Below are 48,038 nucleotides of genomic sequence, written 5' to 3' on the forward strand. Positions count from 1 at the left end.
CGAAAGGGCTCAAGAGTATGCTTTCACGTTATTTGGAGCTTTGTTAACCCTTTGGAACCGCCGTATGCGGACCCGCATGTACGGTGGTGTGAGAGGACGGAGGCTAGCCGCCTCCTCCTACTCGATTGTCTTAAAATAGACGGGGAGGCTTCGGCGTTGCGAAGCACGCTGCCCCGGGCACGCGCGGCGACCGTGCCGGCGCCGATCTGACGGCCTGGCTCGCGGCGCTGCCGCCGCGCCTGCCGGGTGGCAGCCCCCGCCTTGTCAGCTCACGTCCTGCGTCCGCTTCCGCGTGCTGAACTGGCTCTCGTACAGGTCGGCGTAGAAGCCGCCCGCCGCGAGCAGCTCCTCGTGCGTGCCCTGCTCGATGACGGTGCCGTGGTTCATGACGAGAATCAGATCGGCGTCGCGGATCGTCGAGAGGCGGTGCGCGATGACGAAGCTCGTGCGGCCCTGCATCAGCTCGCTCATGGCGCGCTGGATGTGGATCTCGGTCCGCGTGTCGACGCTGCTCGTCGCCTCGTCGAGGATGAGGATCGCCGGATCCGCCAAGATCGCGCGGGCGATGGTGAGCAGCTGCTTCTGCCCTTGCGAGATGTTGGACGCTTCCTCGTTCAGGACGGTGTCGTAGCCCTCCGGCAGCGTGCGGATGAAGTGGTCCGCGTAAGCCGCGCGGGCAGCCGCCACGACCTCCTCCTCCGTCGCGCCGATGCGGCCGTAGGCGATGTTGTCGCGGATCGTGCCGTTGAACAGCCACGTGTCCTGCAGCACCATGCCGAACAGGCTGCGCAGGTCGCCGCGCTTCAGCTCGGTCAGCGCCTCGCCATCGATCGTGATGCTGCCGCCGCTCAGCTCATAGAAGCGCATGAGGAGGTTGATCAAGGTCGTTTTGCCGGCGCCGGTCGGGCCGACGATCGCGATCATTTGGCCGGACTTGACGTGAATGTTCATGTCCTCGATCAGCGGCGTGTCGTCCTTATAGCGGAACTGCACATGGTTGAAGCTGACGTCGCCGCGCACCTTGACCGCCTTGCCCGGCGAAGCGTCCTTCGCGTCCGCCGCGAGGGCGGCCGGCTGCGCTGCTTCCGGCACTTCTTCTTCCTCGTCCAGCAGCTCGAAGATCCGCTCCGCAGACGCGATCGTCGACTGGATGACGTTGGCGATTTGCGCCGTCTGCGTGATCGGCATCGCGAACTGGCGGGAGTAGGAGATGAACGCCTGCACGTCGCCGATCGAGATCCGGCTGTGCAGGACGAGAATCCCGCCGGCCACGCTGACGAGGACGTAGCCGATGTTGCCGATGAAGCCCATGACCGGCATGATCATCCCGGAGACGAACTGCGCGCGCCAGCCGGATTCGTACAGCTGGCCGTTGACCTCGTCGAACTTCGCGACGGAGCTCTTCTCGCGGCCGAACGCCTTGACGATGTTGTGGCCTGTGTACATTTCCTCGACGTGGCCGTTGAGCTCGCCGAGTGCCTTCTGCTGGCCTTTGAAATACAGCTGCGACCGCTTCGCGATCATCTTGATCGCCAGGAAGCTGAGCGGCAGCGTGACGATCGTGATGAGCGTCATGATCCAGCTGATCGAGAGCATCATGACGATGACGCCGATCAGCGTGACGAACGAGGTGATGAACTGCGTCAAGCTCTGCTGCAGCGTGCCGCTGATGTTGTCCACGTCGTTGACGGCGCGGCTCAGGATTTCCCCGTGCGTGCGGGAATCGAAGTATTTGAGCGGCAGCCGCTCGAGCTTCTCGTTGACGTCCTTGCGCAGGCCGTAGACGGTCTTCTGCGCGACGCCCGCCATGACGTACTGCTGGATGAAGCCGAACAGGGCGCTGATGAGGTAGAGCACGCCCAGCACGGCGAGCACTTGCCAAATGTAGTGAAAATCGATCTTCGCGCCAGGCGTGCCCTGAATCTTGCCCATGAGGCCCTCGAACAGCTTCGTCGTCGCCTTGCCCATGATTTTGGGGCCGACGATGGAGAATAGCGTGCTGAGCACGGCTGTCAGCAGGACGACAAGCAGCGAGAGGCGATACGGGCGCAGGTAGCCGACCAGGCGGCGAAGCGTGCCTTTGAAATCCTTCGCCTTCTGCACGGGCATGCCCATGGCGCCCGGACCGCGTCCAGGTCCGAAGCCGAAGCCGGGGCCGGGTCCGCCGGGCCGCTGGCCGGGTTTGCCGGGTCCGCCCGGGCCGCCGCCCGCGGTTCCGCGTTGTTGGTCGCTCATGCGATCTCCTCCTCCGATAGCTGTGACGTCACGATTTCGCGGTAGACGGCCGACGAGCGCAGCAGCTCGCGGTGCGTGCCGATCGCGGCCACCTTGCCGTCGTCGAGCACGATGATCCGGTCGGCGTCCATGACGGTGCTGACGCGCTGCGCGACGATGAGGACAGTGGCGTCCGACGTCTCCTCGCGCAGCGCGGCGCGGAGCTTGGCGTCGGTCTTGAAGTCGAGCGCCGAGAAGCTGTCGTCGAACAGGTAGACGGACGGCTTGCGGACGAGCGCCCGCGCGATCGACAGCCGCTGCTTCTGGCCGCCGGACACGTTGGTCCCGCCCTGCGCGATCGGGGATTCGAAGCCGTCCTTCATCTCGGAGATGAAGTCGTACGCCTGCGCCACGACGGCGGCATGGCGGACTTCCTCGTCCGTGGCGTCCGTCTTGCCGAAGCGGATGTTGTCCGCGATCGTGCCGGTGAACAGCACGGCTTTCTGCGGCACGAGGCCAATGCCCGCGCGCAGCTCTTCCTGCGTCAGCTCGCGGACGTCCACGCCGCCGACCGTGATGCTGCCGCCGGTGACGTCGTAGAACCGCGGGATGAGGTTGATCAGCGTCGACTTGCCGGAGCCGGTGCCGCCGATGATGGCGGTCACTTCGCCGGGGCCGGCCGAGAACGAGATGCCGGACAGCGCCGGCATCTCGGCGCCCGGATAGTGGAACGACACGTCATGGAACGCCAGCTCGCCGCGGACGGACGGACGCTTCGCGCCGCCGCGCGCCGGATCGTGGATGTCCGGCACCGTGCCGAGCACTTCGTTGATGCGCACCGCCGAAGCCGACGCGCGCGGGATCATGACGAACATCATCGAAGCGAAGATGAGGGCGAACATGATCTGCCACGCGTATTGGATGAAGGCCATCAGGTCGCCGACCGCCATGTGGCCCTCGTCGATGCGAAGCCCGCCGAACCAGACGATGAAGAGGCTGGCGAAGTTCAGCACGAGCATCATGATCGGCATGAGCGACGCCATGATGCGGTTGACCTTGATCGCGGTGTCCGTCAGGTCCGCGTTCGCGTCGTTGAAGCGCGCTTGCTCATGCTTCGTGCGGTTGAAGGAACGGATGACGCGCATGCCGGTCAAGTTCTCGCGAAGCACGAGGTTCAGCTTGTCGATCTTGACCTGCATCACCTTGAACAGCGGCACGCCGCGGCTGACGACGGCGAAGATGATCAGCGCGAGGATCGGCACGATCGCGATGATGATGAGCGACAGATGGGCGTCCTTGTAGAGCGCCATGATGATGCCGCCGAAGCACATCATCGGTGCCGCGACCATGACGCGCATCATCATCATGAGCACCTGCTGCACCTGCGTGATGTCGTTCGTCGTCCGCGTAATCAGCGAAGCGGTGCCGATCTTATCGAATTCCTGGAGCGAATACTTCTCCACGTGGGCGAACACGCGGCTGCGCAGGTCGCGGCCGAAGGCGCTGGACGACTTCGCGGACAGGAAGCTCGCGCCGATGGAGCAAAGGCCGCCGAGCAGCGCGATGAAGAGCATGAGGCCGCCGATTTTCCAGATATACGGGTTGTCGCCCTTGACGACGCCCTTGTCGACGATGTCGGCGAGCAGCGTCGGCAGGTACAGGTCGGACAGCGACTGGAGAAACACGAACAGCAGCACGAAAAAGACGATCATCCGGTACGGTTTCAGCATGCGAAGCAGTTTGACCATGGGATTCATTCACCTTCTTTGGACGTAGTGGGAGGATTCCAGCTGTTCCTGCACGGGCCGCCGTCCGCCGGTTCGGGATTGCCGCCGAAGAACGCGGCGACGTCGCGCAGCAGCTCGACCAGCTGATGCGCCCGGTCCGAGCCGAGATGCGCGGCGAGCCGGGTCATCCGCTCCTGCATCGCGTCGTGCGCGAGTCCGGTCAGGCGCATGCCTTCCTCCGTCAGCGTGATGCGGACGGCGCGGCGGTCCTGCGGATCGGCGCTGCGCTGGAGCAGCCCCTTGGCGGCGAGCAGGTTGACGCTCTGCGTGATCGTCGGGGAGGCCACGTTCAGCATCGTGCTGAGCTCCGACGCCTTGACGCCGGCTGGATTGCTGGCCGTGGCGCGGCGGATGCAGAATAACGTCATCGTTTCGCTCGGGGTGCAGTTCTCGATCGGGTTGCGGCCGTTCCACGGGAGCTGCCGCAGCTGACGCAGGGCGCGGATGAGCTCGTGCGCGGAAGGGCCAGGGTGTTCGCGGTCATCCTGCATAAGCGGGTACTCCTTTGCTTGCAAAGTAATTTATTTAGCTAACCTAAGTATATGGCGCGGACAGCGAAAGTCAAGAGTCGTTTTTCCGGTAAAGTGCGCCAAGTTGCTATTTATAAAGACGTCTAGTTTTGTGTACAATAGTAGGATAAGAGCGGACCGGCTTCCGTTCGAGGCTGGCGCTTCGAACGGCGCGCTTCCGCTAGAGTGGAGAAAGGTTGGTCGTTATGGAGAACAAGACATCATCCTCTAATTTTATCAGGAACATCGTGGGCGACGACCTGCAGTCCGGCAAGGTGAGCGAGGTCATCACCCGCTTCCCGCCGGAGCCGAACGGCTACCTGCACATCGGGCACGCGAAATCGATCTGCCTCAACTTCGAGCTGGCCGACGAGTTCAAGGGCAAGACGAACCTGCGCTTCGACGATACGAATCCCGTGAAGGAAGATACCGAATACGTGGACGCGATCCAGGAGGACGTCCGCTGGCTCGGCTTCGAGTGGGACGACCTGCGCTTCGCCTCGGATTATTTCGAGGAGCTGTACAACCGCGCGGTGCTGCTGATCAAGAAGGGCAAAGCCTACGTCGACGATCTGACCGCCGAGCAAATGCGCGAAATGCGCGGTACCCTGACGCAGCCGGGCCAAAACAGCCCGCACCGCGACCGGAGCGTCGAGGAGAACCTCGACCTGTTCGCCCGCATGCGCGCCGGCGAATTCAAGGACGGCGAGCGCGTGCTTCGCGCCAAGATCGACATGGCGTCGCCGAACATCAACCTGCGCGACCCGGCGCTGTACCGCATCGCGCACGCCCATCATCACCGCACGGGCGACGCGTGGAAGATTTACCCGATGTACGACTACGCGCACCCGATCAGCGACGCGATCGAAGGCGTGACGCATTCCGTCTGCACGCTGGAATTCGAAGACCACCGGCCGCTCTACGACTGGGTCATCGAAGAATGCGAGATGTCGGCGAAGCCGCGCCAGTACGAATTCGCCCGCCTGAACGTGACGAACACGATCATGAGCAAGCGCTACTTGAAAATGCTCGTGGACCAAGGCGTCGTCGAAAGCTGGGACGATCCCCGCATGCCGACGATCAGCGGCCTGCGCCGCAAAGGCTTCACGCCGGAAGCGCTGCGCGCGTTCTGCCGCGAGATCGGCGTCGCCCGCGCGTACAGCGTCGTCGACGAGCGCATGCTGGAATTCTTCATCCGCGAGGACCTCAAGCTGAAGGCGCCGCGCACGATGGCCGTGCTCGACCCGCTGAAGGTCGTCATCACGAATTACCCGGAAGGGCAGACAGAGCTGCTGGACGCCGAAAACAACGCGGAGAACGAAGCGATGGGCATCCGCCAAATCCCGTTTTCGCGCGAAATCTACATCGAACGCGACGACTTCATGGAGAACCCGCCGAGCAAGTATTTCCGGCTGTTCCCGGGCAACGAGGTCCGGCTGAAGAACGCGTATTTCATCAAATGCGAGGACGTCGTCAAGGACGCGGACGGCAACGTGACCGAGCTGCGCTGCACGTACGATCCCGAGACGAAGAGCGGCACCGGCTTCACCGGCCGCAAGGTCAAGGGGACGATCCACTGGGTGGAAGCGTCGCAGGCCGTGCCGGCGGAATTCCGCCTGTTCGAACCGCTGCTGCTCGACGACGAGGCTGACGGGGACAAAGAGTTCCTCGATCGCGTCAACCCGAACTCGCTCACGACGCTGCAGGGCTTCGTCGAGCCGAACATGAAGGACGCCAAGGGGCAGGACAAGTTCCAGTTCTTCCGCCACGGCTACTTCAACGTCGACCCGAAGCATACGACGCCGGAGCGGATCGTGTTCAACCGCATCGTATCGCTGAAGAGCTCGTTCGACCCGAAAGCGTGACGCTGCGAGGCCGGCGGGCGGAGTGCCGGCAGGCAGAGAAGGGCCGTTCCCATGGGTGGGGGCGGTCCTTTTTGGTTGGTTTGGGGGGCGGTGCCGGGGCGAGGCGGAGGGGCCGCCGCAAGGTCGGGGCATGTACGGTACGAGGTGCCGTTCTTGGCCGGGAAATCGCGGAATGGAGCGCATGTACGGTACGAGGTGCCGTTCTTGGCCGCCGTGAGACGGGTTGACGGCTCCGGGCTTTCTTCACAATCCTTTCGCCGCCCTCTATACTGGAGAAAACGCGCGTTAAGCGACAACGAAGCGGAAGGGGCGTCATGCGCATGAGAGTGGAGGAAGTGACCGGTATCATCCTCGCGGGCGGACGGAGCTCGCGGATGGGACGCAACAAGGCGCTGCTGCCGGTGGGCGGCAAGCCGCTGCTGCGGCATATCGCGGAGGCGATGCTCGCCGCCGGCTTGAAGCGCATCGTCGTCGCCTGCGGCCCGGCGGAGCGCGCGGACGAGTACGGGCCGCTGCTCGCGGGATTGCCGGTCGAGGTCGGCTTCGCGGCCGACCGCTTCCCGGACGGCGGGCCGCTCGCCGGCCTGCATGCCGCGCTGGACGCGCTGCCGGCGCCCGGCTACGGCTTCGCGACGGCCTGCGACATGCCGGCAATATCGGCGCCGCTGCTGGCGCGGCTGCTCCGGGCCGCGGAGGCGGCGGGCCCGGGCAGGGCGGAATGGGCCGCCACCGTCCCCGCCGCCGGCGCCGTCGGCGGCCCCGCGCCGGCTTCCGTGGGCGGCCCGCAGCTGATCCGCGCGGCGGGGCAGCCCTTCCACGCGCTGTACCATACGAGCTCGGCCGCGGAGCTGGCGGCGCGGCTGGCGCGCGGGGACCTGCGCGTCATGGCGCTCGCCGGCGCGCTGCGGACGCTCGAGCTGACGCCGGACGCGGACGAGGAAGCCGCGTTCGCGAACCTCAACACGCCGGACGCGTACGAACGGTACGTCCGTGCCGGCGAATAACCGAAAGCCCCTTGACCGCAAGCGGAAGCATCCGCGCGGATTAAGGGGCTTTGTCGATCCCGGCCGGGTCGAGCAGGCTCAGGCGCGGCATTCAAGCCGTTACGAAGCGACGCTGCCCGGCACGTTCGCGTCGACGCGGGCTTTGCCGCCGCTGCCGATCCATGATTTTTTCCACGAGCCTTGGATCAGGAAGATGAGCGCGACGCACAGCGCCGCGACGCCGCTGATGATCAGGAAGCCGGGCGCGTACGAGCCGGTGGACAGCTTCAGGTTGCCGAGCAGCTTAGGCAGGAAGTAGCCGCCGAGTCCGCCGGCCGCGCCGACGATGCCGGTCACGATGCCGATCTCGTTCTGGAAGCGGAGCGGGACGAGCTGGAACACGGAGCCGTTGCCCATGCCGAGCGCCATCATGCCGACGAACAGCAGCACCAGGATGACAGGGAGCGCCGGCAGCGACGAGATGCACGCCATCATGAGCGCGGCGGCGCCGTAAAGCAGCATCAGCATGCGGATGCCGCCGATCCGGTCGGCCAGCCAGCCGCCGACGGGGCGGAAGAAGCTGCCGGCAATGACGCACAGAGTCGTGAAGTCGGCCGCCCGCACGGGGCTCAGGCCGTACTGGGTGTTGAAGAAGATGGTCAAGTAATTGGACATGCCGACGAAGCCGCCGAAGGTGACGCCGTAGAAAATGCAGAACAGCCACGTGTCGCGCTGCCGCAGCACGGCGCCGTAGTCGGACAGCTTGCGCGGCGCGGGCTGGTTCGGGCTGTCCTTCGCCAGGAGGGTGAAGACGACGAACACGATGACGATCGGGATCAGCGCGAGGCCGAAGACGACGTGCCACGTGCCGAAATGCTGCGCGATCCGGTTCGCGAACAGCGTCGAGAACACGGTGCCGCTGTTGCCGGCGCCGGCGATGCCCATCGCGAGGCCCTGGTATTTCGGCGGGTACCAGCGGCTTGCGAGCGGCAGGGCGGCGGCGAACGAAGCGCCGGCGACGCCGAGCATGAGGGCGACGCCGTACAGCTCGTTCAAGGAATCGACGAACTTCCAGCCCCAGACGAGCGGGACCATCGTCAGCAGCAGCCCGAGCTGGCCGGTCCGCTTCGGCCCGATGACGTCCGTAAGGTAGCCGAGCACGAGGCGCAGCACCGAGCCGCCGAGGACGGGCAGCGCGACGAGATTGGCCTTCTGGGCGGCGTCCATTGGGAAGTCGCCCATAATGACGACGGCGAGCGGCCCGAGCAGCGACCAGACCATAAAGCTCAAATCGAAATACAGAAACGCGCTCAACAGCGAAGGGCCGTGTCCGCTCTTCAAGAAACTTTTGCGATCCATCATCCTGCAAAACTCCTCTCCATGGTTGGCGTTGCTTCTCTCTCTATCTCATCATTCCCGCGTTGCCCGGAACAACCATAAAAGGCCGCATCGCAGTCCGAAGAACTGCAACGCGGCCTCATTGCCACCCGGCTGCACGTCGGTGTGCGCGCCGGTTCATTCGTGATCCACATCATTGTGATCTTGTTTGCATTATAGAGGCGGCCGAAAACGAATGTCAATATACCTGACACAAATTACTTGAAAAAATAACGAGAGCCGCAGCCGCCCGGTTTACCCGTGAATGAGCTGGTAGACCTTGACGATCGACGCCGAGATATCCCCGATCCGCTTGCGCTCGTTCATCGCCTGCTTGCGGAGGAAGTCGTACGCTTCCGCTTCCGTAATCCCTTTGACCTCGCACAGCACGGCCTTCGCCTGGTCGATCCACTTGCGCTCTTCGATCCGCTGCAGGAGCTGCTCGCGCTCTTCCGCCCAGCGCCTGCGCTGCTGGAACGTGCGGACGCCCCATTGAAGCGCGATCTTCGTCTCGCGGGCGCCCATGGTAGCAAACAGGATGCCGTCGAGCGTGTAGCCCCAATCGACGTCCGGCGGGACGTCCCCGTCCGGGCAGAGCCACAGCGTCGGCAGCCGGCGCATGCCGGCGACGGCGGATTGCCAGCCGGCGAGCGCCGCGGCCGGGACGTGCAGCACGACCGCGTCGGCGGCGCCGACGGCGGCGCGGGCTTCGCCCTCGCTGGCCGCCCGGTGCAGCGATTTGCAGCAGCGCCGCAGATTGTCCGCGGCTGCGGGCGGCGTTTCGTTCTCAAGCAACAGAATCGACTTCACGGATCTTCACCTCGCTAAACTGGGGCTTAAGCGCTCGTGGCAGGATGTTGATTATGAATGTAACGTTTGATTACACGAATTCGGGCGGGATTGCGCGCCCCCGGAAAGGCTTCCTCTATGTATTATGAATTGGGCAGGGTTTTCGTGTCAAGATAGTTGACATATATCTTAATGCGATCTATAATCGGGTCAACGATCTTCGATCCGACGGCACAACGGCGTGCCCTTACGATCCGGCAATGGAGCCTATCCCGAGCGTCTTGTTTTCTTTGACGCGGGGATGGGCTTTTTATGGTTTCATCCGTGTTGTCACCGAAGCTTCGCCCTCATTTTACGTTTAGGAGAGATCGCCATGAAGAAGAAGTTGGTCATGATCGGAAACGGAATGGCGGGCGTCTCGTTCGTCGAACAGCTGCTGAAGCTGAACCCGGGCCGGTACGACATCTCGATTATCGGCGCGGAGCCGCATCCGAACTATAACCGCATTATGCTCTCGTCCGTCCTCGCCGGCGATGCCGGTCTGAACGAGATCGTGCTGAACGACTGGGACTGGTACCGCGATAACGGCATCGCGCTGCATGCCGGAGAGGAAGCGGTCGCGGTGGACGCCGTGAAGCGCGAGGTGCGGACGGACCGCGGCGCGGTGCTGCCGTACGATGAGCTCGTGTTCGCGACGGGCTCGCTGCCGTTCATGCTGCCGCTGCCCGGCGCCGACAAGGAAGGCGTTATCGCATTCCGCGACATCAAGGACTGCGAGACGATGATGGAGGCGGCGAAGCGATACCGCAAGGCGATCGTGATCGGCGGCGGCCTGCTCGGCCTCGAGGCGGCGCGCGGCCTGCTCCATCTCGGCATGGAGGCGGCCGTCGTGCATAACAGCCCGTTCCTCATGAACCGGCAGCTCGACGAGACGGCCTCGCGCATGCTGCAGGCGGAGCTGGAACGCCAGGGCATGACATTTCTGCTGAATAAGCAGTCCGCCGCCATTACGGGCGATTCTCGCGTTGCCGGCCTGACGTTCGCGGACGGGACGCACGCGGAAGCCGATCTGATCGTCATGGCGGTCGGCATCCGGCCGAACGCGGGCTTGGCGGCGCGCAGCGGCGTCTTGGTGAACGCGGGCATCGTGGTGAACGACTACATGGAGACGAATCTCCCGCATGTCTACGCCGTCGGCGAGTGCGCGGAGCACCGCGGCGTGGCGTACGGCCTCGTGGCGCCGCTTTACGAGCAGGGGGCGGTGCTGGCCAAGCGGCTCGCGGGCGCGGAAACCGCGGGGTACGCGGGCTCGGTGCCGTCGACGAAGCTGAAGGTGTCCGGCGTGAACGTCTTCTCGGCGGGCCGGTATACCGACGGCCCCGGCACGAAGGCGCTTCGCGTTCAGGACGACCTGGACGGCATTTATAAGAAAGTCGTGTTCGAGAACGGCCGCGTCGTCGGCGCGGTGCTGTTTGGCGATACGAGCGACGGCTCGAAGCTGTTCGCGGCAATTCGCAGCGGGAAGGACTACACGGGCCTCGAACGGGAGCTGCTGTTCGGCCCGTCCGGCGGAGGCGGCAAGTCCGGGGGAACGGAAGATCTCGCGGCGGCGATGAGCGGCGATGAGATTGTCTGCGGCTGCAACGGCGTGACGAAGGATACGCTCGTGGAAGCCATCACGGAGAAGGGCTGCGTCAGCGTGCCTGAGCTGAAGGCGTGCACGAAGGCGTCCGGCGGCTGCGGCGGCTGCAAGCCGCTCGTGGAAGCGATCCTGACGTCGACGCTCGGCGCCGACAAGGTGGCGGCGGTCAAGGAGGGCATCTGCGGCTGCACCAAGCTGACGCGCGACGAGGTCGTCGGCGCCATCCGGCAGATGCGCCTCACGACGACGAAGGAAGCGATGCATGTGCTGGAGTGGAGCAATCCTGAGGGCTGCTCCAAGTGCCGGCCGGCGCTCAACTATTATATCGGAATGGCGTTCCCCGAGGAGCACGAAGACGAACAGGAGTCCCGCTTCGTCAACGAGCGCAGCCACGCCAACATTCAGAAGGACGGCACGTTCTCCGTTGTCCCGCGGATTTACGGCGGCGTGACGACGCCGGAGGACTTGAAGCGGATCGCGACGGTCGCGGAGAAATACCATGTCCCGCTCGTTAAGATTACCGGCGGCCAGCGGATCGACCTGCTCGGCGTGAAGAAGGAAGACCTGCCGGGTATGTGGAAGGACCTCGACATGCCGTCGGGGTACGCGTACGGCAAATCGCTTCGCACGGTCAAGACGTGCGTCGGCAATACCTTCTGCCGCTTCGGCACCCAGGACGCGATCAAGATGGGTGTCGACCTGGAGAAAAAATTCGAGCGGCTCAATACGCCGCATAAAGTGAAGCTCGCCGTATCGGGCTGCCCGCGCAACTGCGCGGAGGCGACGATCAAGGACCTCGGCGTCGTCGCGATCGACGGCGGCTGGGAGCTGCACGTCGCGGGCAACGGCGGCACCCGGGTCCGGGCGGCGGACCTGCTGACGAAGGTGAAGACCGAGGAAGAGGTGCTGGAGTGGACCGGTGCCTATCTCCAGTACTACCGCGAAACGGCGAATTACTTGGAGCGCACGAGCGAGTGGTGCCAGCGCGTCGGACTCGATACGATCAAGGCGGCGCTCGCGAACAAGGAAGACCGCGACGCGCTGAACGCCCGCATCGACACGACGCTGGGGCTGACGCGGGATCCGTGGAAGGAGATCATCGAGAACGCCGACCTGCACAGCGCATTCGAGGCGCTGACGGCTCCGGCGGGCGCGTCCGGTGCGGCGGACGCGAAGTGACGGGGCTACGGACCGCAAAGCGTGCTGATGCGGCACGGTTGCGGCGTGGCCACGGCGCGGCCGACGATAGCCGGCGATGAAGCAACTTGGCGATGACGGCAACCGGACGGACGATACAGAGAAGCGCTGCCGCCCCGGCGGCAGCCGCGAAAAGGAGCGGAGACGCGATGAGCGAAATAATTGTGGGCCATATTGACGAGTTTCCCGCGCTGACGGGACGCATTTTCCGGATGGAAGGCTTCGAGCTGGCGCTGTTCAAGCTGTCCGACGGCACGGTCCGGGCGGTGGAGAACCGCTGTCCGCATAAGGGCGGACAACTCTCCGAGGGCATCGTCTGCGACCATCACGTCTACTGCCCGCTGCATGATTGGAAGATCGACCTGCGCGACGGGCTCGTGCAGGCGCCCGACGAAGGCTGCGTGACGGCGTACCGGGTCGAGGTGGACGAGGACGGCAACGTCGTGTTGTTTCTGAAGGAAGAAGCGGAAGCGAAGGTGTCCTAGGCCGCGGCAGGCGGGCGAGGCGTCGGAGGCGCGCGCGAGCGGTCTCCACGTCCGCGCAATCAGATGACGGCGGATCGAACCAAGACGGGAGGCGGCGGAAATGGCGAGACTGGAAGGGAAGACGATAGCGGTGACGGGCGCGCGCAAGGCGGAGGAGTTCGAGAGGATGGTAGCCAAATTCGGCGGGACGATGGTGCTCCGTCCGGCGCAGGGCGACGTGTTCCTCGACGACGCCGGAATCGAAGAGCAGCTGCGCGGGCTGATCGCCCGTCCGGCCGATTGGCTGGTGCTCACGACCGGCACGGGGACCGAGGCGCTACTGGAGGCGGCGGACCGGCTCGGGCTTCTCATGCCGTTTCTCGCGGCGCTCGGGCGGATGCGCATCGCGGCGCGCGGCTATAAGACCGTGAACGCGCTGCGCAAATACGGCCTGGCACCGGACGTGCGCGACGACGACGGCACGACGGCGGGGCTGCTGCGCGCGATGGGGCAGCGCAGTCTCGCCGGCGCGCGGATCGCGCTGCAGCTGTACGGCGACCCCGCGCCGCGGCTCACGGGCGAGCTTGCCGCCCGCGGCGCCGTCTGCGAGGAGCTGCTGCCGTACCGCCATCTGCCGCCGGAAGGCGGCGTGCTCCGGCAGCTGCTGGGCGAGATCGCCGGCCGGCGCGTGGACGCCGTCGCCTTCACGAGCACGGCGCAGGTCCGCTGCGTGATGGGCCTTGCCGCCGAGCTGGGCGTGCTGGACGCAGTGCGCGAGGCGTTCGCCGGGGACGTGCTGGCGGCGTCCGTCGGCAAGGTGTCGGCCGAAGCGCTGCGCGAGGAAGGCGTGGAGCGGGTGCTGTATCCCGAGGAGGAGCGGATGGGCAGTCTGATCGTGGCGCTTGGGAAGTATTTCGGCGCCGCGGGCGGCCATCACGTGGCGTAAGGAGCCGCGCGAAGAGAGCCGGCGCAGGCAAGCAAACGGCCGGCTCTCGGCCGCTCGCCGGCGGCCATAGGCCGCGACACAAAAGGGAATTGACGGGCAGCCTTGTTCCGTGTTATTCTAATTCCAACAAAGTTGGTAGGAATTATTGGAATAAGGTGGTGCCGAGATGAATCATCCCATAACGATCCGGAGCGGCGAGCTCGAGCTGTCCGGCGTGCTTCAATATCCCGTCGTGCCGGAGGGCGCGAAGTGCGGGAACAAATATCCGCTGGTCATCATCTGCCACGGCTTCATCGGCAACCGGATGGGCACGGACCGGCTGTTCGTGGAAGCGGCGGATCGGCTGACGCGCAGCGGCTATCTCGTGCTCCGCTTCGATTATGGTGGCTGCGGAGAGAGCGGCGGCGACTACGGCGGCGGCGGGCTGGACGTGCTCATCGAGCAGACCCGCACGGTCATCGACTATGCGTCGTGCCTCGACCTGGTGGATTCGGAGCGGGTGAGCCTGCTCGGCCACAGCCTGGGCGGCGCGGTCGCGGTGCTGACGGCGGCGCGGGATTCGCGGGTAAAGTCGCTCGTGCTGTGGGCGCCGGTCGCGCATCCGTTCATGGATATTCGCAATATCATCGGAACCAAGGCGATCGAGGAGATCGAGAATGCCGGCAAGACCGACTATATGCACTACGAGCTCACGAAGCGCTTCGCGGATTCGCTGGCCCAATACCAGCCTCTCACGGAGCTGCGCGGCTTCGGCGGCGACGTGCTGATCGTGCACGGAACGGCCGATACGGTCGTCCCGGTCGACTACTGCTTCCTCTATCAGAAAATGTTCTGGCTCCGCAAGGAAGGCAACTGCGACAAAGAGGTCATTTTGCAAGGGGATCATTCCTTCTCGAGCAAAGCCTCGCGCGACGAGCTGTTCGATATCTCGCTGCGCTGGATCGACGCGGTCGGCAAGCGCCGCAGCGATTGGAGCCTGTGGACGATCTGACGGGGATTCCCGGCAATCGGCCGTCTTGGACCTGCATGGTCGAAGGCGGCTTATTCGCGTATCCGGGTGGATCCGCATGCGCGTATCCCGCTTGAAATCGGCCGTCCATCGCATCCTCGTTTCGTACTCCGATCGAGCCGTTTTTGCCGCGGATGCAACAATTCCGGCGTCTGCATTCGTCGGTTAGGGTAACACTATACCTAACTACGACGAAACGAGTGGTGGTTGAAATGAGAAAGCTTATGCTGGCTGCGCTGGCGTTGTCGGTCGTCCTTGCGGGGGGCTGCGGCACCTCCGGCGGCAGCGGCGGTACGGCGGGCGAGACGAATCCGGGGAACGGCCCAGCATCAGGCAACGGCGGGAGCGCAGGCACGGGCCATAACGGGGCGCAGCCGCCCTCGCAGCCGACGGCCGAAGAGCTGCTCGCGCAGCGGGTGGCGAAGATGACGCTGGACGAGAAGCTCGGCGAGATGCTTATCGCCGGCCTCGACGGCACGGCGCCGAGCGAGCGGACGAAGCTCATGATCCAGGAGCAGCATGTAGGCGGCTTCATTTTCTATAAGAACAACGTCACGACCCCCGCGGGCGTGGCCGCATACGTCAATCAGCTGAAGGCGTGGAACAAGGCCAATCCCGCGCCGCTCTTCATCTCGGTAGACCAAGAGGGCGGACGCGTCAGCCGGCTGCCCGGCCTTCGGAACATCCCGCCCGCCCGGACCATCGGCGATACGGGCGATACGGCGTACGCGCAGCAGATCGGCGCCGCGCTCGGCGAAGCGAGCAAGCTGATGGGCTTCAACGTCGATTTCGCCCCGGTGCTCGATATCAACAGCAACCCAGACAACCCCGTCATCGGCGACCGTTCCTTCGGCACGACGCCGAAGCGCGTGACCGATATGGGCCTCGCTGCCCTGGAGAGCATCCGCGGGCAGGGCGTCGTGCCGGTCGTGAAGCATTTTCCGGGCCACGGGGATACCTCGGTGGATTCCCATCTGGAGCTGCCCGTCGTGAACAAAACGCTGGCGCAGCTGAAGGCGTTCGAATGGGTGCCGTTCCAGGCGGCCGTGGAGGACGGGGCCGACATGGTGATGGTGGCGCATATTCTGTTCCCGAAGATCGACCCGTCGCATCCGGCGTCCCTGTCGAAGACGATCATCACGGACGAACTGCGCAGCGAGCTCGGGTTCCAGGGCGTCGTCATCACCGACGACATGACGATGGGCGCGATCTCCGAGCATTACGGCCTGGCCGAAGCCGCCGTGACGTCGGTGAAGGCCGGCAGCGACATCATCCTGCTCGCGCATGGGTACGAGGATGCCAAGACGGTGATCGCCGCGCTGAAGCAGGCCGTGCGGGAGGGCTCGATTACGCAGCAGCGCATCGACGAAAGCGTGACGCGCATCCTGGCGCTCAAGCAGCGCTACAAGCTGAGCGATGCGGCGATTCCTCCGAAGCCGGACGTGAGCGGCGTGAACGACATCATCAAGCGGGCCGTGTCGGCGCACTGACCGGACCGCCCCGCGCCCGCGTCAGGGCCGCGCGAAGCCGATCCCTAGCGGTCCCCGTGGCCGCCTGCGGGAACGGCTTATTTTTTGCAAATCCGGGGGAACCTACAGTATACTGACCGGAGCCGGGATGCAAGACGCAAGGGTCAAGGAGGGGCAATCATGCCAGTCATCGATGAAAGCATCGTGTCGCTGCTCGATCAGAACATCGACACGATCAAAGGCAAGAACGGAACGATCATTCTCGTGGGGCCGATCCGGCTGCCCGTCAATCTCGACGGCGAAACCGTCGTATTCCAATGGTATTGCTGGCTGCCGTGCAAGGATCTCGTCCACACGGAAGGCGGCTGCAAGGAGAAGGAGCGGACGGAATTCATCATCGAGCAGCTGTCGGCCTCCAATCTGGCGGAGAAGCAGCAGTCGAGCGTGCTCGTCCACGGGGATTTCGCGAACGCGGAGGACGCGCTCATCCGGATGCACAGCATCTGCCATACGGGCGATATTTTCGGAAGCAAGCGCTGCGATTGCGGCTACCAGCTGCACCAATCCATGAAAATGATCGCTTCGCACGGCGCCGGGGCGTTGTTCTACCTGGCGAATCACGAGGGGCGCGGCATCGGGCTGTTCAGCAAGGCGATGGCGTACCTGCTGCAGGAGAAAGGCTACGACACGGTCGACGCGAACCTGGAGCTGGGCTTCAAGGACGATTCACGGAGCTACGACGATACGCTGGTCGTGCTGAAGCATTTGCGCAGCAAGCCGGTCACGCTGATCACGAACAATCCGCGCAAGCTGGAGGCGCTCAAAACGTCCGGCCTGAACGTCGAAGGCCGGGTGCCGCTGTGGGGCGACGTCTCGGAATTCAACCAAAAATATTTGCAAACGAAGGTGAACCGCTCCGGCCATTTCGGCGAGGAACAGTCGGTTCGCCGGCCCTAAGGCCGCGGGGGAAGTGCTCCGGCGCCGGACGGAGCGCGCGCGCGGGATCGCGAGGAGTGGACAGCTTAGGCTGTCCGCTCCTCTTTTTTGTGCGCGGGAAACGTTTAACCGGCGGGCGAAGATGAAAGACTGATAGCATCGCGTTACAAAAAACCAATCATGTTTGGCGGCGCATCGTCGTATCTATTAGTATTCCGGCCAATCTGGGGTACCGGAAACGATAGGATAGGGTGGTGTGCCGATTGGCAAAAACGATGGTTTACCCGCATCGGGGCGACGTGAAGGGCGTCGTCCGGGTTCCTCCGTCCAAGTATCATTTGCACCGCGCGCTCATCTTCGGTTCCCTGGCGGACGGAGAGACGGTCATCCGCGGCAAGTCCGGCGCGCTGCACATCAAGGACACGCTCCATTCGCTGCAGGATTTCGGCATCGCGGTGAAACCGGCCGAGGACGGCTACAGGGTCACGGGCGCGCCGTACAAGCCTCGCAGCGGCAGGATTCGGGTCGGCAGCTCCGGCTCGACGCTGCAATTCATGCTCGGGCTGGGCAGCCTGTCCGAAGGCCGCCCGGCTACATACGACGGGCATAAGGCGCTCCGGGAACGGCCGATCGGCCCGCTGCTCGAGGCGCTCGGCGCCATCGGAATCGGCTGGCAGGCCGACCGGCACAAGATGCCGGTCACGATCGCGCCCGGACGGCCGCGCGGCGGGCTCGTCCAAGTGGCGGGCACGCTCAGCCAGTGGATCTCCGGCCTGCTGATCGTGGCGCCGTTCGCCGCCGCGGACACGGTGATCGAGGCGCTGCCGCCGGTCAACGAGCTGACGTACGTCCGGCTCACGATTCAGATGATGCGGCAGTTCGGCATCGTCGTCGAAGAGGATCCGAGCGGCGCGAAATGGCGGGTACCCGCGGGACAGACGTACCGGGCGACGGAAATCGCGATCGAGCCGGATCTGTCGTCGTCAGCGTTTCTGCTCGCGCTCGCCGCGCTCTACCCGGCGGACCTGACGCTGCAGGGCATCGCGGGCAAAGGCACGCATCCGGAAAACCGGGTGCTCGAGATCGTCGAGGAGCTGGGCATACCGCTGGCGTACGATCCGGCCGGCGAGGGGCTGCGCATCCGCCACGCCGGCATCCGGCCGACGAGCGGCCTCGAGATCGACATGCGGGACATCCCGGACCTGATTCCGGTGTTGTCCGTCGTCGCGGCGCTGTCGCGGGGCCAGACGGTGCTGCGCAACATCGGCCCGGGCCGGATGAAGGAATCGAACCGCGTCAAGGCGATGCTGCAGCTGAACAAGATGGGCGCGCGCATCGAGGAGATCGGGGACGACCTCGTCATCGAAGGCGTCGAACGGCTGCGGGGCGCCGCGATCTCCACGTACAACGACCACCGCGTCCAGATGGCGTTCACGCTCGCGGCTCTCCGGTCGGAGGACGGGGTCAGCACATTGACGTACCCGAACGCGTACCGGATCTCGTACCCCGAGTTCTTCCGGCATTTGGAGGCGGTCGGGGTGAACGTCCGCGAGCCGGCGCTTAGCCGCTGAAGCGGATCGGCGCCATCAGGAGCAACTCTATCTAGGCAATCCAAGCGCCAGGCGGCTCCGGCGCGTTCCCGGCGTATCGCCGCGGAAGGCCGGAGCGGCGCACTGGCGCCACTTCAAGCACAAGCAGAGGAGTTCGAATCGGGATGAAGACGGATAACAGGCTGGACCACGACTATTTGTTTCTGAACCGGCTGGAGCGGGCGGATGCCCGGAAGACCGCGGTCGTCGACTTGAACGGCGGCCGTCCGGCCGCGCTGACCTTCGGCGAGCTGAATGAGCTGAGCGACCGCGCCGCGCAAGGGCTGATCGAGCTCGGGGTGGAGGCGGGCGAGAACGTCGCCTACCTGCTGCCGAACGGGTGGGAATTCGTCGTCCTGACGCTCGCGATCTGGAAGGCGGGAGCGGTCGCCTGCCCGATGCTGCCGGCGCTGCGGGAGCGGGAAATCCCGTTCATCATGCGCAAGTCGCAGAGCAAGGTGCTGATCATCGCGGAGGAGCATAAGGGCTTCCGCTACGGCGAGCTGATCGCGCGCATCCTCGGCGAGCTGCCGGGCATGCGGTCGCTGATCACGGTCAAGCCGGGCAGTCCTTCCCGCCGGAAGACAAGCCTCGGCGGCCTAGCCGCCCAGGCGCCGGACCGCGCGCGGCTCGCGCGGCGGCGGCCGGGCGCGGACGCGGCTTCGCAGCTGCTCTTCACGTCGGGCACGACGGGCGAGCCGAAGGGCGTCGTGCATAAGCACGGGACGCTCGGCCACGGCGTAGCCGCGCACGTGGAGACGCTCGGGCTGACCGCGGATGACCGGATCTGGATTCCGTCGCCGATGGCCCATCAGACCGGCTTCCTGTACGGCATGTCGCTCGCGCTCTATCTCGGAGCGACCCAGATCTGTCAGTCGGTCTGGCAGATGGAGACGGCCCGCGCCGCCATCGAAGAGCACGGCGCGACGTTCGTGCAGGCGGCGATGCCGTTCCTGGCCGATCTGACGCGCGAGAGCGACCCGCCGAAAGGACTGGCCGCGTTCGTCGCCACGGGCGCGCCGGTGCCGCGCAAGCTGGCGCAAGAAGCGGCGGACAAGCTGAGCTGCAAGGTCGTCGGCGGCTGGGGCTCGACCGAGTCATGCATGATCAGCGTCGGCAGCGTGCAGGCGTACGGCGAGGCGTCCTGGAATACGGACGGACGAGCCATCGCGGGCCGCGACATGAAGGTGACCGACGAGGAGGGGCGGACGCTGCCGCCGGGCAAGGAAGGGCTGTTCAAAGTCAGGACGCCCGCCATGTTCACCGCGTACCTCGACCATCCGGAATGGTATGAAGCGGCGGTGGATTCGGACGGCTACTTCAATACCGGCGACCTGGCGGTCATCGACGAAGAGGGCAACCTCCGGCTGACGGGCCGGGTGAAGGACATTATTAACCGCGGCGGCATGAAGGTGCCGGTCGCAGAGGTCGAGAACGTGCTGTACCAGATGGACCGGCTGCGGGACGTCGCGATCGTCGGCATGCCGGACGAGCGGCTCAACGAACGGATCTGCGCGTACGTGTCGCTGCGCAGCGCCGAGGATACGATCCGGCTGGACGAGCTGACGGCGTATCTCAAGTCGCAGGGCGTCGCCAAGATCTACTGGCCGGAGCGGCTCGAGGTCATCGGCGACATGCCGCGCACGACGACGGGCAAGATCCAGAAATATATGCTGCGGCAAGCGATCGCGGACAAGCTGGGCGCCGAGCTGCAGTGGACGAGCCGGGCGGAATGAACCCGCCCGCGCGTCCGGCCGCTCGCGCCGGCTTTGCGCGCATCGCGGGGCCGAATTAACGTTGGAGAGGTAGGGACATATGGAAGAGACGGCGTTTCTTAGTTTGAAGGACGAAGTGGAGCGTTACGTGCACGGCCGGCTGCGGGAGCTGTCGGAGCGGATCGAGGAGACCGGGGAATGCGGCCCGGATGTGTGGGCGGAGCTGCGCGAGCGCGGCTATTTGCGCCTGGCGGCGCCCGAAGCGTACGGCGGCCGGGGCTTGAGCTTCACGCAGTATTTGCAGCTGCTGGAGCTGTTCTCGCAGTCGCACGGCTCGATCCGGATGATCGTGCACGTCATTAACGGCGTGTGGCGGCCGATCGATTTTCTCGCGACCGAGGCGCAGCGCGAACGGTTCGTGAAGCCGCTCGTGCGCGGCGAGATCAGCGTCGCGTTCACGCTGACGGAGCCGAACGCAGGCTCCGGGGCGGATATCGAGACGTCCGCGCGCCTGGAAGGCGGCGAATACGTCCTGAACGGGGAGAAGTGGCTCATCACGTTCGGCGACACCGCGGACTATCTCATGCTTTATTGCCGGATGGAAGGGACCCGCGGCTACGACGGGACGATGGCGCTGCTCGTGCCGCGCACGGCCCCCGGCGTCGAAATCAGGCTCATGCCGCCGACGCTCGGGCTGACGGGCACCGGCCACGCGCATATCGTATTGAAGGACGCGCGCGTGCCCGCGGCCAATCTGCTCGGCGATATCGGCCAAGGGCTCGCGGGCGCGCTGAACGGCTTCCTCGACCCGAGCCGGGTGTGCGTCGGCATGACGTGCGTAGGGCTGGCGCAGCGGGCGTTCGACCTGGCCGTCATGCGGAGCAATGAGCGGGTGACGTTCGGCAAGCCGCTCAGCCAGCGGCAGGTCGTGCAGACGTGGATCGCCGAGATGGCGACGGACATCGAGGCCGCCCGGCAGCTCGTCATGCACGCGGGCCGGCTGAAGGACGCCGGCGCGCTCACGCCGCCGCCCGCCTCGATGGCGAAGCTGTACGCGCTCGAGATGCTGCAGCGGGTAACGGACAAGGCCCAGCAGATCTGGGGCGGCATCGGGTATTTCAAAGGCTACGAGATCGAGCGCATCTACCGCGACGCGCGGGCGCAGAAGTTCGAGGAAGGCACGGCGGAGATTCAGAAGGCGGTCATTGCCAAGCATATTTTGGCGGAAAGGTGATGGCGCGATGATACCAAAGCTCTTGCTCCGGCCGGGCCGGATCGGCACGCTCGCGCTCGACCACCGGATGCTGATGGGGGCGATGCACCTCGGCATCGAAGGAGACCGCTCGCAGCTCGGCCAGCTCGCGGCGTTCTACGAGGAGCGGGTGCGCGGCGGCGCGGCGCTCATCATGACGGGCCATGCGGCCGTCCTGCCGGAAGGCGGGGGGCACGGCATGTACGACCTGACCGCGCCGGACCACCGCGAGCAGCTGCGCGAGCTGGCAGGCCGGATCCGCGCGGCGGGCGGCAAGCTCGCCCTGCAGCTGACGCACACGGGCCGGTACGCCCGCTCCGAAGAGACCGGGCTCGCGCCGCAGGCGCCGAGCGCGATCGCATCGCGGCTGACGCGCGAGACGCCGGAAGCCATGACGCCCGCCGACATCGCGCGCGTGCTGGACGCGTTCGCCGAGGGCGCGCGGTTCGCGCGGGAAGCGGGGTTCCACGCGGTCGAGATCATGGGCTCCGAAGGCTACCTGCTGAACGAATTCATGTCCCCGCTCACGAACGCGCGGACCGACGCGTACGGCGGCACGCTCGAGGGGCGCATCCGGATGAGCGCCGAGGCCGTCGCGCGCATCCGGGAGCGGGTTGGGCGGGAATTCCCCGTCATCTTCCGCATGTCCGGCGACGACTGCATGGACGGCAGCACGACGCCGGCCGAGACGCTCGCGCTCGCCCGGGCGCTCGAGCGCGCCGGGGCGGACGCGCTCAACGTCGGCATCGGCTGGCATGAATCGCGGCTGCCGACCGTCGGGGCGACCGTGCCTCCGGGGGCGTTCGCCCACGTCGTCGGCGCCGTTCGCGCGGCGGTCGGCATCCCGGTCATCGGGGCGAACCGCCTCCATACGCCGGAGGCGGCCGAGCAGGCGCTCGCCCGGGGCGACATGGATTTCGTCGCGCCGGCCCGGCCTTGGCTCGCCGACCCTGCGTTCGCGCGGAAGATCATGCAGGCCGACCGCGACGGGCTGAACGTCTGCCTGGCCTGCAACCAGGCGTGCCTCGACCGGGCGTTCGCGCGCCAGACGGTCGGCTGCCTGGTGAATCCGCGGGCCGGCCGGGAGGCGGAGCCGTTCGTCCGCGCGGCCGCGCCGCTGACGGTCGCCGTCGTCGGCGGCGGGGTCGCGGGGCTGCAGGCGGCCAAGACGGCCGCGGAGCGGGGGCATGCCGTCACGCTGTTCGAGGCGCGCGACCGGCTCGGCGGGCAATTTCTGCTCGCCTCGCGGATTCCCGGCAAGGCCGTGTTCCGCGAGACGCTGCGCTATTATACGGTGGCGCTCGACCGGCTCGGCGTCGACGTGCGCACGAACGCGTCGCCATCCGCGGACGAGCTGCGGGCGTTCGACCGGGTGGTCGTCGCCACGGGCGTGCAGCCATACGTGCCGGAGACGCTGGCGGGCGCGGACCTGCCGATGGTGTGCACGTACGCGGAGCTGCTGGCCGGCGGGCGGCCGCTCGGGCGGCGCATCGTCGTCGTCGGCGGCGGCGGCATCGGCAGCGACGTCGCCCACTACATCGCCGAGACGGCGGCGCTCCGGCCGGACGTGCACGCGTTCTTCGCGGAGCGTGGGTACGCGGCCGCGCCGGCTCATGCGGCGCCGGTCCGGATTACGCTCGTGTCGCGTTCGGAGAAGGTCGCCAAGGGCGTCGGGGTGACGACGCGCTGGGTGCTGCTCGACGAGCTGAAGCGCCGGGGCGTCGATGTGCTGAAGGGCTACCGCTGCCGCGCCGTCGTTCCCGGCGGCGTCTGGGTGGAGAACGACGCGGAGGCACGTTTCCTGGAGGCGGATCAGGTCGTGCTGTGCACGGGCCAGCGGCCGCGGACGGAGTGGATGGACCTGCTGCGGGAGGGCGGCCGGCAGCCGGACGTGGTCGGCGGCGCCAGCGACGCGGCGGAGCTGAACGCGGCGCGCGCGATCCGGCAGGCGTACGAGGCCGCCATGACGTTATAAGGCTGACAGGCTTCACGGACAAGAGGGATCGATAACGAGTGCGAGAGGAAGCGATAGCAGTGACGGAATCGTTTAAAGGCAAGAAGGTACTGATTACGGGCAGCTCGCGGGGCATCGGGCGGGCGACCGCCCTCGCGTTCGCGAAGGCGGGCGCGGACGTCGCCATCCATTACCGGCGGGACGAGGAAGCGGCGAAGGAGACGGCCGACGAAGCGCGGCGCTATGGCGGGCACGTGCTCGTCTGCAAGGCGGAGCTGGAGTCGTCGGCGGAGATCGACGCCATGTTCGATACGATCGCAAGCGAATGGGGCGCGCTCGACGTCTTCATGGCGAACGCCGCGGCGACCGCGTTCAAGCCGATCATGGAGACGAAAGATTACCACGTCGACCGGACGTACCAGGTCATCGTGAAGAGCGTCCTGCACGCGGTGCAGCGCGCGGTGCCGCTCATGGAAGGCCGGCCGGGGCGGATCATCACCGTGTCCAGCCTGGGCAGCCAGTTCACGCTGCCGAACTACTCCAACATCGGCTCGGCCAAAGCGGCGCTGGAGTCGCTGACCCGCTACCTGGGCGCGGAGCTCGGCCCGAAGGGCATTACGAGCAACGCCATCTCGCCGGGCGTCGTCGAAACGGATTCCGTGCGCTTCTATGCCAAGGAGCGCTTCGAGACGTTCAAGGCGAACGTGACGCGCCGCACCCCGCTCGGCCGGCTGACGCAGCCGGAGGACGTTTCGGGCGTCGCGTTGTTCCTGGCGAGCGAGGCAGCCGGCTTCATCACGGGCCAAGTGCTCTCCGTCGACGGCGGCCTGACGCTGGTCTCATACGACATCGACGGCAATTGAGGGCGCGCGCGGGGCGGCGGTGCGGCCGCTTTCGGGATCGGCCGGAGCCGGCCCGGCGGGGATACCGGCCCGGCACCCGGGCTCGGATTCGATTCTGGGCCAGATCCGGAGCCGAGCCGGAGCCGATCTGGAGTCGAATTCAGAAGGACGCCAGAGCCAACCCGGTGCCGCATCCGAACCGCCCGAACGTCCCAAAACGACCGAATTTCGGCAGGAGCCGGAATCGGTCTTTTTTGGCGTTGGGCTGGCAAGCGCGTCTAGAGCGGCGGCGTGGCAGGCGCGGCGCGCGATACGGTCACTCGCCGGGTATCAGGAGGGATGGCGCCGGCTCGGGGAAGCTGTTCATAGGGAACGCCGGCAGCAAGCCTATCGGCGTGGGCGGTGCGAGGGGCACGCCGTCTTCCGGCCGATCCAGGCCGGAGGCGCGAGGGGATTATCCGTGCCGCGGCGCCCATAGTATGATCGACACGCCGATCAGGCATACCGCCGCGCCGAGGCAGTCGTACAGGTCCGGAGCCTTGCGGTCGATGAGCCAGCCCCACAGCACGGCGAGGGCGATGAACACGCCCCCGTACGCGGCATAGACCCGGCCGAAATAGGGGAAACTTTGGAGCGTCGGGATGATACCGTACAGCACGAGGATGAGGCTGCCGGCAATGCCGAACCATAGCGGTTTGGCGGCCTTCAGCCACAGCCAGACAAGATAGCCGCCTCCGATCTCCGCGAGGCCGGCCAGGATGAACAAGACGATGGCCAAAATCATGCATACCGCTCCTTTCCGTGCACGGGGACGGACTTTTTGTAATTTCGTCATACCATAATTAGAACGGCATTACCAGCGAAGTTCGCGCGCTAGACGGAAAAAGGGGACAGACAACGGAGCATAGGAAGGTTATGGCACACACCGGACTGCTTTGTTTCGCGACTAGGCGCCGATGTACGGTACCACGTACGGTACATTCACGGGAAATCGCGGCTTGGCGCTGATGTACGGTACCACGTACGGTACATTCACGAAAACCCGCGGCTTGGCACCGATGTACCCGCCCGCTGCCATATTTAACCCTTGACGGCCCCGTCGCACCACGCTATCATAACCAGGGACTAACTAACGTTCGTTAGGCAAGTATGTCCGCCATATGAGACCTGCTCGCCCGCTTGGATACGGAGGAGGGATCCCATGACCGCCAAGAGCATCAAGCAAGCCGCCCTGGCGCTGTTCGCGGAATCGGGCTATGAGGGCGTCTCCCTGTCGGAGATCGCCAAATCCGTCGGCATCAAGACGCCGTCGATCTATGCGCATTTCGAGTCCAAGGAGCAGCTCTTCCTTGAGCTGCTGGAGGACGCCGTGCACGAAGAGAGCGATAAGTTCGTGCAGCTGCTCGCCGGCATGGCCGACCAGCCGCCGCGGGAGCGCTTCTATGCTGCGTTCCGGTTTCTAACCGACCTGGACGGCCTGTCGAAGGGTCAATCGTTCCTGAAGCGGACGATGCTCATGCCGCCTCGCAACCTCGAGGATCGGCTGCGCACCGCATTCATCGCGTACGAGCATGTCTTTACCGTGCCCATGCTGCGGCTGCTTCATGAGTGCGCCGGGCCGGGCGGCTTCGGCGATGAGCAGGCGGAGCGGCTGCTCGCGCTCTTTTACGCCTTGGCGGACGGCTTGCTGGTGGAACATAAATTGTACGATATTGAATTATACCGGCGCCGCCAGTCGCTGGTCTGGAGCTGTCTGCAGGACGCGCTCCGGCTGGCGCTGCCGGACGGGAAGGAGTGACGCATCGTGGCATGGCTGTATTTGCTGATCGCGGGCGGATTGGAGGTCGCCTGGGCGTATGGGCTGCAGGAGTCGGAGGGCTTTACGAAATGGCTGCCGAGCGTCGTCACGGTCGCGCTCCTGGCCGCCAGCTTCTTCTGCTTCGCCCGAGCGATGAAGCGCGTCGAGATCGGCACGGCGTACGCGGTGTTCACGGGCATTGGCTCGGTCGGCACGGTCATCGTGTCCATCGCGGTGCTGGATGAGCCGGTGAACGTGCCGAAGCTGCTGTTCATCGCGATGCTCGTCGGCGGCATCGTCGGCCTGAAGGTCGTATCCGGGCGGTCGGAAGCCGGGGAAGAGGCGGCCAAGCGGAAGGCGAAGCCCGGCGCGGAAACGGCCGCGGACTAAGCGCTACAGAGGGGGGAGGATCGGCCGTGTCATGGCTGTTTTTATTGCTGTCGGGACTCGGGGAAGTCGGGGGCGTCACCGGCATGAAGCTGTCGGACGGCTTCAAGAATTGGAGAGGCACGCTGCTCGCCCTGGCATCGGGGTTCGTCAGCTTTTACTGTTTGTCGCGCGCGCTGCAGGCGATTCCGATCAGCACGGCGTACGCCATCTGGACGGGTATCGGCTCGGTGGGGAGCGTCATCCTCGGCATGCTGCTCTTCGGCGAATCGCGGGACAAACGCAAGCTTCTCTTCATCGGCATGATCATCGTTGGGGTCGCAGGACTTAAAATCGTCGGCGGCGGGCACTGAAGCCCGCCGCTTTTTTGCGTCCGTCTGAGGCGCATCAAGCATCGGGCGCGTCGCCGCGTCCGTCGTAACTTTGTTGTTACTGTTTCGTTACGCTTTTGTAACGCACCCCGCCCGCATCCCGGGTAAGATGAGCTTGTAAGCCGATAACGTCCCTTGTCCCTACTACTACGAAGAGGTGAATATAGCATGAACGCAACAATGAACAGACCAGCTTGGAAAACGTGGGGCAAACTCGCCCTGGCAGGACTTATCACGGCAGGCGCCGTTACCTTCGCGGCAGGCACGCAAGCCAACGCAGCCAGCGCGGCGAAAGCCGCGAGCGCCAGCCTGAGCGCGCAGACCGGCAGCGCCTACATCAAGACGATCCATAACCTGGCGAAAAAAGGTCAAATCCCGGGTCTGCAGGCTATCGCCGGCAAAACGCCGATTTCCGCGGTCCACAACAAATGGGGCCAGCCGGAGACGGGCGGCGGCCAGAAAGGCAACCATTACGAGCTGTACAACTTCGGCATGGGCCAAGGCGCGTACGGCTTCGGCGTGAATAAAGCGGGCATCATTTACGATCTGCGCAACTTCGGCCAATCGGTCGACCGTTCGGTCGGCATCAAGTCGCTGACGTTCACGTCCGTCATCCAGACGCTCGGCATGCCGAAGGAAGTCCGCTGGAACGGCACGGACAAAATTTACATCTACCACCCGTCCGCGGCGTACGAGCTGAAATTCGTCGGCCCGGGCACGGTCGTCAAAGGCAAAGTCGCCCACATCGACCATATCAACGTCTACTCGGCGAAAGCGGCCGCGAAGTAATCCGCCCCTGATTTTTGCCAGTCTGACGAAAAACAGAAACACCGTTCCCCGCCGGCGGCAGCCGGGAGGAACGGTGTTTTTTTGCAGGTTCCGCCGTGCCGGCCGCGCGCTTCTACACCCGCACGCCGCCCATCAGTCCGAGCAGCTCCTCTGCCGGATAGGCGCCGGACAGCGCGTACCGGTTATTGAACACGAAGAACGGCACGCCCGTGACCCCGATCCGGCGCGCCCGCTTGAGGTCGGCCTCGACCTCGTCGCCGCCCTCGCCGCGCGCAAGCCGCGCTTCGAGCCCGGCCGCGTCCACGCCCAGCGCCTCGGCGATCGCCAGCACCGTCGTCAGCGCCGTCACGTCCTCGCCGTCCTCGAAATACGCTTTGAACAGCGCCTCGACCGCGGCATCCTTCCGGTCCTCCGGCAGAAGCGCGACGAAACGGTGCGCGAGGCGCGTGTTCGGCATGTTGCGGACGCGGTCGAACCGGAACGTCAGGCCGACCTCCGCGCCCGCCTTCGTAACATGCTCCACGACCCGCCTCAGCGACTCCGGCCCGCCCATCTTGCGCATCATCGCCTCGTCGAAAGCGCGGCCTTCCGCCGGCAAATGGGGGTCGAGCTGGTACGCGTGATAGGCGACGGTCACGTGCTCGTCGTGTTGTTCGGCCCACAGCGCGAGGGCGCGGGACAGGTTCTGCTTCCCGATGCGGCACCAAGGACAAGCGACGTCGGAGTAGAGGTCAATATGCATGCGTTCGCGACAACCTTTCCTGAGATGAAGTGGAGACGGCGGCTCGCCGTCTAGGGCGCTCGCGCGCGAAAGCTCTCCTTTCATGCTAATGCAGATCGGGCAATCAAGCAAGCCGGGACCGGAACGATGCCAAATGACGGCAGGCTGGGCGAAACGCCGACCACTAATGCCGAACACCCCTTGGCGGCAGCAGCCGGCGGCCCGAGAGCCGCCTTCGCTTTCCGGAAGGGGTGTGCGTGTCTGATGGAGTCGCTTGGCTTCAATACAAGGATTTGTGCACCGCGCCGCCCTTGGCCGCGGGGCCGGTCGAGCACCAATACCCGATCCGCTTGTGCACGTCGAGCAGCGTCAGCCGGTGGCCGTGCTTCGCGCCGGTGTCGATGCCGATCTTGCCCTCGGCGAACCAGAGCTTGCCCGGCCCCGCGCCGAGCTTGAAGGTCGGCGTATGGCCGAAGACGACGGTGTAATCGGCATCGTTGGGGTGGTTCAGGAAATCGTCGCGGATCTCGGTCAAATCCGCGAGCGTCTGGCTGTGCAGGCCGACGCCCGGCCGGATGCCGGCGTGGACGAACAGATAGCCGTCCTCCACCCGGTAGCGGGGGAGGCTCCGAATCCAGCCGCTCCATTCAGCCGCTTCCGCCGCCGGCACAGGCGAATAATCGTATTGCCGGAGCAGCTTCAGCTCGTGATTGCCCAGCAGCGCGCACGCGCCTTGCTGTACGAGCTCGCGGATGTAGGGCAGCGTGCCGTAGGTGTCGGGAAGGGCGGCGTCGATATAGTCGCCGAGCAGCATCAAGCGGTCGCGGGAAGGGTCGTATTCGGCGGCCGCGAGCAGCTGCCGGAGACCGTTCTCGCAGCCGTGGATGTCGGAGATGGCCAGCAAGCGTGACGGTGCGATCGCGTTAGGAGACACTACCTTCTTCTTCCTTTCTCTCTCTCTCTCTCTCTAATCCGCCTCCGGGTACAGGAACGCGGAAACTTCCGGAATAGCCAGCCACTGCCGGCTGCCCGGCTCGAGCGGGCCTTCGTGCAGCAGATACAGCCGCTGCCCGCAGTCGGATTCGATTTTGCAGCGCCAATGCTTGCCTTCGAACAAGCTGCCGAGGACGGTCACCGGCAGGCCGTTCGGCCGTTCCCGGGCCGGATTCGCCTCGTCGAGCGCCGTCAGCTCGGCGTCCTCCGGACGGAACATCAGCTCCGCGCGGGCATCGCCCGGCATCCCGGCGCCGCGCGGCAACAGGCCGCGGACGGGCCGGCCGCCCCCGGGCAGCCGCAGCGCGGCCGATCCGTCCGGCAGCACCGCCGGCTCGCCCTTCAGGCTGTTGATGCCGCCGAGCAGCGAGCAGACCCACCGGCTGGCCGGCCGGTTGTAGCATTCTTCCGGCGAGCCCATCTGATCGATCTGGCCGCCGCGCATGATGAGCAGGCGGTCCGCCATCGCGAACGCCTCCTCAGGGTCGTGCGTCACGTGGAAGACGCTCGTGCCGAGCCTGCGGAACAGCTCCGCCATCTCCGTGCGCATCTCGACGCGCAGGCGCATGTCGAGGTTCGACAACGGCTCGTCGAGCAGCAGCAGCTGCGGCCGCGTGGCGAGCGCGCGGGCGATGGCGACGCGCTGCTGCTGGCCGCCGGAGAGCTCCGGCGGCAGCCGATTCTCCAGGCCGCCGAGCCGGAGCAGCTCCAGCAGTTCGCCGACCGTCCGGTCGATGTCGGCCCGGGCCATCCGCTTGCGCTTCAGGCCGTAGACGATGTTCTCGTAGACGGACAGGTGCGGCCACAGCGCGTAATCCTGGAACACCATGTTGACGCCGCGCTTCTCCGGCGCCAGCATCGTGCGGGAGGAGGCGATGACCGCGCCGTTCAGCAGCAGCTCGCCGCCGTCCGGACGGAGCAGGCCGGCGACGAGCTGCAGCAGCGTCGATTTGCCGCAGCCCGACGGGCCGAGCACGCTGATGATTTCGCCGGGCTGCATGTCGAACGAGACGCCTTTCAGGGCTTGGAACGCGCCGTAGCTCCGGCTCAGGGAGCGGGCCGAGAGCAGCGGCGCCTCTGACGGCGCGGGCTGCAAGGCGGCGGCTCGATACGGCGCCGGCACGCGTTCGCGTGCGGCGGCCGCGGATGATGCGGATGGTGTCATGCTTTAACCTCCTTGCGCCGGAGCAGCAGCTCCAGGCCGAGAATGATCGCGATGACCACGACGGAGCCGAACACCGTCGCGGCCGAAGCGTAGCCGAACTTCAAATCCTCGAACGCCTTGTTGATGGACACCGGCAGCGTCAGGAAATTCGGCGGGAACAGGATCGAGTTGACCGCGAGGTCGAACACGCCCGAGCCGAACGCCGCCAGCGCCGCCGAGAGCAGGGCGCCGCGAATGAGCGGCACGAGGATGACGCGGATGCGGCCGAAGAACGAGCCGCCGTACAGCTGAGCCGCCGTCAGCAGCTGCACGGGCACCTTCGCCATGGCGCCGACCAGCATCCGCGTAATGATCGGGATCGCGCCGGCAACCGACGCGAGCACGAGAATCCACGGCGTGCCGTACAGCAGCAGGCCGACCTTCTCGAGCCACGGCTGGTTCCAGACGAAGATGTAGCCGATGCCGAGCACGACGCCCGGGACGGCGAGCGTCAGGATGGAGATCGTCTCGACGAACCGCTTGAAGCGGAAGTCCGAGTACGTCAGGATGTAGGCGACGCCGAGGCCGATCAGGAGCGCCAGCACGGCCGCGCCGGCCGCGATGAGCAGCGAGTGGCCGAGCCCCTTCAGCAGCTGCTGGCCGTCGCCGAACAGCGACACGTAGTTGTCGAGCGTCCAGTTGCTTGGCTTGATCCCGCCGCTCGCCGTCTTCGCGAAGGACGTCCAGACGTTCGTTCCGACCGGAATGCCCAGGATAACGAGCAGCAGCAGCGTGTTGCCCGCCGCCAGCGGCAGCTTGAGCCGTCCGGCCGGCTGGGGCACCAGCCGCTCGGCGCGGCCCGACAGGAAGTCGAACCGCGAGCGGCGCATCGCGTAGAACTGCAGCGTCATCGCCGCGCCGATCAGCACGACGAGGTAGAACGACAACACCCCGGCCATGTCGAACCGGATCGGCGACGTGTAGATCGCCGAGTAGATGGAATACGGCAGCGTCGGGAACCGGTACACGGCCGAGATCGAGGCCGGCAGGCCGAAGTCGCCGATCGTGTCCATGAACACGAGAGCCGCGCCCGCCAGGAAAGCCGGCAGCAGCAGCGGCGCCTGCACCGTCCGCCAGGCGGTGAACGGCGAAGCGCCGCTCAGCCGCGCGGCCTGCGACAGCGAATCGACCTTCCACTCCATGGCGGAGTAGACGCTGAGGTAGGCGAGCGGGAATTTGCTGAGCGTCATGACCGCGATCAGGCCGGCGGGGCTGAAGATGAACGCGTTCACCCAATGGGCGCCGAACACGGAGGCCGCCAGTCCGTTCGGAGAAGCGAACATGACCCAGCCCTGCGACAGGATGAACGACGGCGTGATGAGCAGCACCCAGACGGCGGCGTCGAGCAGCCTGGCCGTCGGGAACGCCCGGCTGGCGCGCGTCATCGCCAATACGCCGCCGAGCGCCGTCGCGAGAATCGTCGTGCCGGACGCCAGCACGAGAGAGTTTTGCAGCGACTTCTGCCACAGCGGCCGCTCGGCGATCTCGAACAGGATGCGCCAGTCGCCGAGCTTCAGGCTTCCGAAAAAGATGCCGGGGAGCAGCACCTGTACGATGACTGCTCCCAGCGGGAAAAGCACGAGGATGAACAGCAGCAGCGTTATCGGCCATCCGAGGCGGCCGTCCGTGGAGCGGGCGAACATTAATTCACCGACTGGTCGGAGAACCACTGCTTGATGGCGGCTTCGTTATCGGCGGCCCAATCCGGCTTCGCCACGACGAGCTTCGCGTTCGCCTGACGGTCGGCTTTCGCCTGGGCGCCGGTCACCGACGGCTCGAAGTAGCTTTCGTCGCCTTTGTCGATCAGGGCTTGCTGCGTCTTCGGGTCGAGCAGGAACTCGACGAACGCTTTGGCCGCGTCCGGGTTCTTCGTGTCCTTCTGGATGGCGGCCACGCGCACGGAGCCCGGTGCGCCTTCCTCCGGCCAGACGATGTCGATCGGGTCGCCCTGCGCCTTCATGACGTACGCGTTGCTCTCCTGCAGTGCCGCGACCTTGATCTCGCCGCCTTTGAGCGCTTCGACGACGTTCGGGTTTTTCGGATAGACGTGCAGGCCGTTCTTCATCAGCGAGCTGAAGTAGTCCTTGCCGGCGTCCATGCCCTTGTCCTGGAAGAACCACGAGACGAACGGGTAGGCCGGCGCCGCGACGGCCGGGTCGGCCATGCCGATTTGGCCTTTGTATTTGGCGTTCGCGAAGTCCGCCCATGTTTTCGGCGCGTCCTCGGCTTTGATCTCGTTCTTGTTATAAACGATGACGCCGGCGGCGTGCGTGCCGGTCGGGTAGAAGGAGCCGTCCGCGGGCACGAAGGATTTCGCGAAGTCCGTCAGGCCGGAGGAATTGGCAGGCGTCCAGCCGGTGAGCAGCTCGCCCTGCTTGTCTAATCCGCTGATCGACGGCATGGCGTCCATCCAGACGACGTCCCAGTGCGGGTTGCCCTTCTCGGCTTCGATGCGGGACATGATCTCCGCGCCGTTGCCGCTGACGATATCGAGCTTGTAGCCCGTTTGCGCCTCGAACATCGGTTTGACGATATCGTCGAAATCGTTCAGGTAGACGGTCAGCGTGCCTTTGCCGCCCCCGTCCGCGTCATTCGCCGCGTCGGCCGGCTGGTTCGCGGCATCCGCCGCGCCGTTTGCCGCCGCGTTGTTCGTGCCGCCCGCCGCGTTCGCGCCGGCGTCGGCGTTGGCCGCGCTGCCGCCGTTCGCTTCGTTGCTGCTTTGGCCGCACGCCGTCGCGGCGATCGACAGCAGCAGCAGCGTGGCAGCGATTCCGGACTTGCCGTTCATGAGTTTCATTTGGTTTTCTCTCCTCCGTCAAATGGTCTATGTTCAGTGTAGGCAGGAAGTATCAAACGAACGTTAACGGCATGTCTAGTTATTATGAAGTGTCATCTATATATATTGATATAAACATAGATATCATCTATATTAAGCGGAGAGAGCGGGCAACCTGCGGGCGAAACGAAGGGATGATGGGCATGAATGTGCAGCAGCTGCGGGTATTCGTGGAGGTGTGCGGCGGCGGGACGCTGCAGGAGGCGGCGGCGAAACTCGGCTTGAAGCAGCCGACGGTGAGCTTTCATCTGCGGAAGCTCGAGGAGGCGCTCGGCGTGAAGCTGTTCCACAAGCCCGCGCGGAGCCTCTACCCGACCGAGAACGCGGCGGATCTGCTGCCGTACGCCAGGCGGATCGTGTCGCTGATGGAGGAAGTGGAGACGATGATGGAGGAGCGGCGGGACAAGGGCGAGGGCAAATTGAAGCTTGGCGCGAGCTATACGCCGGCGACGTATTTCCTGCCGCCGTACATGGCCGAATTCGGCCGGCGGCATCCCCGCATCCGCATCCAGCTCACCGTCAAGAAGGCGGGCAGCTTGCTTGAGATGCTGCGCAAGTACGAGATCGACGCGGCCGTCGTCTCGCTGCCGTCGGATCGTCTGGAAGGACTGGTGATGGAACAGCTGCTCGAGGACGAGCTCCAGCTGGCGTTCTCCCCGGCGCATCCGCTCGCGCGGCGCGAGGAGCTGACCGCGGCGGATCTGCAGACGCAGACGTTCCTGCTCCACGAGGACGGCTCGACGTCGCGCAAGCTGACCGACGAATGGGCCGCCGGCTTCGGCCTCGTCTGGAAATCCTTCATGGAACTCGGGGCGATCGAGACGATCAAGGAAGCGGTGAAATGCAACATCGGGGTCGGCGTCCTGCCGAAGCGGAGCGTCCTGCGCGAAGCGGAGTCCGGCGAGCTGGTCCTGCGCGACCTGCCGCGGCATGCGAACCGGCGGCATATCTGCCTCGTCTACCGGAAGGAAGAGCAGATCTCCCGGCAGGTTCGCGCGTTCATCCAATACCTGCTGCACGAGCGGGGCGCGGCGGCGTTCGCGGCGCCCGGCTGAGGCGGGCGGCAGGCGGATGCCGCGGAGCCGAAGCAGGTGGAGGCCATGGAACGCGCCGCGGTCTGCTGGAAGAAATCCCGGCGAGGATGATTCCGATTCCGGTCCATCGGGCAATGCTGGTAACAGGGAAGGGACGAGAGGCCGAAAGGAGGCGGGGGCATGATCGACATCGGCTTGTGCGGCTGGGGCGATCACTCCGAGCTGTACCGCGAGGCGGGCGTGTCGCGCGGCAAACTGCCGGTTTACGCGCAATGGTTTCGAGTAGTAGAAGTAGACAGTACCTTTTACGCGATCCAGGCGGCCTCCGTGCTGGAAAAATGGGCGAACGAGACGCCGGCGGACTTTCGGTTCGTGATCAAGGCGTACCAGGGCATGACCGGCCACGACCGCGGCGGACGCGGCGGACGCCGGCCGTACGAGAGCGACGAGGCGATGTTCGCGGCGTTCCTCGAGGCGATCGCTCCGATTCGCGCGGCGGGCAAGCTGCTGGCCGTGCTCTTCCAGTACCCGCCGTGGTTCGACTGCACGCGCCGGAGCGTCGAGATGCTGCGCGCCGCCAAAGCCCGCATGGGCGATACGCCCTGCGCGCTGGAGTTCCGCCACCAAAGCTGGTACGCGGACGGCATGACGGACAAGACGCTTGCCTTCGTCCGGCGCGAAGGCTGGATCCATACCGTCTGCGATGAGCCGCAGGCCGGCGCCGGATCGATCCCGATCGTGGAGGCGGCGACGGACGACGCGATGACGATTGTGCGGTTCCACGGCCGCAACTCGGACGGCTGGGTGACGGCGGGGCGGCCGGACTGGCGGGACGTTCGCTACCTGTACCGGTACGGCGAGGCGGAGCTGGCCGAGTGGGCGGCGCGCCTGCGGCGGCTGGAGCGGTTATCAAGCGAGGTGTGCGTGCTGTTCAACAACAATTCCGGCGGGGATGCCGCAGATAACGCCCTGCAGCTGATGGCGATGCTCGGCCAGCTGCCGCCGCGGGGCAGCTTCGCGCTTGCGCCGCTGAGGGAAGCGCCGGAACAGCTCAAGCTGTTCGACCTGGAATAGAACCGATCGTTTCCCTGCAAAATAATCGGGTAACCGCCGTTGACAGGTTCAACTGTAACTGATATGATTACAGTACAAAGCGGGGTGACCTTCCACCATGAACAGCGAATTTACGATCGCCGTCCACAGTTTGGTATACTTGGCGCACGTGCCGGAGCGCATGGCTTCGAGCGAAGCCATCGCCGAGAACGTGTCGACCAATCCGGCCCGCATCCGGAAAGTGATGAGCTGCTTGAAGCGGGGCGGTTACGTCGATACGCGCGAGGGCGCGGGCGGCGGGTACCGGCTGACGTTGGACCCGGCGGTCGTCAATTTGGCCGACATCTATCGGCTCATGGCCCAAGGCTCCGTTATTCCGAGCTGGTGCTCGGGCGATCCGGACATGGATTGCGTCGTCGGCTCCAATATGCGGGAAGTCATGGATGGGATTTTCTGCAAGGCGGAGAAGCAGCTGGAGGCTTATTTCGGCGGAATTACCATTTCCGACGTCTTGGGCCAGATTAAGGAATGCAGCGACTGTTAGCTTCGGTGAGACGGGTTATCCCTTCCCATAGCTTCGAACTTATCTGTAGAAAGGATGATTGACCATGGCACAAGTATTGACGAAAGACAACTTTAACCAAAGCATCGAGAGCGGCGTAACGCTCGTCGACTTCTGGGCCCCTTGGTGCGGACCTTGCAAAATGCAGCTTCCGATCGTCGAGGAGCTGTCCAGCGAGCTCGCCGGCACGGCGAACATCGGCAAAATCAACGTCGACGAAGAGCCTGAACTGGCTTCCCAATTCGGCGTAATGTCGATCCCGACGCTGATCCTGTTCAAGGACGGCCAACCGGTCGACAAAATGGTCGGCCTGCAGTCGAAGGATTCGCTGAAGTCGAAGATTCAAAACCAAATCTGAGGCTTCGGTTTTGCGATGGATGCTCCCGTGGTGCTCCGCACCAAAGTCGCATCCATTCGCAATACCTTCGCGCGGATGGTTTGGGGGCTTAGGCCCCCCTCCCCCCAGGGTGGGGGCTCGCCGGCCCGGAATCCGGGGCGAGACGAAGGATTGCTCCCGTGGTGCTTCGCACCAAGGTCGCTCTCCTTCGTCTCGCCCCGTTTTTGCGTGGGCCGGCTTCGCCTGCGGGCGGCCGGCTATCGCCGCCCGCCCGGCCGCCCGGCCGCTGCGCGGCCCGGCTCACCTCGTCTCGCTGCCCTCGACTGCCTCGCCAACTTCCCCGCCGCTGCGCGGCCCGGCTCGCCGCGTCTCGCTGCCCTCGACTGCCTCGCCAACTTCCCCGCCGCTGCGCGGCCCGGCTCACCGCGTCTCGCTGCCCTCGATTGCCTCGCCAACTGCCTTCGCCGCTGCGCGGCCCGGCTCGCCGCGTCTCGCTGCCCTCGACTGCCTCGCCAACTGCCTTCGCCGCTGCGCGGCTCGGCCTCGCGCTCCCCTTTCCGACCGATTTAATACTTTCGTAATCTTTTCGTTCTTCTTCGGTTACCTTCTTGGGCTATGCTGGCGGGGAGGCAAGGCGGAGTTCGCTTCCCGCCCATGGAGAGGTATACTAAGACTAAGAACAAGCGGCTAGGGCGGAAGGAGGCGGCGTGGTGAACGGGACGATCGTGATCGCCGACGACGAAAGCAACATCACCGACGTGTGCCGGCGCTACTTGGAACGGGAGGGCTACCGGGTGCTCGTCGCGCAGGACGGGGAGGAGGCGCTTCGGCTGTGGGAGGCGCACGATCCGGATCTGCTCGTGCTGGACGTGATGATGCCGCGGGTCGACGGGTGGCAGGTATGCGAGACGGTGCGGGCGCGCAGCGATGTGCCGGTCGTGCTGCTGACGGCGCGCGGCGAGGAGTTGGATCGGCTGCTGGGCTTGACGATGGGCGCCGATGATTATATGACGAAGCCGTTCAGTCCGCGGGAGCTGGTGCTGCGCGTCGGCAATATTTTGCGGCGCGTCGGGCGGTCCGGGGGCGGTTCGGTTCGCGGCGCTTCCGGCGCCGCCGCACCGGAAGAACGGCAGCCGGCCGGCGTGCTGACGTTCGAGGGCTTGGCGATCTATCCGGCGGAGCGCCGGGTGGCGGTCGACGGGGCGGACGCGGAGCTGACGGTGAAGGAATTCGACCTGCTGCTGACGCTGGCGGGTTCGCCGGGACGGGTATTTTCGCGCAGCCAGCTGCTGAGCCTGATCTGGGACATCGGCTTCGAGGGCGACACGACGACGGTGACGGTGCATATCCGGCGGCTGCGCGAGAAGCTGGAGCCGGCGCCCTCCGAGCCGCGCTGGATCAAGACCGTCTGGGGCATCGGCTACAAGTTCGACGCCAAGGGGCAGCCATGAGGCTGCGCGTCTATCTGCTGCTCGCCAACGCGGTGAGTATCCTGCTCATCGTCGTCATTCTCGTGTTTCTGTACCAATACATGCTGCTCTCGGAGCGGCAGCTGATCTGGCTCACGCTGGCCTCGCTCGGCGCGGGGCTGCTGTCCGCGCTGCTGCATTTTCTGCTCGTGCGGCCCGTCGAAGCGGCCGTCCGGCAGGTCGGCGAAGGCTCGGCGCGCATCGCGGACGGCGATCTGGGCGCGCGGGTCCCGCTCGTCGGGCCGGCGGAGCTGAAGACGCTCGCCGGGCAGTTCAACGAGATGGGCGGCCGGCTCGAGGCGAGCTTCCGGCAGCTGCAGGCGGCGGAGGCGGCGCGGCGCGAGCTCGTCGCGAACCTGGCGCACGACCTGCGCACGCCGCTCGCGTCGCTGCAGGCCTACGCGGAGGCGCTGGAGGACGGCATCGTGCAGGATGAGCCGACGCAGCGCCGCTACATCGCCACGATCCGCGGCGAGAGCATCCGGCTTGGGACGTTGATCCGCCAGCTGTTCGAGATCAGCACGCTGGACGCCGCGAATGCCGCTCTGCCCGAATCGCTGGCGGTCATGGCGCGGACCGCGGCCGGCCCGTGCGTGCTCGAGGACGTGCTCGTCGAGCTGCTCCCGCGCTTCGCGCCGTCGCTCGACGCGAGGGGGCTCCGGCTGCACGTGTCGCTGCCGGACGCGCCGCTCGTCTGCGGCCTCGCCGCGGAATCGCTGACGCGGATTTTGCAAAACCTGATCGAGAACGCGGTGCGCCACTCTCCGGCCGGCGGGTTGATCCGCATCGCGGGGCAGCCCGCCGACGGGGGCATGGTGCGCGTGAGCGTCGCCGACGAAGGCGCGGGCGTACGGGCGGAGGACCGCGCGCGGATCTTCGAGCGGTTCTACCGCGCGGATCGCGCACGCGGCCGCGACGGCGGCGGCGCGGGGCTCGGCCTCGCGATCGCGAAGTCGCTCGCGGAGCAGGCCGGCGGCCGCATCGGGGTCGAGGACGGGAACGCCGCCGGTCCGTCCGGGGGCGCGGGTTCCGGCAGCGCGTTCTGGTTCACGGTTCCGGCCGGCCGCGGCGGCCCGGCGGGCGGCGCGCAGGCGGACGCGCGCAACGCTCGAACCGAAAGCGCGGCAACGAACGTTTAATCATGGCATGCGCATGCTGGTGAAAAGGAGGCCGATCCCATGGCGGAATGGCTGAAGAAGATGAGGAAGGGCTACGGGCGGAAGCTGGCGAGCCTGCATACGTGGAACGGCTGGATCGTCGTCGTGCTGGCGTTTACGGGCTTGATTCTGTTCCAAGGCCTGTGGCGGGGCATCCTGGGCGAGGGCCGCGTCGTTATTCGTTACGTCCATATCGTCGTGGGCATCGCGTCGCTCGTCCCGGTCGTCTATTATTTGCTGCTCGCGGGCAAGCACTGGAAGCAGCTGCGAGGCAAAACGGCGCAGAAGGCCAATGTCGTCATCGTGCTGGCGCTGCTCGTCGGCTGGCTGATCTCCGGGCTGCTGCTCTGGCAGTTTCGGCTCGCCGGCCCGCGCGCGGCCGGCAATGCGCTGTGGATTCACGACCTGCTGACGTGGGTCGGCCTGCCGTACATCATCTACCATTCCGTCACGCGGCTGAAATGGCTCAAGGAGCCCCATCGCCGCACGATCAAGACCGGGCGGGAGGGCCAGACCATGGCGGGCGCCGGCATGCATCCCGCGGCAAAGCCCGCCGCCGTCATGTCGCGCGCGGCGTTCATCAAGACGGCGGTGGGCGCCGGCATCGCGATCGCGGTGGGGCCGTCCTTCCTGAAGTGGCTTGGCGGCCAGCTGACCGCCGGCACGAATTACGAAGAGGCGGCCGCGACGGACGCCAACAAGCTGTTTCCGGCGCCGGCGCCGCTGCCGGCCTCGAGTCCGCCGATCGGAGGCGGGAGCAAGGGCTCCTTCCGCATTTACACGGTGACGCCGATTCCGCATTTCGATAATACGACGTTCTCGTTCACGATCGACGGGCTGGTAGAGCGCAAGCAGCAGTGGAACTGGGAGCAGTTCGTGGCCTTGAAGCGCCAGGTGCAGGTGAGCGATTTCCACTGCGTGACGGGCTGGTCGGTGTACAGCAACACGTGGGAAGGCATCAAGCTGAAGGATTTTCTGCAGCTCGCGGGCGTGAAGCCAGGCGCGAAGACGGTCAAGTTCTACTCCGGCGACGAGGTGTACACGGACGCGCTGACGCTCGAGCAGGCGAACATGGACGACGTCCTCGTCGCCGTCATGCACGACGGCAAGCCGATCCCGAGCGACCTTGGCGGGCCCGTGCGGCTCGTCGTGCCGAAGATGTACGCGTACAAGTCCGTGAAGTGGCTGAACCGGATCGAGCTGATCGACGGCGACCATATCGGCTACTGGGAGCAGCGCGGCTATTCGAACGACGCTTGGGTATAGGGGAAGCGAATGGAGGGCGAATCAGATGGAGCCTGGCGCAGCGCACGCGCCGGGCTTTTGTGTTGTCTAGCGGTTCCGCGGCTGGAGCTGACCGCTCTTTCATTTTCAAAATTTCCGCGGAAAACGCGTTTGACATTCACGTTACGTCAAGGTGTACAGTGAGGGTGTCGGGAGGTTTGAACATGGAATACACCGTGCAAAAGCTGGGCAGGCTCGCTGGCGTCAGCACGCGGACGCTGCGATTTTACGACGAGATCGGCATCCTGAAGCCGGCCAGGACGAACTCGTCGGGGTACCGGATATACGGCCAGGCGGAGGTCGACAAGCTGCAGCAGATTTTGTTCTACCGGGAGCTTGGCGTCAGTCTGGACAGCATTAAGGCGATCGTGAACGATCCGGCGTTCGACGGCGCGGCAGCCCTGCGGCGGCACCGGGAGCAGCTTCTCGATAAACGAAACCAGCTCGATGCGCTCATCGCGAACGTGGAGAAGACGATCGCATCGGCCGAAGGGAGAACGGACATGAGCGATCAGGAGAAGTTCGAAGGCTTCAAGCAGCGGATGATCGACGAGAACGAACGGAAATACGGGAAGGAAGTGCGGGCGAAGTACGGACACGACGCCATCGACCGCTCGAACGCAAAGCTGAAAGGGATGACGCGGGAGGAGCACGAGGCGCTCAACCGGCTGACGCAGGAAGTGACGGACACGCTCGCGGACGCGTTCGCGACGGGCGATCCGGCGGGCGCGCTCGCCCAGAAGGCGGCGGACCTGCACCGGCAGTGGCTGACATTCCACTGGGACGGCTACAGCAAGGAGGCGCACGCGAACCTGGCGCAGATGTACGTGGACGACGACCGGTTCAAGGCGTATTACGATGCGAAGCAGCCGGGAACGGCGGAATTTCTGCGTGACGCGATTCGGATCTATACCGGCGCGGACTTCGGGCAGAAGCGGGATGAAAGCCGCGATTAAAGCCGCGAATAAAGGCTGCACCTAGCGTCTGCAAATGACGGCGCTGGGAAGCGGCGATCCGGAAGCGGCGAGCGCGAATGAAAGCTCGCGCATGCGCGCGGAGATGAATATACGGCGAAAGGTGCCTCCCGCGGCAGCGGGAAGGCACCTTTTTTTCGAGCGCGCCCGTGCCGGAGAAACGAACAACGGGCGGTTCGCGCCGGCGCAGACCGCGGCCGCCCGCCCGCGGGAACGCCGGCCGTCCCGGCTCGCCCCGCCCGCTTGCGGAAAGGCCGGCCCGCGGGCTCGCACCGGCCGCCGGGGCAGCGTTATTTGTCCGTTTTCTTCTTCACGCTGCTGTAATTCGTAACGGACTTGGCGTCCTCGAGTACGTCGTTGACGAAAGCCATGTCCTGGTTCTTCGCTTTCATGTGCGTCGTGCCCTTATAGTTGCCCTCGTGCGTTTTGTTTTCCATGGCGCGGTCACCTCCGAGACGTAGTATGCGCGCCCGGCAGCCGGCGCATGCGAACCGGCCGTTTGGCCGAACAAGACGCGGCGGGCGCGGAATCGGCGGTGCACCTAAATTTTTTATAAAGCCCCAATTTAGACAAATTTCGACAATATGCATCCGATATACTGGGCTAAAATGTCTATTTATGGCATTAAATCGTGATACTTGATGAAATCAGGAGGCTTTTGGACTATGAATCAATGCATGTTTTGCGGACAACCTTTACGACGGGGACGCGCATGTCTGCGCGGAGACATCGGGCTTCGGCAAGCCCGCCCGGCAGGACGGCGGCGGCTGGAAAACGGCCGTCAAGGCTTCAAGCGCATGGATTACCGGCGGATGCTGGAGCTGCTCCGCAACCCGCAGCGGGCCGAAGAGCTCGAGCCGGACAGGGACTGGATCTACGGCGCGGCCGGCCTGGCGGCGGCGAGGCTCGGCTTTCTCCTATGGGGCTGGATGGTCGGGACCAAGCTCGAAGCGATGCTGGGCGGGCTGTTCGGCGGCTTCGCCGGGCTGGCGAGCATGACCGGGGCCACGGACGCGATCGGCTCGCTGCTCGCGGGCAAGCTGTTCCGTCTGGCCCTCATCTCGCTCGTGTCTCTCTTCCTCGCGCTGTGGCTCGCGGGCAGCTGGCTGGGCGCGCGCAGGCCGCCGCTCCGGGCGCTGCTGACCGTCATCGGCGGCTCGCAGTACCTGTTCGCCGCCAGCTTCGTCGCGGCGGGGCTGATGGCGTTCGCTGCTCTGCGCCTCTCCTTCTTCCTCCTCGCCGTTGCGCTGCTGACGGCGCTCGCGACGAACGTCGCGGCCGGCATGGAGCTGGCCGGCGTCGCCCGAAGCCGCCGGTTCGCATTCGCGGGCAGCGCGATCGCGGCGTACGCGCTGCTGATGGCGTTGTTGTCGTTCCCGGTGATGTAGGCCCTTTCCGCTGCCTGAATGTTCCGGCCCTCCGCCGCGCGCCTCGGGGCGAAACAACCTTTCAATCCCGCGGCGCATCGGGTATAATGGCGTGAGATTGTTTATTTACGGAACAGGGGTGTACGGCAATGGCTTTGAAGGCTGGAATCGTCGGCTTGCCGAACGTGGGCAAATCGACGCTGTTTAACGCAATCACGCAAGCGGGCGCGGAGTCCGCGAACTATCCGTTCTGCACGATCGACCCGAACGTCGGCGTCGTCGAAGTGCCGGACGAGCGTTTGAATAAATTGACGGAGCTGGTCGTGCCGAACCGCACGGTGCCGACCGCCTTCGAATTCATCGACATCGCGGGCATCGTCAAGGGCGCGAGCAAGGGCGAAGGCCTCGGCAACAAATTCCTGGCGCATATCCGCGAGGTTGACGCCATCGTGCACGTGGTGCGCTGCTTCCAGGACGAGAATATTACGCACGTCTCCGGCAAGGTAGACCCGATCGGCGACATCAACACGATCAACCTCGAGCTGATCCTGGCGGACATCGACTCCGTCGACCGCAAGATCGAGCGTTCCCGCAAGAACCTCAAGGGCGGCGACAAGAAGATCGCCTTCGAGGTCGAGACGCTCGAGCGCGTCAAAGAAGCGCTCTACAACGACATGCCGGCGCGCAGCGTCGAGCTGTCGGAAGAGGAGAAGGTCGTGATCCGCGACCTGCACCTGCTCACGATGAAGCCGGTGCTGTACGCGGCGAACGTCAGCGAGGGCGAAGCGGCGAATTCCGAAGGCAACAGCTTCGTCGAGCTCGTGCGCGAGTTTGCGAAGGCTGAAGGCGCGGAAGTCGTGCCGATCAGCGCGAAGGTGGAATCCGAGATCGCGGAGCTCGAAGGCGAGGAGCAGGAGATGTTCCTGCAGGAGCTCGGCCTGACGGAGTCCGGCCTGAACCGGTTGATCCGCGCGGCTTACAAGCTGCTCGGCCTGTACACGTACTTCACGGCCGGCGTGCAGGAAGTGCGCGCCTGGACGATCCGCAAGGGCATGAAGGCGCCGCAGGCGGCGGGCGTCATCCACACCGACTTCGAGCGCGGCTTCATCCGCGCGGAGGTCGTCTCCTACGACGATCTCGTCGCGGCCGGCTCGATGAACGCGGCCAAGGAGCGCGGCCAGCTGCGCCTCGAGGGCAAGGAATACGTCGTGCAGGACGGCGACGTCATGCATTTCCGTTTCAACGTTTAGTGGATACGGGGAGGAAGGACTCGGGCAGCCGGGTCCTTTTCGCCATGTGCGTAGGGGCGTGCCGAATTCCGGCCACCCAGAATTGTCACGTTTATGGAATGCGCAACTGTATGATATACTAAGAAGAAGACGAAGGTTTGGATAAATTCTAAAAACCATTTTATTGAGGTGAATGACAGTGTTGGACCGTTTACAGGCACTCGCCGACCGGTACGAGAAGCTGAGCGAGCTGTTGTGCGATCCGGACGTGGCCAGCGATCCGAAGAAACTTCGCGACTACTCCAAGGAGCAGTCCGATTTACAGCCCGTTTATGCGGCATATAACGAATACAAGCAAGTGACCGAGCAGCTGGAAGACGCGAAGCTCATGCAGAACGAGAAGCTCGACGACGACATGCGCGACATGGTCAAGATGGAAATCGAGGAGCTGAGCGCGCGCCAGACGGAGCTGGAGGCCGAGATTCAAGTACTCCTGCTGCCGAAGGACCCGAACGACGACAAGAACGTCATCGTCGAGATCCGCGGCGCGGCCGGCGGGGACGAAGCGGCGCTGTTCGCGTCGGACTTGTACCGCATGTACATGAAGTTCGCCGATGCCCAAGGCTGGCGCGTGGAGCTGATGGAGTCGAACGAGAGCGATCTCGGCGGCTTCAAGGAGGTCATCTTCATGGTGTCGGGCAAGGGCGCATACAGCAAGCTGAAGTACGAGAGCGGCGCGCACCGCGTGCAGCGCATTCCGGTGACGGAGTCCGGCGGCCGGATCCATACGTCCACGTCGACGGTGGCGGTCATGCCGGAGGTCGAAGAGGTCGAGGTCGAGATTCTCGACAAGGACATCCGCGTCGATACGTACTGCTCGAGCGGCGCGGGCGGCCAGTCCGTCAACACGACGAAATCCGCCGTGCGCGTGCTGCACGTGCCGACGGGCATCATGGCGCAGTGCCAGGACGGCAAGTCGCAGAATGAGAACAAAGCCAAGGCGCTGCAGGTGCTTCGCGCCCGCATCTCGGACATGAAGCGCCAGGAGGAAGAAGCGAAGTACGCCGGCGAGCGCAAGAGCAAGGTCGGCACGGGCGACCGCAGCGAGCGGATCCGTACGTACAACTTCCCGCAGAGCCGAGTGACCGACCACCGCATCGGCCTGACGCTGCACAAGCTCGATTCCGTGCTGAACGGCGACATGGAGGAAATCATCAACGCCCTGACGCTCACGGAGCGGACGGAATTGCTGGAGCGGGAGAACCTCGCGTAAGCGCGGGCAATCATGGATTCGAATGGACGGGAGCAGCCTGAGGGTGCTCCCGTTTTTGCCGCTTGAACGGCGGCGCAGCGAGCAGGAAGAGCAGGTACGGAAAGGGGCGGCGGATATGCCGGAACGGGATGAGCGGGCGGCAATGGGAGCGGACGGGCCGGAAACCGCGGGAGAAGCTCGGGCAGGGGAGAAAGAGGCGGCCGTGCGGCATGCCGGTTCGGGCGACGCGCCGGAACGGGGGGTTGCCGCGGGCAGGCATGCGGAGCACCGCGGCGAGCCGGAAGGCGAACGCGAGCGGCATGATGAACCGAGCTCCGGTCCAGGGACGGAGGTCGTTGCTGGCGGGATGGGTCAGGCGGCGGCTGATGCGGCCGTTGCGGCCGGCGGCGTCCGAGAGGCCGGTGCCGGATTTCCGCCGAAGGATCTGCCCGACGGCGCCGGACGGACGGTGTTCAAGCCGCTGTCGTCGCTGACGGTGGGGGATGTGTGCCGGTCCGCGGCGGAGCAGCTCCGCGGGCGGAATATTTTGGAGCCGCGGAACAACGCGGAGCTCCTCGTGCTGCACGTGCTCGGCCTGGAGCGCGCGCAGCTGCTGCGCGATTGGAACGAACCGTTCCCGGCGGAGCAATGGGAGCGGCTGCAGGCGCTGCTCGCGCGCAAGGCGGCGGGCGAGCCGGTGCAGTACTTGATCGGCGAGCAGTGGTTCTACGGCTTGCCGTTCGCGGTGTCGCCGTCCGTGCTCATTCCGCGGCCGGAGACGGAGCTGCTCGTGGAGGCCGTGCTGGAGGCGGCCGACCGGCTCTGGCCGGCGGCGGCGGGTGAAACGCCGCCGGACGGGCCCTCTGCCGCCGCCACGGGACCCGGCGGCGGGAGCCCGGCTGCCGGGCCGACGGTCGTCGACGTCGGCACGGGCAGCGGCGCCATCGGCGTGACGCTGGCGGCGCTGCGTCCGCGATGGCGGGTGTGCGCGTCCGACCTGTCGCCGGACGCGCTCGCGGTCGCCCGCGCGAACGCGGCGCGCCACGGGGCGGCGGCGCGCATGATGTTCGTGCAGGGCGACCTGCTCGGGCCGTTCGCGCAGCCGCGGCCCGGGGAGGGCGATGACGCGGCCGGGGGCGCCGCCGGCCTGCGCATCGACGTGCTCGTCTCCAACCCGCCGTATATCCCGGCGGGCCACATCGCCGGCCTGCAGCCGGAGGTGCGCGACCACGAGCCGCGGCTCGCGCTCGACGGCGGCGACGACGGCCTGACGCCGTACCGCCGCATGGCGGAGCAGCTCGCGCGGCTGTCGGCTCTGCCGCGCATCGTCGGCTTCGAGCTCGGCATCGGCCAGGCGCAGGCCGTCGCGGATCTGCTCCGCGGCATCGGCGCCTGGCGCGAGGTGCGGATCATCCCCGACTACGCGGGCATCGACCGGCATGTGCTCGCGGTCGAATAGCGCCTGAATCGGGAAGCGAGATTCATAGAGAAAGAGCCCGAGGAGGCGCCGCTTAAGCCAAGCGGCAGCCGCGCCGATATCGGCCTGCCGAAGACGTCCGAAAGGGCGTCTTTTTTCTATGAGAACCGTGCTATTTTCATTCCGTTTTCACGAGATTGCGAGGTTTAAACCGCTCCGCGCGCGGACATAATGGGACTATCATCGTTCCGGAACGCAAGCCGACGCACCGACGGGTGCCCAAAGGAGCTTGTGTTAACATGATTCGCACTTATTCCCGTTTTCCTTACCGTCCCGTCTACGGGTACGTTCTGCTGATCGCCGCCGTCCTGCTCATGAGCTGGGAGAACCAGCGCGCCGACGCGGCGATCGCCGGCGGCGGCATTCCGTCGGAATCCATCCGCCTCCGCATTCTCGCCAACTCGGACAGCGCGCTCGACCAAGCGGTCAAGCGCGAAGTGCGCGACGCGATCGTCGACGAGATGAACACGTGGGTCTCCGGCCCGCAGACGATCGGCGAAGCCCGCGCTTCCATCCGCGCGCATCTGGGCGATATCGACGCCGTCATCGCGGCGAAGCTCGCCGCCCGGGGCTTCGACTACGGGTTCAAAGCGGAGCTGGGCGTCGTCCCGTTCCCGACGAAGATCTACGGCACCGAGGTCTATCCGGCCGGCAACTACGAAGCGCTCCGCGTCACGCTCGGGGCGGGCGCCGGCCAGAACTGGTGGTGCGTGCTCTTCCCGCCGCTCTGCTTCGTGGACGCCGTGAGCGGAGAAGCGTCGACTCCGGCATCGGCGGGCGTCGCGACGGCGGCGGTCAAGGGACAGGCGGACAGGGCGGCCCTGGCGGACGGCGGCCAGAGCGGCGCGAAGGATGCCGGCGCGAAGACGAACGCGGCGCAGGGCGAGCAAGCGAAGCCGGCGGGGCAGGACGGCGCGGTCAAGCAGCCGGAAGTGAAGTTTTTCCTGTGGGAGCTGCTCCAATCGATCTTCAGCTTCTTCAAGCACTTGTTTTAGGGCGGAAGGGGCGGCTCGCGCGTTTCGCCTTTCATAATAGATCGAAAAGGCTCACTCGCCGCCGGGGCGCGTGAGCCTTTTCAGTGTACGCCCAGCATGGGCGTCATCTCTAGGGTGAAAGTCCCGAACGGGGGCTGGCGAACGCCTACCGTTAGCCAAAAGCAAGGGTGTCCGCCGCGAGGCGGAATCTGAAGGAAGCTTACGGCAAAT

Annotated in this window: 42 protein-coding genes; 30 read left to right on the forward strand and 12 right to left on the reverse strand. The window is 65.5% G+C overall.

Going from position 1 to position 48,038, the window contains the following annotated elements; all coding sequences use genetic code 11:
* Nucleotides 1-264 precede the first annotated feature (264 nt).
* Genes ACFPB1_RS21335 through ACFPB1_RS21345 form a run of 3 tightly spaced genes read right to left on the reverse strand, consistent with a single transcriptional unit; the run spans nucleotide 265 to nucleotide 4,492 of the window.
* Nucleotides 265-2,235 (reverse strand): ABC transporter ATP-binding protein, encoded by a 1,971-nt coding sequence (locus tag ACFPB1_RS21335; protein WP_379228124.1) that lies wholly within the window; start codon nucleotides 2,233-2,235, stop codon nucleotides 265-267.
* The gene (locus ACFPB1_RS21340) at nucleotides 2,232-3,962 is read right to left on the reverse strand and encodes an ABC transporter ATP-binding protein (RefSeq protein ID WP_379228125.1); all 1,731 of its coding nucleotides are present in this window, start codon (nucleotides 3,960-3,962) and stop codon (nucleotides 2,232-2,234) included. Before ACFPB1_RS21340 ends, ACFPB1_RS21335 begins: the two co-directional genes overlap by 4 nt.
* A 5-nt stretch (nucleotides 3,963-3,967) precedes the next feature.
* Nucleotides 3,968-4,492: a MarR family winged helix-turn-helix transcriptional regulator gene (locus ACFPB1_RS21345; RefSeq protein WP_379228126.1), complete on the reverse strand. Its 525-nt coding sequence runs from the start codon at nucleotides 4,490-4,492 to the stop codon at nucleotides 3,968-3,970.
* 224 nt (nucleotides 4,493-4,716) lie between these two features.
* On the opposite strand from ACFPB1_RS21345, the gene ACFPB1_RS21350 reads away from it, so the two are divergent.
* Together ACFPB1_RS21350 and mobA are read left to right on the forward strand one after the other, a co-directional pair.
* Nucleotides 4,717-6,375, forward strand: a complete 1,659-nt coding sequence (locus ACFPB1_RS21350; RefSeq protein WP_379228127.1) for a glutamine--tRNA ligase/YqeY domain fusion protein — start codon at nucleotides 4,717-4,719, stop codon at nucleotides 6,373-6,375.
* A gap of 320 nt (nucleotides 6,376-6,695) precedes the next feature.
* Nucleotides 6,696-7,379, forward strand: a complete 684-nt coding sequence (gene mobA, locus ACFPB1_RS21355; protein ID WP_379228128.1) for a molybdenum cofactor guanylyltransferase — start codon at nucleotides 6,696-6,698, stop codon at nucleotides 7,377-7,379.
* Between the two features lie 99 nt (nucleotides 7,380-7,478).
* Here the strand turns inward: mobA and ACFPB1_RS21360 are convergent, their stop codons facing one another.
* Both ACFPB1_RS21360 and ACFPB1_RS21365 read right to left on the reverse strand, forming a co-directional pair.
* Nucleotides 7,479-8,717 carry a nitrate/nitrite transporter gene (locus ACFPB1_RS21360; protein ID WP_379228169.1) on the reverse strand — a complete coding sequence of 413 codons (1,239 nt, stop codon included), beginning with the start codon at nucleotides 8,715-8,717 and terminating at the stop codon, nucleotides 7,479-7,481.
* A 273-nt stretch (nucleotides 8,718-8,990) separates the two neighbouring features.
* Nucleotides 8,991-9,545: an ANTAR domain-containing response regulator gene (locus ACFPB1_RS21365; protein WP_379228130.1), complete on the reverse strand. Its 555-nt coding sequence runs from the start codon at nucleotides 9,543-9,545 to the stop codon at nucleotides 8,991-8,993.
* Nucleotides 9,546-9,897: 352 nt separating this feature from the next.
* Between ACFPB1_RS21365 and nirB the strand changes: the two genes are divergently transcribed.
* The 11 genes from nirB (at nucleotide 9,898) to ACFPB1_RS21420 (ending at nucleotide 24,560) form a co-directional block, all read left to right on the forward strand.
* The gene (nirB, locus tag ACFPB1_RS21370) at nucleotides 9,898-12,345 is read left to right on the forward strand and encodes a nitrite reductase large subunit NirB (RefSeq protein WP_379228131.1); all 2,448 of its coding nucleotides are present in this window, start codon (nucleotides 9,898-9,900) and stop codon (nucleotides 12,343-12,345) included.
* A 167-nt stretch (nucleotides 12,346-12,512) separates the two neighbouring features.
* Nucleotides 12,513-12,848: a nitrite reductase small subunit NirD gene (nirD, locus tag ACFPB1_RS21375; protein ID WP_379228132.1), complete on the forward strand. Its 336-nt coding sequence runs from the start codon at nucleotides 12,513-12,515 to the stop codon at nucleotides 12,846-12,848.
* A gap of 100 nt (nucleotides 12,849-12,948) precedes the next feature.
* The gene (locus ACFPB1_RS21380) at nucleotides 12,949-13,773 is read left to right on the forward strand and encodes a uroporphyrinogen-III synthase (RefSeq protein ID WP_379228133.1); all 825 of its coding nucleotides are present in this window, start codon (nucleotides 12,949-12,951) and stop codon (nucleotides 13,771-13,773) included.
* Between the two features lie 166 nt (nucleotides 13,774-13,939).
* Nucleotides 13,940-14,764 carry an alpha/beta hydrolase family protein gene (locus tag ACFPB1_RS21385; RefSeq protein ID WP_379228135.1) on the forward strand — a complete coding sequence of 275 codons (825 nt, stop codon included), beginning with the start codon at nucleotides 13,940-13,942 and terminating at the stop codon, nucleotides 14,762-14,764.
* A gap of 230 nt (nucleotides 14,765-14,994) precedes the next feature.
* The gene (gene nagZ / locus ACFPB1_RS21390; protein ID WP_379228137.1) at nucleotides 14,995-16,272 is read left to right on the forward strand and encodes a beta-N-acetylhexosaminidase; all 1,278 of its coding nucleotides are present in this window, start codon (nucleotides 14,995-14,997) and stop codon (nucleotides 16,270-16,272) included.
* 159 nt (nucleotides 16,273-16,431) lie between these two features.
* Entirely contained in the window at nucleotides 16,432-17,208 is a 777-nt protein-coding gene (locus tag ACFPB1_RS21395) for a GTP cyclohydrolase II (protein ID WP_379228138.1), read from the forward strand.
* A 242-nt stretch (nucleotides 17,209-17,450) separates the two neighbouring features.
* Nucleotides 17,451-18,758 carry a 3-phosphoshikimate 1-carboxyvinyltransferase gene (gene aroA, locus ACFPB1_RS21400; protein ID WP_379228139.1) on the forward strand — a complete coding sequence of 436 codons (1,308 nt, stop codon included), beginning with the start codon at nucleotides 17,451-17,453 and terminating at the stop codon, nucleotides 18,756-18,758.
* Between the two features lie 143 nt (nucleotides 18,759-18,901).
* The gene (locus ACFPB1_RS21405; RefSeq protein WP_379228140.1) at nucleotides 18,902-20,512 is read left to right on the forward strand and encodes an AMP-binding protein; all 1,611 of its coding nucleotides are present in this window, start codon (nucleotides 18,902-18,904) and stop codon (nucleotides 20,510-20,512) included.
* A gap of 79 nt (nucleotides 20,513-20,591) precedes the next feature.
* Nucleotides 20,592-21,725, forward strand: coding sequence for an acyl-CoA dehydrogenase family protein (locus ACFPB1_RS21410; protein ID WP_379228141.1), 1,134 nt, complete (start codon nucleotides 20,592-20,594; stop codon nucleotides 21,723-21,725).
* 7 nt (nucleotides 21,726-21,732) lie between these two features.
* On the forward strand, nucleotides 21,733-23,718 hold the full coding sequence (locus ACFPB1_RS21415; RefSeq protein WP_379228142.1) for an FAD-dependent oxidoreductase: 1,986 nt from the start codon (nucleotides 21,733-21,735) through the stop codon (nucleotides 23,716-23,718).
* 59 nt (nucleotides 23,719-23,777) lie between these two features.
* Nucleotides 23,778-24,560, forward strand: a complete 783-nt coding sequence (locus ACFPB1_RS21420; RefSeq protein WP_379228143.1) for an SDR family oxidoreductase — start codon at nucleotides 23,778-23,780, stop codon at nucleotides 24,558-24,560.
* 433 nt (nucleotides 24,561-24,993) lie between these two features.
* On the opposite strand, the gene ACFPB1_RS21425 is transcribed toward ACFPB1_RS21420, so the two are convergent.
* Nucleotides 24,994-25,323 (reverse strand): YnfA family protein, encoded by a 330-nt coding sequence (locus ACFPB1_RS21425; RefSeq protein ID WP_379228145.1) that lies wholly within the window; start codon nucleotides 25,321-25,323, stop codon nucleotides 24,994-24,996.
* A gap of 417 nt (nucleotides 25,324-25,740) precedes the next feature.
* Between ACFPB1_RS21425 and ACFPB1_RS21430 the strand changes: the two genes are divergently transcribed.
* The 4 genes from ACFPB1_RS21430 to ACFPB1_RS21445 all read left to right on the forward strand — a co-directional run bounded on the left by ACFPB1_RS21430 (nucleotide 25,741) and on the right by ACFPB1_RS21445 (nucleotide 27,884).
* Nucleotides 25,741-26,337 carry a TetR/AcrR family transcriptional regulator gene (locus tag ACFPB1_RS21430; protein ID WP_379228146.1) on the forward strand — a complete coding sequence of 199 codons (597 nt, stop codon included), beginning with the start codon at nucleotides 25,741-25,743 and terminating at the stop codon, nucleotides 26,335-26,337.
* Between the two features lie 6 nt (nucleotides 26,338-26,343).
* Complete coding sequence (locus ACFPB1_RS21435; RefSeq protein ID WP_379228147.1) at nucleotides 26,344-26,727, forward strand: DMT family transporter; 384 nt, start codon at nucleotides 26,344-26,346, stop codon at nucleotides 26,725-26,727.
* A gap of 26 nt (nucleotides 26,728-26,753) precedes the next feature.
* Nucleotides 26,754-27,077 (forward strand): DMT family transporter, encoded by a 324-nt coding sequence (locus ACFPB1_RS21440; protein ID WP_379228148.1) that lies wholly within the window; start codon nucleotides 26,754-26,756, stop codon nucleotides 27,075-27,077.
* 198 nt (nucleotides 27,078-27,275) lie between these two features.
* Entirely contained in the window at nucleotides 27,276-27,884 is a 609-nt protein-coding gene (locus ACFPB1_RS21445; protein ID WP_379228150.1) for a YjgB family protein, read from the forward strand.
* Nucleotides 27,885-27,996: 112 nt separating this feature from the next.
* Here the strand turns inward: ACFPB1_RS21445 and ACFPB1_RS21450 are convergent, their stop codons facing one another.
* The 5 genes from ACFPB1_RS21450 to ACFPB1_RS21470 form a co-directional block, all read right to left on the reverse strand.
* Nucleotides 27,997-28,626 carry a DsbA family oxidoreductase gene (locus ACFPB1_RS21450; RefSeq protein ID WP_379228151.1) on the reverse strand — a complete coding sequence of 210 codons (630 nt, stop codon included), beginning with the start codon at nucleotides 28,624-28,626 and terminating at the stop codon, nucleotides 27,997-27,999.
* Nucleotides 28,627-28,885: 259 nt separating this feature from the next.
* Entirely contained in the window at nucleotides 28,886-29,539 is a 654-nt protein-coding gene (locus ACFPB1_RS21455; protein ID WP_379228152.1) for a metallophosphoesterase, read from the reverse strand.
* Nucleotides 29,540-29,572: 33 nt separating this feature from the next.
* Nucleotides 29,573-30,763: an ABC transporter ATP-binding protein gene (locus ACFPB1_RS21460; RefSeq protein ID WP_379228153.1), complete on the reverse strand. Its 1,191-nt coding sequence runs from the start codon at nucleotides 30,761-30,763 to the stop codon at nucleotides 29,573-29,575.
* On the reverse strand, nucleotides 30,760-32,445 hold the full coding sequence (locus ACFPB1_RS21465) for an ABC transporter permease (protein WP_379228154.1): 1,686 nt from the start codon (nucleotides 32,443-32,445) through the stop codon (nucleotides 30,760-30,762). The genes ACFPB1_RS21460 and ACFPB1_RS21465 overlap by 4 nt, the downstream gene beginning before the upstream one ends.
* Nucleotides 32,445-33,599: an ABC transporter substrate-binding protein gene (locus ACFPB1_RS21470; RefSeq protein ID WP_379228155.1), complete on the reverse strand. Its 1,155-nt coding sequence runs from the start codon at nucleotides 33,597-33,599 to the stop codon at nucleotides 32,445-32,447. Before ACFPB1_RS21470 ends, ACFPB1_RS21465 begins: the two co-directional genes overlap by 1 nt.
* Before the next feature lie 173 nt (nucleotides 33,600-33,772).
* Between ACFPB1_RS21470 and ACFPB1_RS21475 the strand changes: the two genes are divergently transcribed.
* From ACFPB1_RS21475 to ACFPB1_RS21510, 8 genes are all read left to right on the forward strand, one after another.
* Entirely contained in the window at nucleotides 33,773-34,693 is a 921-nt protein-coding gene (locus ACFPB1_RS21475; RefSeq protein WP_379228156.1) for a LysR family transcriptional regulator, read from the forward strand.
* A 159-nt stretch (nucleotides 34,694-34,852) separates the two neighbouring features.
* The gene (locus ACFPB1_RS21480; protein ID WP_379228157.1) at nucleotides 34,853-35,746 is read left to right on the forward strand and encodes a DUF72 domain-containing protein; all 894 of its coding nucleotides are present in this window, start codon (nucleotides 34,853-34,855) and stop codon (nucleotides 35,744-35,746) included.
* A 97-nt stretch (nucleotides 35,747-35,843) separates the two neighbouring features.
* Nucleotides 35,844-36,269, forward strand: a complete 426-nt coding sequence (locus tag ACFPB1_RS21485) for an RrF2 family transcriptional regulator (RefSeq protein ID WP_379228158.1) — start codon at nucleotides 35,844-35,846, stop codon at nucleotides 36,267-36,269.
* A 64-nt stretch (nucleotides 36,270-36,333) separates the two neighbouring features.
* Nucleotides 36,334-36,645 (forward strand): thioredoxin, encoded by a 312-nt coding sequence (gene trxA / locus ACFPB1_RS21490; protein WP_379228159.1) that lies wholly within the window; start codon nucleotides 36,334-36,336, stop codon nucleotides 36,643-36,645.
* A gap of 689 nt (nucleotides 36,646-37,334) precedes the next feature.
* A complete protein-coding gene (locus tag ACFPB1_RS21495) occupies nucleotides 37,335-38,075 on the forward strand; it encodes a response regulator transcription factor (RefSeq protein WP_379228161.1) in 741 nt (246 codons plus the stop codon).
* Nucleotides 38,072-39,232, forward strand: a complete 1,161-nt coding sequence (locus tag ACFPB1_RS21500; RefSeq protein WP_379228162.1) for a HAMP domain-containing sensor histidine kinase — start codon at nucleotides 38,072-38,074, stop codon at nucleotides 39,230-39,232. The genes ACFPB1_RS21495 and ACFPB1_RS21500 overlap by 4 nt, the downstream gene beginning before the upstream one ends.
* A 39-nt stretch (nucleotides 39,233-39,271) precedes the next feature.
* A complete protein-coding gene (locus tag ACFPB1_RS21505) occupies nucleotides 39,272-40,516 on the forward strand; it encodes a molybdopterin-dependent oxidoreductase (protein WP_379228163.1) in 1,245 nt (414 codons plus the stop codon).
* Nucleotides 40,517-40,698: 182 nt separating this feature from the next.
* A complete protein-coding gene (locus ACFPB1_RS21510; RefSeq protein WP_379228164.1) occupies nucleotides 40,699-41,490 on the forward strand; it encodes a MerR family transcriptional regulator in 792 nt (263 codons plus the stop codon).
* 308 nt (nucleotides 41,491-41,798) lie between these two features.
* On the opposite strand, the gene ACFPB1_RS21515 is transcribed toward ACFPB1_RS21510, so the two are convergent.
* The gene (locus ACFPB1_RS21515; protein WP_177222212.1) at nucleotides 41,799-41,945 is read right to left on the reverse strand and encodes a hypothetical protein; all 147 of its coding nucleotides are present in this window, start codon (nucleotides 41,943-41,945) and stop codon (nucleotides 41,799-41,801) included.
* Nucleotides 41,946-42,173: 228 nt separating this feature from the next.
* On the opposite strand from ACFPB1_RS21515, the gene ACFPB1_RS21520 reads away from it, so the two are divergent.
* The 5 genes from ACFPB1_RS21520 (at nucleotide 42,174) to spoIIR (ending at nucleotide 47,828) form a co-directional block, all read left to right on the forward strand.
* Nucleotides 42,174-42,896 carry a hypothetical protein gene (locus ACFPB1_RS21520; protein ID WP_379228165.1) on the forward strand — a complete coding sequence of 241 codons (723 nt, stop codon included), beginning with the start codon at nucleotides 42,174-42,176 and terminating at the stop codon, nucleotides 42,894-42,896.
* 128 nt (nucleotides 42,897-43,024) lie between these two features.
* Nucleotides 43,025-44,125: a redox-regulated ATPase YchF gene (gene ychF, locus ACFPB1_RS21525; RefSeq protein ID WP_379228166.1), complete on the forward strand. Its 1,101-nt coding sequence runs from the start codon at nucleotides 43,025-43,027 to the stop codon at nucleotides 44,123-44,125.
* Nucleotides 44,126-44,303: 178 nt separating this feature from the next.
* Complete coding sequence (prfA, locus tag ACFPB1_RS21530; protein WP_379228167.1) at nucleotides 44,304-45,377, forward strand: peptide chain release factor 1; 1,074 nt, start codon at nucleotides 44,304-44,306, stop codon at nucleotides 45,375-45,377.
* A 424-nt stretch (nucleotides 45,378-45,801) separates the two neighbouring features.
* Nucleotides 45,802-46,815, forward strand: coding sequence for a peptide chain release factor N(5)-glutamine methyltransferase (prmC, locus tag ACFPB1_RS21535; RefSeq protein ID WP_379228170.1), 1,014 nt, complete (start codon nucleotides 45,802-45,804; stop codon nucleotides 46,813-46,815).
* Nucleotides 46,816-47,072: 257 nt separating this feature from the next.
* Nucleotides 47,073-47,828, forward strand: coding sequence for a stage II sporulation protein R (gene spoIIR, locus ACFPB1_RS21540; protein WP_379228168.1), 756 nt, complete (start codon nucleotides 47,073-47,075; stop codon nucleotides 47,826-47,828).
* The last annotated feature ends 210 nt before the right edge of the window (nucleotides 47,829-48,038 follow it).

Source organism: Paenibacillus sp. GCM10023250 (assembly GCF_042653205.1).
Taxonomy (GTDB): domain Bacteria; phylum Bacillota; class Bacilli; order Paenibacillales; family Paenibacillaceae; genus Paenibacillus_Z.

What these genes read in the sequence shown, in the direction of transcription:
- ACFPB1_RS21335 (WP_379228124.1), bottom strand. Translation starts at nt 2,235, where the DNA reads ATGAGCGACCAACAACGCGGAACCGCGGGCGGCGGCCCGGGCGGACCC.
- ACFPB1_RS21340 (WP_379228125.1), bottom strand. Translation starts at nt 3,962, where the DNA reads ATGGTCAAACTGCTTCGCATGCTGAAACCGTACCGGATGATCGTCTTT.
- ACFPB1_RS21345 (WP_379228126.1), bottom strand. Translation starts at nt 4,492, where the DNA reads ATGCAGGATGACCGCGAACACCCTGGCCCTTCCGCGCACGAGCTCATC.
- ACFPB1_RS21350 (WP_379228127.1), top strand. Translation starts at nt 4,717, where the DNA reads ATGGAGAACAAGACATCATCCTCTAATTTTATCAGGAACATCGTGGGC.
- mobA (WP_379228128.1), top strand. Translation starts at nt 6,696, where the DNA reads ATGAGAGTGGAGGAAGTGACCGGTATCATCCTCGCGGGCGGACGGAGC.
- ACFPB1_RS21360 (WP_379228169.1), bottom strand. Translation starts at nt 8,717, where the DNA reads ATGGATCGCAAAAGTTTCTTGAAGAGCGGACACGGCCCTTCGCTGTTG.
- nirB (WP_379228131.1), top strand. Translation starts at nt 9,898, where the DNA reads ATGAAGAAGAAGTTGGTCATGATCGGAAACGGAATGGCGGGCGTCTCG.
- nirD (WP_379228132.1), top strand. Translation starts at nt 12,513, where the DNA reads ATGAGCGAAATAATTGTGGGCCATATTGACGAGTTTCCCGCGCTGACG.
- ACFPB1_RS21380 (WP_379228133.1), top strand. Translation starts at nt 12,949, where the DNA reads ATGGCGAGACTGGAAGGGAAGACGATAGCGGTGACGGGCGCGCGCAAG.
- ACFPB1_RS21385 (WP_379228135.1), top strand. Translation starts at nt 13,940, where the DNA reads ATGAATCATCCCATAACGATCCGGAGCGGCGAGCTCGAGCTGTCCGGC.
- nagZ (WP_379228137.1), top strand. Translation starts at nt 14,995, where the DNA reads ATGAGAAAGCTTATGCTGGCTGCGCTGGCGTTGTCGGTCGTCCTTGCG.
- ACFPB1_RS21395 (WP_379228138.1), top strand. Translation starts at nt 16,432, where the DNA reads ATGCCAGTCATCGATGAAAGCATCGTGTCGCTGCTCGATCAGAACATC.
- ACFPB1_RS21405 (WP_379228140.1), top strand. Translation starts at nt 18,902, where the DNA reads ATGAAGACGGATAACAGGCTGGACCACGACTATTTGTTTCTGAACCGG.
- ACFPB1_RS21410 (WP_379228141.1), top strand. Translation starts at nt 20,592, where the DNA reads ATGGAAGAGACGGCGTTTCTTAGTTTGAAGGACGAAGTGGAGCGTTAC.
- ACFPB1_RS21415 (WP_379228142.1), top strand. Translation starts at nt 21,733, where the DNA reads ATGATACCAAAGCTCTTGCTCCGGCCGGGCCGGATCGGCACGCTCGCG.
- ACFPB1_RS21425 (WP_379228145.1), bottom strand. Translation starts at nt 25,323, where the DNA reads ATGATTTTGGCCATCGTCTTGTTCATCCTGGCCGGCCTCGCGGAGATC.
- ACFPB1_RS21430 (WP_379228146.1), top strand. Translation starts at nt 25,741, where the DNA reads ATGACCGCCAAGAGCATCAAGCAAGCCGCCCTGGCGCTGTTCGCGGAA.
- ACFPB1_RS21445 (WP_379228150.1), top strand. Translation starts at nt 27,276, where the DNA reads ATGAACAGACCAGCTTGGAAAACGTGGGGCAAACTCGCCCTGGCAGGA.
- ACFPB1_RS21450 (WP_379228151.1), bottom strand. Translation starts at nt 28,626, where the DNA reads ATGCATATTGACCTCTACTCCGACGTCGCTTGTCCTTGGTGCCGCATC.
- ACFPB1_RS21460 (WP_379228153.1), bottom strand. Translation starts at nt 30,763, where the DNA reads ATGACACCATCCGCATCATCCGCGGCCGCCGCACGCGAACGCGTGCCG.
- ACFPB1_RS21465 (WP_379228154.1), bottom strand. Translation starts at nt 32,445, where the DNA reads ATGTTCGCCCGCTCCACGGACGGCCGCCTCGGATGGCCGATAACGCTG.
- ACFPB1_RS21470 (WP_379228155.1), bottom strand. Translation starts at nt 33,599, where the DNA reads ATGAAACTCATGAACGGCAAGTCCGGAATCGCTGCCACGCTGCTGCTG.
- ACFPB1_RS21475 (WP_379228156.1), top strand. Translation starts at nt 33,773, where the DNA reads ATGATGGGCATGAATGTGCAGCAGCTGCGGGTATTCGTGGAGGTGTGC.
- ACFPB1_RS21480 (WP_379228157.1), top strand. Translation starts at nt 34,853, where the DNA reads ATGATCGACATCGGCTTGTGCGGCTGGGGCGATCACTCCGAGCTGTAC.
- ACFPB1_RS21485 (WP_379228158.1), top strand. Translation starts at nt 35,844, where the DNA reads ATGAACAGCGAATTTACGATCGCCGTCCACAGTTTGGTATACTTGGCG.
- trxA (WP_379228159.1), top strand. Translation starts at nt 36,334, where the DNA reads ATGGCACAAGTATTGACGAAAGACAACTTTAACCAAAGCATCGAGAGC.
- ACFPB1_RS21500 (WP_379228162.1), top strand. Translation starts at nt 38,072, where the DNA reads ATGAGGCTGCGCGTCTATCTGCTGCTCGCCAACGCGGTGAGTATCCTG.
- ACFPB1_RS21505 (WP_379228163.1), top strand. Translation starts at nt 39,272, where the DNA reads ATGGCGGAATGGCTGAAGAAGATGAGGAAGGGCTACGGGCGGAAGCTG.
- ACFPB1_RS21510 (WP_379228164.1), top strand. Translation starts at nt 40,699, where the DNA reads ATGGAATACACCGTGCAAAAGCTGGGCAGGCTCGCTGGCGTCAGCACG.
- ACFPB1_RS21515 (WP_177222212.1), bottom strand. Translation starts at nt 41,945, where the DNA reads ATGGAAAACAAAACGCACGAGGGCAACTATAAGGGCACGACGCACATG.
- ACFPB1_RS21520 (WP_379228165.1), top strand. Translation starts at nt 42,174, where the DNA reads ATGAATCAATGCATGTTTTGCGGACAACCTTTACGACGGGGACGCGCA.
- ychF (WP_379228166.1), top strand. Translation starts at nt 43,025, where the DNA reads ATGGCTTTGAAGGCTGGAATCGTCGGCTTGCCGAACGTGGGCAAATCG.
- spoIIR (WP_379228168.1), top strand. Translation starts at nt 47,073, where the DNA reads ATGATTCGCACTTATTCCCGTTTTCCTTACCGTCCCGTCTACGGGTAC.